Genomic DNA, 55,738 nt, shown 5'->3' with positions numbered 1-55,738 from the left:
ACTTTTCAAGCGTGAGCAGTAGCGTGAAGGAAACTTTCAAGGACGTGGCCGTCGAGACCCGACCGGCCCCGGCCCCACCCGCCCCCGCGGCGCTGGCCGCCAAGGTCCGCACCCTCGCGCCGACGATGACCCGCTCCATGCAGCGGGTCGCGGAGACCGTCGCGAGCGACCCGGCCGGCTGCGCCGCCCTCACCGTCACCGGCCTCGCGGAGCGCACCGGCACCAGCGAGGCCACCGTCGTGCGGACGTCCCGGCTGCTCGGCTACCCGGGCTATCGCGATCTGCGCCTCGCCCTCGCCGCGCTCGCCGCCCAGCAGGCGGCCGGCGGCGCTCCCGCGGTGACCGCGGACATAGCGGTCGACGACTCCCTCGTCGATGTCGTCGCGAAGCTGGCGCAGGAAGAGCAGCAGTGCCTGGCCGACACCGCCGCCGCACTGGACGTCACCCAGCTCGAAGCCGCCGTCACCGCGCTCTCCGGGGCCCGCCGTATCGATGTGTACGGCATCGGGGCCTCCAATCTGGTCGGCCAGGACCTCGTCCAGAAGCTGCTGCGCATCGGCCTGATCGCGCATGCGCACGCGGACCCGCATCTGGCCGTGACGAACGCCGTGCAGATGCGCACCGGCGATGTCGCCCTCGCCATCACGCACTCCGGGCGGACCACCGATGTCATAGAGCCCCTGCGGGTGGCCTTCGACCACGGCGCGACGACGATCGCCATCACCGGCCGCCCGGACGGCGAGATCGCCGCGTACGCCGACCACATCCTGACCACGTCCACGGCCCGCGAGAGCGAGCTGCGCCCGGCCGCGATGTCGTCCCGCACGAGTCAGCTGCTGGTCGTGGACTGCCTGTTCATAGGCGTCGCGCAGCGTACGTACGAGACCGCGGCCCCCGCGCTGTCCGCCTCCTACGAGGCCCTCGCCCACCGCCACTCGCCGCGCAACAACCAGCGCTGACCTCGCACCGCCCCGCCGTTGTGGGCATACGTGCCGCCCGGGCGGCACGGGTGGGCACGACGGCACCCGGCGGCGGGGCAGCCGAAAAGCCACGGCCCCCCACGAGCCCGACCCGAAGAGAGCCGCCACGCCATGACCTCCACCGCCGACCACGCCCATCTGCGCGCCCAGTTGGACACCCTCACCACCGAGGCGTTCCGGCCCGAGCTCGCCGAGATCGACCGCCGCTCCACCCTGGAGATCGCCCGGACGATGAACGACGAGGACGCCACGGTCCCCGCCGCCGTCGCCCGGCGGCTCCCGGAGATCGCCGCCGCCATCGACGCCACCGCCGCACGAATGGCCCGCGGCGGCCGGCTGATCTACGCCGGCGCCGGCACGGCCGGCCGCCTCGGGGTGCTGGACGCCAGCGAGTGTCCGCCGACCTTCAACACCGACCCGTCCGAGGTGCTCGGGCTGATCGCGGGCGGCCCGTCTGCGATGGTCACCGCCGTCGAGGGCGCCGAGGACAGCACGAAGTTCGCGATCGAGGATCTGACCGCGATCGGCCTGACGGACCTGGACACCGTCGTCGGCATCTCGGCGTCCGGCCGTACGCCCTATGCGGTCGGGGCCGTCGAGCATGCCCGCGCCCTGGGCGCGCTGACCATCGGCCTGTCCTGCAACGCCGATTCGGCGCTCGCCGCGGCCGCCGAGCATGGCATCGAGATCGTGGTCGGCCCCGAGCTGCTGACCGGCTCCACACGGCTCAAGGCAGGCACCGCCCAGAAGCTGGTGCTCAATATGCTCTCGACCCTCACCATGATCCGGCTGGGCAAGACCTACGGGAATCTGATGGTCGACGTCCGCGCCTCCAACGAGAAGCTGCGGGCCCGCTCTCGCCGTATCGTCGCGCTCGCCACCGGCGCTTCCGACCAGGAGATCGAGACGGCGCTCCGCAGCACGGACGGCGAGGTGAAGAACGCCATCCTCACCATCCTCGGCCAAGTCGACGCCCCCACCGCCGCCCGCCTCCTCGACGCCGCCGACGGCCATCTCCGCGTGGCCCTCCAGGCGGCCGAGGACCACTGAGCCCCACCACCGCCCACCCGCCACACCCCCGTACGGCTCCGCCCCCGACCCTCGCCCCTGGTTTGTCCGCACAGCAAGGCACCGCATATGCCCGAAGACAAGAATTGCGCCACCGCTGCCGCGATCCTCCCTCTCGTCGGCGGCGCCGGAAACCTCATCTCCATCGCCCACTGCATGACCCGGCTCCGCCTCGGCATCCAGGACCGCTCCCTGGTCCAGGACGAGGCCCTCAAGGCACTGCCTGCGGTCATGGGCGTGGTCGAGGACGACACGTACCAGATCGTGCTGGGCCCCGGGACGGTCGCCCGGGTCACCCCCGAATTCGAGCGCCTGGTGGCCGAGTCACGCGCCATGGCACCCGCCACCGAGCCGGAACCCACCAGCCTGCCCCTCACCTCGGAGACCACCACACCGGAATCCGCACCGGCCCCCACGCCACCCGCCACCACCCAGCCACCGCCCACCTCACCCGCCACCCCCACCGCCGAGGAGCTGGCCGCCCACGGCGCCGCCCTCAAGGCGCGGCAGAAGTCCCGGAACGCCACCCCGGTGAAGCTGTTCCTCCGCCGGATCGCCAATATCTTCGTCCCGCTGATCCCGGCCCTGATCGGCTGCGGCATCATCGCCGGGATCAACGGCCTGCTGACCAACCTCGGATGGCTGCCCTCGGTCGTCCCCGCCCTGGCCGCCATGGCCTCCGGCTTCATGTCCCTCATCGCCGTCTTCGTCGGCTACAACACCGCCAAGGAATTCGGCGGCACCCCGATTCTCGGCGGCGCGGTCGCCGCCGTCATCGTCTTCCCCGGCGTCACCCACATCACCGCCTTCGGCCAGCACCTCTCTCCCGGTCAGGGCGGGGTGCTCGGCGCACTGGCCGCGGCGCTGCTCGCCGTCCAGGTGGAGAAGTGGTGCCGCAAAGCAGTCCCCGAGGCGCTGGACGTCCTGCTCACGCCCACCCTTACGGTCCTGGTCACGGGCCTGGTCACCCTCTTCGGTCTGATGTTCGTCGCGGGCGAGGCCGCCACCGCCATCGGCACGGGCGCCAACTGGCTGCTGGCCCACGGCGGCGCATTCGCCGGCCTCATCCTGGGTGGCCTCTTCCTCCCCCTCGTCATGCTGGGCCTCCACCAGGCGCTCATCCCTCTGCACACCACCCTCATCGAGCAGCAGGGCTACACGGTCCTGCTCCCGATCCTCGCCATGGCCGGAGCGGGCCAGGTCGGCGCCGCGATCGCCGTCTACCTCCGCCTCCCCCGCAACCGCTCGATCCGCAGAACCATCAAGTCCGCCCTCCCCGCAGGCTTCTTGGGCGTCGGCGAGCCCCTGATCTACGGCGTCTCGCTCCCCCTGGGCCGCCCCTTCATCACCGCCTGCCTGGGCGGCGCATGCGGCGGCGCCTTCGTCGGCTTCTTCAACCAACTCGGCGACGCCGTCGGCTCCACCGCCATCGGCCCCTCCGGCTGGGCCCTGTTCCCCCTGGTCAAGGGCAACCACACCCTGGCCACCACGCTCACCGTCTACGCCCTGGGCCTGGCCGTCGGCTACCTCACCGGCTTCCTCGCCACCTACTTCTTCGGCCTCAGCAAGCAGCTGCGGGCGGAGCTGAACGCAGACCCTGACAGCGCCCCCACCCCCACCCCCACCCCCACAGCCGCAGAGCCCGCCCCGACAACGGCGGGAAGCGCCACCGCACCCGGAACACCGGCCGGCCTGGGAGCCCCCTGAATTCGACAAAAGCTCATGACCCCGCAACCCATGAGCCCGCAACTCATGAGCCGCGACAAAAGGTCAGATATTGCCGACGAAGGGCGGCCACACCCCCATTCCACCACTCTCCGCTCCATCCCTTACACAATCAGTGACTGCAACCAAAAGTTACTGACGGGGCATCAATACTTGAAGAGGTGGGAGGGAAGCGAAGTCTCCTCCGTGGAAAGCAGATCCGACCGCTTCTTCAGTTCGCCTTCTTTAGTTCGCCGCGCAGGTAATTCACTGGGCGAACTCGGGCACGCCTCCCGCCCGGGACTGCCGGCGGAACCTCGGACAGGGCTCCCGGCAGCAACAACGGGCCCCGCGGGGCGGGCGCAAGCCCCCGGTAGCCCCCGAAGGCCTGCCGCCCGAACCCAACTTCGCAGGAAATCCAGCTCCCGGAGAAGACCTCCCCCCTAACCCCTACCCCCAACCCCAACATTCCCTTCTCGGCTGAATAAGTGGCGCACCACATCGGGCTTTCACCACCACCCCGTCACCGAATTCGAAATGGCGATCCATGAGCTCAGCACACCTGTTTAGGGCGCCCTTAAAACCGACCCACAAACGCCGCCCGGTAGAGCCGCCCCCAAAAAACGCAATTCCACCCCGTGAAAAGCACACGCCTCCCCTTCACCCCGCCATGATGCTGCCCAACTGTGGGGCGCCCGCGGTGGAAATGCCGACTGCGGCGGGGAGAGGAAGCGGGAGCCGGTGGTGGTGAGGCGGGTGCCGTCCGAGGGGAGGGTGGTGAGTGCACCGTTGCCGCCGTCCTCGTAGACGGCGGCAACGGTCAGGTCCGCCTTCTTGTCGCCGTTGAAGTCACCCTGGCGGCCGTTGGCGGCCGGCGCGGCACGGTCCGCAGCCGAGGCGGTGCCGGTGGCGGCCGTCAGCAGCCCGGCCGCCAGCGCGGTCGCGGCCGCCGTGGCCAGGGGTCGTACGGAGGCGCTTGGGCATGCGGGGCTCTGCTGCCTGCGGGATGCCCGGGGCGTCCCGGCTGGATGAGGGGCCGGGCCGTCGTGGGCCGCAGGAGGTGTTCTCCGCGTGCCCGTATGGCGGTTGGCGCACAAGAGACCTGTGGGGCGCGGAGAGGGGTGTAGTGGAGTGGTGAAGGTGGCGTGAAGTGGAGGTGTGGGTGGCGGGGCGCGGTTGGGCCGGAATCCGTACCCGCGGGGCGTATTAGGGTCGGCGCATGGGGATCCGATTACGCCGCCCGTGGCGCGCCAGGCTGACCGTGGCGGGCACCGCCCTCGTACTCGCCGTCGCCGGGGTGACACTGCTGCTCCGGGGCGAGACGCCACCGCCGTACGTGCCGCCACAGCCGTCCGGGCCACACGTCCGCGAGGTGGTCCAGTTCGCCTACGAGAGCACGCTGGACGTCGACCTCGATCCCCCGCCGGGACCGGCCACCCTGGTCGGAGCCGTCCTGCTGGCGGTGAGCGGGGCCCTGTGCGTCGGGGGCTGCTTCATCCGTCGTAAGGGCCAGGCGCAGCACCCCTGATCGCGCCCCTTCCCGCAGCGGGTTCGGCATCCGTCCCCCGGCGAACGCACTCAGCCGCCGGCCGCATCGGCCCCGACCGCCCCCGTACGAACCGTGGTTCGCGGGCCCCTCTACGGCCCGCCCCCACGCCGGCACGGTAAATCCCGTACGCCGCCCGGCGAAGACGACACCGCCCGCGAAGACGCCGCGGGCCGGCGGAGACGACGCCGCCCGGCAGAGACTCCGCGGGCCGCCCCCGAAAACCCCCGAAAAACGCCGCCGGGGCGGCACCCCCCGAGAGGAGGGTGCCGCCCCGACGAACGTGTGGACGTGTGATCCGGGAGGATCAGCGTTCCGATCCAGAGGATCAGAAGTCCATGTCACCGCCCGGCATGCCGCCCGGAGCGCCCGCCGGGGCGGCCTTCTCCGGCTTGTCGGCGATGACGGCCTCGGTGGTGAGGAAGAGCGCCGCGATGGAGGCGGCGTTCTGCAGCGCGGAGCGGGTGACCTTGGCGGGGTCGATGATGCCTTCGGCGATCATGTCGACGTACTCGCCGGTCGCGGCGTTCAGACCGTGACCGACGGCCAGGTTGCGCACCTTCTCCACCACGACGCCGCCCTCGAGGCCGCCGTTGACGGAGATCTGCTTGAGCGGGGCCTCCAGCGCGAGCTTCACGGCGTTGGCGCCGGTCGCCTCGTCACCGTCGAGGTCCAGCTTCTCGAAGACCGAGGAAGCCTGGAGCAGGGCGACGCCACCGCCGGCGACGATGCCCTCCTCGACGGCCGCCTTCGCGTTGCGAACGGCGTCCTCGATGCGGTGCTTGCGCTCCTTGAGCTCGACCTCGGTGGCGGCACCGGCCTTGATGACGGCCACGCCGCCGGCCAGCTTCGCCAGACGCTCCTGGAGCTTCTCGCGGTCGTAGTCCGAGTCGCTGTTCTCGATCTCGGCACGGATCTGGTTGACGCGGCCCTGGACCTGCTCGCTGTCGCCGGCACCGTCGACGATGGTGGTCTCGTCCTTGGTGATGACGACCTTGCGGGCGCGGCCGAGCAGTTCGAGACCGGCGTTCTCCAGCTTGAGGCCGACCTCCTCGGAGATGACGGTGCCACCGGTGAGGATGGCGATGTCGCCGAGCATGGCCTTGCGGCGGTCACCGAAGCCCGGGGCCTTGACGGCAACGGACTTGAAGGTGCCACGGATCTTGTTGACGACCAGGGTCGACAGGGCCTCGCCCTCGACGTCCTCGGCGATGATCAGCAGCGGCTTGCCGGACTGCATGACCTTCTCCAGGAGCGGCAGCAGGTCCTTCACGCTGCCGATCTTGGAGTTGACGATGAGGATGTACGGGTCGTCGAGCGACGCCTCCATACGCTCCATGTCGGTGGCGAAGTACGCCGAGATGTAGCCCTTGTCGAAGCGCATACCCTCGGTGAGTTCCAGCTCCAGACCGAAGGTCTGGGACTCCTCGACGGTGATGACGCCTTCCTTGCCGACCTTGTCCATGGCCTCGGCGATCAGCTCGCCGATCTGGGTGTCAGCGGCGGAGATGGAGGCGGTCGAAGCGATCTGCTCCTTGGTCTCCACGTCCTTGGCCTGCTCCAGCAGGGCGGCGGAGACGGCCTCGACGGCACGCTCGATACCGCGCTTGAGGGCCATCGGGTTGGCGCCGGCGGCGACGTTGCGCAGGCCCTCGCGGACCAGGGCCTGGGCCAGGACGGTCGCGGTCGTCGTGCCGTCACCGGCGACGTCGTCCGTCTTCTTCGCGACCTCCTTGACCAGCTCGGCGCCGATCTTCTCGTACGGGTCCTCGAGCTCGATCTCCTTGGCGATGGACACACCATCGTTGGTGATCGTGGGGGCGCCCCACTTCTTCTCGAGGACGACGTTGCGGCCCTTGGGGCCGAGGGTGACCTTGACGGCGTCGGCGAGCTGGTTCATCCCGCGCTCGAGACCGCGCCGTGCCTCCTCGTCGAACGCGATGATCTTGGCCATGTGAAGTGGTCCTCCCGGACTGGGGTGGATTGCTCCGGACCGCGCTGGCGCCCGCGACGGACGACCTGCAGACCTGTGTGGTTCCTTGCCCCACGCGGCCTACGGGCCTCACCGACCCGGTCCTTCTTTGTCACTCTCACTGGGAGAGTGCTAACGCCAATGATTAGCACTCGTGGGGTGCGAGTGCAAGCCGCCCGGAGGGGCGTCGTTGAGGGGCGGCGGTCGGGCGACGGGTGGGCGCACAGCCGAAGGCCCGTACCCCCCTCAGGGGTACGGGCCTTCCTCACGCAGTAGTTGGTCGGCGCCTCAGCCGGCCACCCGGACCATGTCCGCCTGCGGCCCCTTCTGGCCCTGCGAGATCTCGAACTCGACTCGCTGACCCTCCTCAAGGGTGCGGTAGCCGTCCATCTGGATCGCGCTGTAGTGGACGAAAACATCCGCACCACCGTCGACCGCGATGAAGCCGTACCCCTTCTCCGCGTTGAACCACTTGACGGTGCCCTGAGCCATGCCTAACTCCCCTATTACTGGCCCTTGCGCAGGACCGCACTCCGCGGACCCGGGTCAGACCTCACCCCGCGAAAGGCCCGTGGGGTGTGCGCCGGAACGCGTCGACCGCCGCTGAATGTATCTGCACAGATGCCCAGAGCAACAGGTCAATCGGACGAGAAATCTGGCGCCGGAGAATCGGCAATATGCGGCGAAATCCTGGTTCTCCAGGGCAAGTCGGGCCGGGCATAGCGCACCTAGGCGACAAATACCGCCCACACTTTGGACACAACTGACCGCGAACACATATGCGTTCGGCACGCTCACGGTGATATCCGGAGGGGGATCACCCCAATGGTATCTCCTTTCACAACACGGAATTGCCCCGTCCGCTTTCCGGCGGACGGGGCAATTCCGGTCATGCAGGAGAAGAGTTGGCGCAAATCAGCAGCCGCCGGCCACGGCCGGGATGATCGAGATGCCGGCGCCGTCCGGGGTCGGCGTCTCCAGGCCCTGCTCGAAGCGCACATCGTCGTCGTTGACGTACACGTTCACGAAGCGGCGCAGCTTGCCGGCGTCGTCCAGCACACGGGCCGCGATGCCCTGGTGGTTCTGCTCCAGGTCGGCGATCACCTCGGAGAGGGTCGCGCCCTCGGCGGGGACCTCGGCCTGGCCACCGGTGTACGTGCGGAGGATGGTGGGGATGCGGACCTTGACGCTCATGGTTCTGCCTTCCAGGGGTACGGAGTACGAGTTCGGGGGGCTGTGGCGCGGCCTCGTCCGCCGGACGGGCCGGCGGCCTCAGCCGAGGCCGGCCGCGCGGAACGCGTCCAGGTTCGGACGGATCGTGGCCGTGGGCCCGGAGGTCGGGGCGACCGCGTCAAGTGTCTTGAGGCCGTCACCGGTGTTCAGGACGACGGTGGTCAGGGACGGGTCGAGCAGACCTTCCTCGATCAGCTTCTTGGTCACGCCGACGGTCACTCCGCCCGCGGTCTCCGCGAAGATCCCTTCCGTCCTGGCCAGCAGCTTGATCGCGTCGACGACCTGCTCGTCGTTGACATCCTCCACGGCACCGCCCGTACGGCGCGCGATGTCGAGCACGTACGGACCGTCGGCCGGGTTGCCGATCGCCAGCGACTTGGCGATGGTGTCCGGCTTCTGCGGGCGCACGACCTCGTGTCCGGCCTTGAAGGCCGTGGACACCGGCGAGCAGCCCTCCGCCTGGGCGCCGAAGATCTTGTACGGCTTGTCCTCGACCAGGCCGAGGGCGATCAGCTCCTTGAGCCCCTTGTCGATCTTCGTGAGCTGCGAGCCGGACGCGATCGGGATGACGATCTGGTCCGGGAGCTTCCAGCCCAGCTGCTCGCAGATCTCGTACGCGAGCGTCTTGGAACCCTCGCCGTAGTACGGCCGCAGATTGACGTTGACGAAGCCCCAGCCCTCGCCCAGCGGGTCGCCGATGAGCTCCGAGCAGAAGCGGTTGACGTCGTCGTAGTTGCCCTCGATGCCGACCAGGTCACCGCCGTAGACCGCGGCCATGACGACCTTGCCGGCCTCCAGGTCGTGCGGGATGAAGACGCAGGACTTGAAGCCCGCGCGGCGCGCCGCGGCGCCGACCGCACCGGCGAGGTTGCCGGTGGAGGAGCAGGAGAGGGTGGTGAAGCCGAAGGCGCGGGCGGCCTCGACGGCGATCGCCACGACGCGGTCCTTGAAGGAGTGCGTCGGGTTGCCCGAGTCGTCCTTGACGTACAGCCCGCCGGTGACGCCCAGCTCGGCGGCGAGCCGGTCGGCCTGGACGAGCTTGGTGAAGCCGGGGTTCAGGTTGGGCTTGTCGGCCACGTCGGTGGGGACGGGCAGCAGCGGGGCGTAGCGCCAGATGTTGTTCGGACCGGCCTCGATCTGCTTCCGCAGGCTCTCGGGGTCGCCGCTCGGCAGGTCGTACGCGACTTCGAGCGGCCCGAAACACTCCTGGCACGCGAAGATCGGGCCGAGCGGGAAGCGCTGTCCGCACTCGCGGCAGGACAGGGCTGCGGCGGGGCCCAGAGCGACGGTGGGGGTGTTTTCGGTGACTTGCACAGCCATGGAGGCGAGGCCCTTTCTCCTCATCTTCCTCGCGACGAATCTCGCCACGAGACGGATTTGGCACCTTCCCTAGCCGGGAGCCTCACGCGCACGGGACGTCAGCGTCCTGGCGGCAAGACCGGCTGGAGGGTTGCCGGGGCTTCAACGGGCCGTATCCCTCTGCCCCTCTGGATGAGCGGTATGGCGCTGGGCCGAAACCCAGGCGTTTGTGGCGCGGCGACCCCGACATGCGACGGTCATCCGCGTTGTTCAAGACTGTAACCGAAGGCACTGACAGTTGAGATAGTCGTCCGAACCGCGAGATGGATCACACAGACCGCCGATCGGGCGGCGACCGAGGAGTCGTAGACGTGCTGGAAGAGGTGGAGGGCTGGCTGAGCAGCCACTCCTGGTCCGCCGCGGACCGCCCGCTGGGGCAGCTGCTGGAGGCGAAGCGCCAGACGGGCCGTACGGTCAGCGTAGTGCTGCCCGCGCTCGACGAGGAGGCCACGGTCGGGGCGATCGTGGCGGTGATCCGTGCCGAGCTGATGACCGAGGCGGTCCCGCTCGTCGATGAGCTGGTGGTGCTGGACTCCGGCTCCACCGACCGCACCGCCGAGGTCGCCGCGGCGGCCGGGGCCCGGGTCGTCCCCCGCGACAGCGTCCTCCCGCGCCTGCCCGCCCTCCCCGGCAAGGGCGAGGTGCTGTGGCGCTCCCTGCTGGCCACCACCGGCGACATCATCTGCTTCATCGACGCCGACCTGCGCGAATTCTCCCCCGCCTTCGTCTCCGGGATCATCGGCCCGCTGCTGACGGATCCGGACATCCAGTTCGTGAAGGCGATGTACGACCGCCCGCTGGAGACCGGCGGCGAAGGCGCCGGGGCCGGACAGGGCGGCCGGGTGACGGAGCTGGTCGCCCGCCCCCTCCTCAATCTCCACTGGCCGCAGCTGGCCGGCTTCGTCCAGCCCCTGGGCGGCGAGTACGCGGCCCGCCGCTCCCTCCTGGAACGGCTGCCGTTCCCGGTCGGCTACGGCGTGGAACTCGGCCTGCTCGTCGACGCCCTGCACACCGTCGGCCTCGACGCCCTCGCCCAGGTGGACGTCGGCGTACGCAAACACCGCCACCAGGACGGCCAGGCCCTGGGCCGGATGGCCGCCGCCATCTACCGCACCGCCCAACTACGCCTGACCCGCGGCCACTTGGTCCGCCCCCGCCTCACCCAGTTCGACCGCGGCGACGAGGGCTTCGTCCCCCGCACGACGGAAGTGGACACCGAGGAGCGCCCCCCAATGGCCGAAATCCCGGAGTACGCGGCGCGACGAGCGGCCTGAGCGCCCGCGCGGCCCGGGCCCCCTCGCGCGGCCTGAGCCTCAGGCGTCGAAGCCGTACTCCAGCACGTAGGCAGACGAGTCGAGGATCATCTCGTTGGCCTCTACCGTGCGCCCGCCCGCAGTCATCGCAGTGCGGCTGATGAGAATGACGGGCGTACGTGCCGCCGGGCCCGGTATCCGGCTGTGTGATCGCTGATCCCGCGACGAGATCGGCGGGGAGGCAGGAGGTGGAGAGCATCACCGGCTTACCGTCGAGCACGAACCTGCGCCGCCGCACGATGACAGAGTCTGTTGCTTGACGGGCGCGCTCGGCGACTCGCTGCGCATCGCCCGCAGCCGGGGCGACCGTCTCGGGTGCAGGCACCCGGAACCCGCCGAGGGTGAGCCGTCGTGGCCGGTCGACGCGTTCCTGCCGGGAGGCGACCGAGGAGCACACCCGGACCCGCGCCCCTTGACCGCTTCCGTACGTTTGCGCGGATCTGTAGCGGGTTACTGTCGCGACATGGCTTCCGAGCGCAGTGCGGCCCCTGCGGGTGCCGAGGTTCTTGTGGCGTCCAATCGCGGACCGGTCTCGTACGCCCTGGAGGAGGGCGGGACGCTGACCGCCAAGCGGGGCGGGGGCGGGCTGGTCTCCGGGCTGTCGGCCATCGGGTCCGATGCCGAGGCGGTGTGGGTGTGTGCCGCGCTCGGGGACGGTGACCGGGAGGCCGTACGGCGGACGGGTGGCGGGCTGGACCCGGGCGACACCGGTGGACAACGCGTCCGGATGCTGGACATTCCCGCCGAGGTGTACACCGCCGCCTACAACGGCATCGCGAACTCCGCGCTGTGGTTCGTCCACCACATGCTGTACCAGACACCGCTGGAACCGGTCTTCGACGCGGAGTTCCGGGCGCAGTGGGCGTCCTACGAGAGCTACAACCGCGCTTTCGCCCAGGCGCTGGCCGAAGAGGCCGCCGAGGGTGCGGCGGTGCTGGTGCAGGACTACCACCTGGCCCTGGTGCCGGGGATGCTGCGCACCCTGCGGCCCGACGTACGGATCGCGCACTTCTCGCACACGCCGTGGGCGCCGCCGGAGTACTTCCGGATGCTGCCGGACGACATCGCACGGCAGCTCCTGGAGGGCATGCTGGGCGCCGACCAGCTGGGGTTCCTCACCCGTCGCTGGGCGGACGCGTTCGCCGCATGCTGCGCCGCGGTAGTCGGCGGCACGGGCGACACCCGGATCGGCGTGTACGGGCTCGGGGCGGACGCCGGGTTCCTGCGCGAGCGGTCGCAGCAGGAGGATGTCGCCGAGCGGCTGTCCACCCTGCGGGAGCAGATCGGCACGGGGCCCGACGGGGCGGTGCGCAAGACCGTCGTCCGGGTGGACCGGACCGAGCTGTCGAAGAACATCGTGCGGGGGCTGCTCGCCTACCGGCAGCTCCTTGCGGAACACCCGTCGTGGCGCGAGCGCGTGGTGCATGTCGCGTTCGCCTATCCCTCACGCCAGGACCTGGCCGTCTACCGGGAGTACACGGCGGAGGTCGGGCGGGTCGCCGAGGCGATCAACTCCGAGTACGGGACGGCGGATTGGCAGCCCGTCGTGCTGCACGTCAAGGACGACTTCGCGCGCTCGCTGGCCGCGTACCGCCTGGCGGACGTGGCGCTGGTCAACCCGATCCGGGACGGGATGAACCTGGTCGCGAAGGAGATCCCGGTGGTCTCCGACCAGGGCTGTGCGCTGGTGCTCTCCCGGGAGGCGGGCGCCCACGAGGAACTGGGGCAGGACGCCCTCACCGTCAATCCGTACGACGTCAGCGGCACCGCACGGGCGCTCCACGAGGCGCTGACGATGGACGCCGGGGAACGCAGCGAGCGCACGGCACGGCTCGCCGCGGCCGCCACGGCGCTGCCGCCCGCGCAGTGGTTCCTGAAGCAGTTGCGGGCGCTGAAGGAGGTCACTCCGAGGGCGGACGCCCGCTGAAGCGTCTTCGGCGACGACCGTTCCCGCGGGCGGGGACCGTGGTGACCTGCGCGCGGATCAGCTGTCGACCGGGGTGGTGCCGAGAAGGGCGTGCAGAACCTCGCGGTGGAGGGCGGCGATGGGGCCGAGCAGGTCCGGGTGGCGCAGCAGCGGCGCGGCGCGCTGATCGCGAGGGCTGGGAATCGTCAGCCGCCGGGCGTCGCCCACGCCGTGCGCACCGTGGTGGGTGGCGGCCAGGCAGGCCGCTGCCACGACGGCGAGCTCGGCGTCGGCCAGCAGACAGGCCGCCCAGCTGACGACGGTTTCGTCGACCGAGGTGCGCCAGGCGTGGGCGGCGCCCTCCAGGGGGTGGGCATCGGCACCGGTGACCGAGTCCAGCCGGGCGGAGCCGCCGGGGCCGAGCAGGTGCAGCAGTTCGGCGTCGAGCGCGGTGGGGTAGCGCAGCGCCGCGGCGATGGTGACCGCGTGACTCGCCTGGGCTTCGGCCAGGGCATGGTCCAGCGGGCCGCCCGCCGGCGGGAAGGCCGACAGCAGCCAGCGAGTGGAGGCAGCGATGACGGGCGAGAGATCGGTTGGCATGGGGAAACCGTCCTTCACACGTGCCCGCCGTCGTTCTGTCACCTGGGTGTGACCCGGTCGCGAGCACTCGGCGCGCTCGGGGCGCGCGTGGCCGGCCAGCGTAAGGCGGCCCTCCGAGCGGCGACAGGACGTACGTCACAGGGCCGGTCCCCCAGGGCCGGGCAGGCCGCAGTGATGGGCCGGTGGGCCGGGCACCTCACGGGCGCGCCCTGGCTCCGCCCCTAGTCCAGCCGCTCGGCCAGGGCGGCGAGCAGGCCGACGACCCCGGCCGGGCCGTCGACGACCAGGTCGGCGCGTTCGGCGAGTTCGGTGACCTCGTTGCTGCCGCTGCAGACCAGGACGCCGGCCAGGCCGTCGGAGCGGAGTTTTTCGACGGCGGCGAAGGCGGCGAGGTCGCCGAGGTCGTCACCGGCGTAGAGGACGGTGGCGGCGCCGGTCTCGCGGACCCATTCGGCGAGGGCGACGCCCTTGTCCATGCCGGGCGGGCGGAGTTCCAGGACGAGGCGGCCCGGTTCGACGATCAGGCCGTGGCGTTCGGCGAGCGCGGTGAGCGGGCCACGCAGCTGGTCGAAGGCGTCCTGGGGGTCGGTGGCGCGGCGGGTGTGCACGGCGATGGCGCGGCCGCCCTTGCGCTCGATGGCGGTCTCGATCCAGGTGCCGTGCCAGACACCGGAGGCGTCCAGGACGCCGGGGAGTTCGGCCTGTATGGCGGCGACACCGGGGTGCGGGGCGGGGGCGTGGACGGTGCCGCTGGCTGCCTCCCAGCGCTCGGCGCCGTAGTGGCCGAGGACGGTGAGGTGGTCCAGGCCGGGTACGTCCGCGAAGCCGCCGAGGCGGACCGCGACGGTGGCCGGGCGGCCGGTGATCACCGCGGCGGCGTGCAGCCGGGGCACCAGGCGGCCGAGGGCGGCGACGGCGCCGTGATGGGCTCGGGCCTTCTCCGGGTCGGGGACGATCTCGGCGAGGGTGCCGTCGAAGTCGAGGGCGATGACGGCGCGTTCCGGGTGTGCCAGCAGTGCGGCGAGGCCGTCGCGGCCGGCGGGGGTGTGCGGGGTCGGCACGGATCCGGGTGTCGGCTGGGACTGCGGCGCGGCGTTCGGGGGGCTGCCCATGGCGCCGACCCTACCGGCGCGGGGCGGGCGCCGGGGGGAGCTCCGGCGGCAGCCGGGGGTGTACGGGCGCATCGGGGCGGCGGCCGGGGCGCCCGGGTCAGCGGCGGCCCCGGCGGGCGTCCCGTATGCGGCGCAGGCGGTTGACGGTGACGGGGTCGTGGGCGAGCGCGCGGGGGTCGTCCAGCAGGGCGTTGAGGAGCTGGTAGTAGCGGGTCGGGGAGATGCCGAGCTGTTCGCGGATGGCGCGCTCCTTGGGGCCGGGGCCGGGCCAGGAGCGGCGCTCGACGGCGAGCACCGCCTCGTCCCGGGCCGAGAGCCCCGGGGCGCGCCCGTCGGCCCCGGGCTCGCCGCCCGGACCGACCGCACCCGCCGTACCGCCCGTCATCACGCTTCCACGATAAGCGCACGGTCGGACAGGGCCCGGCCCGTCGCCCCGGCCGCAGGGCGCCGGCCAGCCTGCCCGTACTCCCGCCCGCACTGCGTCATTCGGCGCTCTGGTCCGTCGCGTCCGCGGTGTTCTGGATGTCGGTGAGCACCCCGGCCGGGTTGCCCCTCGGGCCGACCGCGGCGCCCATCTTCGCCTTGACGGTCTTGGAGACCAGCGGCCAGGAGGTCTTGTTCGCCGGGTAGAACTCGGCGTTGGCGAGCTGCTTGAGGAAGCCGTGGAACTTGGCGTACTTGTCGTCGGCCAGCATCGTCTGGGAGGCGGAGGTGGTGACCGGCAGCAGGCCGTATTCGCCGGAGAACTTCTCGACGTTCTTCTTGCTGTAGACGAAGTCGAGGAACTTGCCGACCTGGGCGCGGTGGCCGCCCTGTTTGAAGGCCATCATCCAGTCGGCGACGCCCATGGTGGCCTTGGCCTTGCCGTGGGAGCCGGGCAGCTCGACGGTGCCGTAGTCGATGCCCTTGGCCGCGGCCTGCTTCATCAGGGTGGGGTGGCCGTTGAGCATGCCGACCTCACCGTCGGCGAAGCGCTCGAAGGCGTCCTCGCGGTTGAGCTTGGCGGGGTCGGTGCCGGTCAGGCCCTTGCCGACGAGGTTCTCCTTCAGCCACTTGAAGGTCCTGACGTTCTCCGGCGAGTCGATCGTGTACTTGCCGATGCCGTCGGTGTAGCCGCCGCCACCGCTGAGCATCCACTGCATCGTCTCGGCCTGGGTCTCCTCCGGGCCGAGCGGCAGTGCGAAGGGCAGCTTGACGCCCTTCGCCTTCAGCAGCTGGGCGTCCTGGGCGATGTCGTTCCAGTTCTCCGGCGGGCTGGTGATGCCGGCCTCGGTGAACAGCTTCTTGTTGTAGAAGAGCCGCCGGGTGCTGGCGCCGAACGGCATGCCGTACTGGACCCGCTTGTACTCGCCGGCCTCCGCGAGGGAGGGGGTGAAGTCGGCCTGGGTGGGGATGGAGAGCAGCTGGTCGGCGCTGTAGAGCTGGCCCTTGGCCGCGTAGTCGGCGTAGGCGCCGATCTGGGCGAGGTCCGGGGCGTGGCCGTCCTTGACCAGGTCCTCGACCTTCTTGTCGACATCGGTCCAGCTGTAGACCTCGACATCGACCTTGATGCCGGGGTTCTTCTTCTCGAAGGCGCGCGCGAGCTCGTCCCAGTAGCGCTGGGAGCCGTTGGACCGGCTGTCGCCGTAGTCCGCCGCGATCAGTTTGAGGGTGACGTCGTCGCTACCGGAGCCGCTGCCGCAGCCGGTGAGAGTCAGTGTCATGGTGGTGGCGATTGCCGCCGCCAGGCTCAAGTACCGCCGCTGCACTGCTGTTCCCGCCCTTTGTTCTGAAAATCCGTGCTTGTCGGGTATGCCCCGGCCGTGTCGGGGGTCGCCCTCCAACGGCATCAACAGCGAGTCTCCCCTGCCCTCTTTACAAGGTCTACACCACCCCCCGGTTCACGCCGGTAACGGCCTTCCCGGCCGTCCGTCCCGCCCGATCGCTCCGGTGAGTGGACTAGACCTTTCCGGCCGGATCGCGCAAAACTGTTCCCGTGAGACACGTCATCGCCCTGGATGTGGGCGGCACCGGGATGAAGGCCGCCCTCGTGGGGGTGGACACCGCGTCCTCCGGGGGCACACCTCCTGTGCTCCTGTACGAGGCGCGGCGCCCCACCGGCCGCGAGCGCGGCCCCGACGCCGTGGTCGAGGCCGTCCTCGGCTTCGCCGCCGAGCTCCGTGACCTCGGTACGGCCCGCTACGGCGCCCCCGCGGCGGCGGCCGGTGTCGCGGTCCCCGGCATCGTCGACGAGCGCACCGGCACCGCCGTCTACGCCGCGAACCTCGGCTGGCGGGACGTCCCGATGCGGGACCTGCTGTCCGAGCGGCTGGGCGGGGTGCCGGTCGCGCTCGGCCACGACGTCCGCACCGGCGGTCTGGCCGAGGGCCGGATCGGCGCGGGCCGGGACGCCGACCGCTTCCTGTTCGTCCCCCTGGGCACCGGGATCGCGGGCGCCATCGGCATCGGCGGCCGGATCGAGGCCGGTGCCCACGGCGGCGCGGGCGAGATCGGCCACATCGTCGTACGGCCCGGCGGGCGCGAGTGCGGCTGCGGGCAGCGCGGCTGCCTGGAGACGCTGGCCTCGGCCGCCGCGGTCGGCCGTGACTGGGCGGCGGCCTGCGGAGATCCGCGGGCCAACGCGGCGGACGCGGCCAAGGCCGTGGCGTCCGGCGACGCGCGGGCGCACACCGTGTGGCAGCGCGCCGTGGACGCCCTCGCCGACGGTCTGGTCACCGGACTGACCCTGCTCGACCCGCAGACGCTGATCATCGGCGGCGGGCTCGCCGAGGCGGGCGACACGCTCTTCACACCTCTGCGGGAAGCGGTCCGCCGGCGCGTTACGTTCCAGCGGCTCCCCTCGATCGTTCCGGCGGCCCTCGGGGACGCCGCCGGGTGCCTGGGCGCAGGACTGCTCGCCCGGGATCTTCTCTCCACGGAGGTAACCGCCTGATGGCACAGCAACAGTCCGCGCAGCGGCCCTCGGACCCCCCGCGCACCATCCTGGCCGGCGCCCGGATCGCCCGGCCGTCCGGTGTGGTCGAGCGCGGCCGGATCACCGTCGAGGGCGGCCTGATCGGCGATGTCCACAGCCGGGACGTCGATCTGGCCGAGGGGGTGTCCGGCAGTGTCGTGGACCTGACGGGCCACCTGATCGTCCCCGGCTTCGTCGATGTGCATGTCCATGGCGGCGGCGGTGGCTCGTTCTCGTCCGCCGACCCCGAGGAGTGCCTGACGGTCGTCGAGACCCACCGCCGGCACGGCACCACCTCGATGGTCGCCTCCACCGTCACCGGTGAGCTGCCCGAGCTCGCCCGGCAGGCCGCGGTGCTCGCCGAACTGGTGCAGCAGGGCGAGCTGGCCGGTATCCACTTCGAGGGCCCGTTCATCTCCCCGCACCGCTGCGGCGCCCACCAGCCCGAGCTGCTGCGCGACCCGGACCCGGCCGATGTCCGCAAGCTCCTCGACGCCGCGCACGGCACCACGTCGATGATGACCGTCGCCCCCGAACTGCCCGGCGGCCTGGAGTCCGTACGGCTGCTCGCCGACGCGGGCGTGATCGCCGCCGTCGGCCACACCGACTCCTCCTACGACGCCACCCGCGAGGCCATCGACGCGGGCGCCACCGTCGCCACCCACCTCTTCAACGCGATGCCCGCACTGGGCCACCGTGCGCCCGGCCCGGTCGCCGCGCTCCTGGAGGACGAGCGGATCACCGTCGAGCTCATCAACGACGGCACCCATCTGCACCCCGCGGTCCTGCAACTGGCGGTCCGTGAGGCGGGCGCCGAGCGGGTCGCGTTCATCACCGACGCGATGGGCGCGGCCGGGATGAACGACGGGATGTATCCGCTCGGCCCGATGCAGGTCGAGGTCAAGGACGGCGTCGCGCGCATCAGCGAAGGCCCCACGGCCGGTTCGATCGCCGGCTCCACCCTCACCCTGGACCGCGCCTTCAAACGCGCCGTCACCCTCGACGGCCTGACGATCGACCAGGCCGTACAGGCACTTTCGGCCAACCCTGCCCGCCTTTTGGGCATCGACGGCCGGGCCGGTTCCCTGCAGACCGGCAAGGACGCCGACCTGGTGGTGCTGGACGCGTCATACGACGTCGTAGGCGTCATGCGCCGGGGCGAGTGGCTGGTGCGCCCGAAGGGCGCCTGAGGCTCCGCCCGCGCACCGGGACCGTGGACGGCCGCCCCTCTTACAGGCCGTGGCCCCCAGGGCGGCGCAACCGGGTCTGGGCCAACCACCACCGACGATGGCATGATCGCTCGCGCACTTGTCCGCATGCCACCGCCGAACGCGGTTGCCCGACGCCCGGCCGCCCGGCCATGACTGCCCGGAGGGGCGACCATGATCCTTACGGTCACGCTGAACGCCGCCCTGGACATCACCTACCGCGTGCCCCGGCTCCACCCCCACACCACGAACCGGGTCACGGAAGTGTCCGAACGCCCCGGCGGCAAGGGCCTGAACGTCGCCCGGGTGCTGGCCGCGCTCGGCCACCGTACGGTCGCCACCGGCTTCGCGGGCGGCGGCACCGGCGCGGCGCTGCGCGCACTGCTCGCCGAGACCGAGGTCACCGACGCGCTGGTCCCGGTCGGCGGCGCCACCCGCCGCACGGTCGCCGTCGCCGACGCCGCCACCGGAGACACCACCCAGCTCAACGAACCGGGCCCGGTCGTCTCGCCCGCCGAATGGGACACCTTCCTCGGCACCTACCGCGAACTGCTCGCCGACGCACGGGCGGTGGCGCTCTGCGGCAGCCTCCCGCCGGGCGTCCCGGTCGACGTCTACGCCCGCCTCACCCGGGCCGCGCGCAGCGCCGGAGTCCCGGTCCTCCTCGACACCAGCGGCGAACCGCTGCGCCGCGGGCTGGCCGCCCGCCCCGACGTCGCCAAGCCCAACGCCGATGAACTCGCCGCGCTCACCGGCAGCACCGAACCGCTGCGCGCCGCCCGTGACGCCCGCCGCCGCGGCGCCCATGCAGTGGCCGCCTCGCTGGGCCCGGACGGCATGCTCGCGGTGACCGCCGACGGCGCCTGGCAGGCCGCCCCGCCGCGGCGGATCGCCGGCAACCCGACCGGCGCCGGCGATTCAGCCGTGGCCGGCCTTCTGTCGGGCCTGGTCGAGGAGTTGCCCTGGCCGGACCGGCTGACCCGAGCGGTGGCCCTGTCCGCGGCGACCGTACGGGCCCCGGCAGCGGGCGAGTTCGACGCGGCCACGTATGAAGAGCTGCTGTCCCGCGTGGTGGTGACGGACCATCCGGCGGTGGTCTGAGAGGGCGGCGGCCGGACCGCTCCGGCCATGACCCCGGAAAACGATCACTTCCGGACGAGACGCCGAGACGTCTAGACGCCGAAACACCGAGAGGCCGCGTCCTACTTCTTGGCGCCGCGCTGCAGCCAGAGCTGGTCGAGGTTGGCATTGCACTGATTGCCCTGCGCGCACGAGAGCTCGATGACGTTGGTCCCCTTGTTCAGGGTGACCGGGGCCCACGTCGTCTGCCAGCCCTTCTCCCAGTCCCCCTTCGGGGAGTGGATGAAGTTCTTCATGCCGAGGGGCTGGCCGTTCGGCTTGCTGTTCACCGCAAGCGTCGCGTTGGCGTCTTCCCCGGGGATGCCGTAGCGCACATACAGCCGGTAGTCGCCCTCTTGCGGGACCTCCAAGGTCCACTGCACCTTCGCGCCCACCTGGTTGAACCCGGCGACGTACACGCCGCTCGCCGAGCGGGCACCCGGGACTTCCTTGGCGGTCGTCGGGCCCCCCTCCAGGCGCAGGCTGCCCGCCTCCCCCTTCGGGAGTTCACCGGCCGACGGCTTACTGGTCGGCGCATCGCTGGGCTTGACCGTGTCCCCGGCCGTCGGCCCCGGCTTGCCCGCGTTCTCGTCCTTGGAGTCCTTGCCGTTGGTGAGCATCGCGACGCCGATGCCTATGCAGACCACCGCGACCACGGCGACGGCGCCGATCAGCAGGCCGTTGCGGCCGCGGCGCGGCTCCTGGCCGCCGTTGCCCGGGGCCGGGGCGGAGCGCGTGCGGTCACCGCCGGGCAGGGTCTCCGGTGCGGCGTAGTGGGCGTTCTGCTGCCCGTACGTCACCTGCTGCGGGGCCTGCTGGCCGTACTGGCGCTGACCGACCGCGCGCACCTGGTTGTAGGACGTACGCGGGACCCCCGGCTGCCGCGGCGCCGCACCGTCGCCCGCCGAGCCCTGGGCGCCGCCCTCGCCGCCTTCCGCGCGGTAGAGGTAGGCGAACGGGTCGTCGTTCTCCGGCGTGTCCGCGCCGTTGTTGCCGGCCGTCATTCCGTGTCACTCCCAAGCGATCTGTGCGCGTCTGTACGCGTCTCTACGCGTCCGCAGGCTTCAATGCGCGAACTGTCTTTCGGGCCCCCGGCGGCGCCGCGCCGCATCGGCGCAGCCTACCCCGTCGCGGCCTGCGCACACCGTGCCCGGAGGGCCACAAGATCGCTACGGATCGGTGAACTGCTGGTGTGGGGGCCGGAGCGGGGCCGGTGTGAGATACGCGGCATCGCGCCCACCCGGCCGTCACGGCACCGGCCCGCCCGCCGCGGCGGGGCAGCGGCCGTCGCGGCGGGGCACAGGCCGTCGCCGCGGGGCACAGGCCGTCGCCGCGGAGCACCGGCCGTCGCAGCAGGGCACCGGCCGCTCAGCCCGCCGCCCGCCGGTTCGCCTTCGAGCGGGAGCGCTTCTCGACGTACATCCGCTGGTCGGCCGACTCCAGCACTTCCTCGGCCGACATCCCGCAGCTCGCCCAGCCGATGCCGAAGCTGGCGCCCACCCGGACCGCGCGGCCCTCCACCCGGATCGGCGGGATGATCGCGTTCCGCAGCCGGACCGCCAGGTCCTGGGCGTCGGCGGTGCCGAGTCCGTCGGCGAGCACCACGAACTCATCGCCGCCGAGGCGGGCGACCGTATCGCCGTCCCGGACCCCGCTGGTCAGCCGGCGGGCGACCTCTATCAGCACCGCATCACCGGTGTTGTGCCCGAAGCGGTCGTTGATCGACTTGAAGCCGTCGAGGTCGCAGAAGAGCACCGCGAGCCCCTTGGAGCCGTCGTCGGCCGGCCCGTCCGCGGGAGCGACGAGATGGACATGGTGGTCGAACGGGGGCGGGGGCCCGCCCTCGAAGCCGTCGAGCCCGTCGAAGGGCTCCTTCGCATCCGGCCGGAAGCCGTGCGGATCGCGGGGATCGACGCTGAGGGTGCCCGAGGAGGCGTAGGCGTCCGCCATCGAGCCGGGCGGGCGGGAGCACAGCCGGGCGCCGAGCCGGGCCCGCAGCTCGGCGCTGTTGGGCAGCCCGGTCAGCGAATCGTGGCTGGCGCGGTGGGCGAGCTGCAGCTCGTGCCGCTTGCGCTCCTCGATGTCCTCGACGTGGGTGAGCAGGAAGCGGGGACCGTCGGTGGTGTCGGCGACGACGGAGTTGCGCAGCGAGACCCACACGTAGGTGCCGTCCCGGCGGGCCAGCCGCAGCTCGGCGCGGCCGCCCTCGGCGGAGGTGCGCAGCAGGGTGCCGATGTCCTCGGGGTGGACGAGGTCGGAGAAGGAGTAGCGGCGCATCCCGGAAGCCGGGCGGCCCAGCAGCCGGCACAGCGCGTCGTTGGTGCGGAGCAGCCGTCCGTGCTGGTCACCGCCCATTTCGGCCACGGCCATCCCGCTCGGCGCATACTCGAACGCCTGCCGGAAGCTCTCCTCGCTGGCGCGCAGCGCCTGCTGCTCGCGCTCCAGCCGGACCAGTGCGCGCTGCATGTTGGCCCGCAGCCGGGCGTTGCTGATCGCGATGGCGGACTGGAAGGCGTACATCTGCAGGGCTTCCTGGCCCCAGGGCCCGGGCCGCCGGCCGTTGCGCGGCCGGTCGACGGAGATCACCCCGAGCAGTTCGCCGCCGCCGTTCGCCGCGGTGTACATGGGCGCGAAGAGGCGGTCCATGGGGTGCCACTCGTCGGGGAACCGGGGCGCGGGTCCGGCCGTGTGCCACTGGGGTACGTCGTCGTCATCGAGCACCCAGCCCTCGGTGTGCGAGATGAAGCACAGGTCGCCCCAGCGCTCGCCCATGGACAGCCGGCGCTCCCAGGAGGCGCGGGAGCCGACGCGTCCGGCCATGAGCGCCTCGGCGCCCGCACTGCCGGCGACCGCGGCGACGACGAGATCGCCGTCGGGACGGACGAGATTGACCGCGGCCAGCTCGTAGCCGAGCCCGGTGATCACGCCGTCGGCGACTGTCTGCAAGGTGTCCGCAAGGCTACGTGCGGTATTCAGCTCGGCGACCACTTGGTGCAGCTGCCGCAGGGTCGCAAGACGGACGTATGGCTCCGACTCGGTCTCCATCGCTCGCTCTCCCTGAGACCTCGACAGCAAACTCCACGATTTCTTGTCGTCCGATTCCACGCTCACTGAATCACAGTGAGCTGTTCACTCGGTACACAGGGTCAACAATTAGCGCCTGCTGTGACTCAAGTCACAAACAATGAAGGACGGTTGGCGATCTTCCATAAAACCGCCACGGGAGCGCGCCTTCACTCTTTCTACACTTACTGAACGCAAATTCCGAGCCTTTCGGTCCTCCGCCGTCAGACCTAGGACGCGAGTGGTCCCGGGGCCCGATGCGCATCACGGTCGGCCGAAGTTAGCGTTTATGGCGTGTTCACGAAGACTCCCGCCGATACGGCGGCCTCCGGGCCCGTCGCCCACCCCGTACCCGCCGTCGCCCTCGCTTCCGTGCCGGGTGACGCGCCGATCCCGCATGCTGTTGGGGTGAGTGACGACGAGTTCCGTGCCGCCCTGTCCCGCCTGGCCGCCGGCGTGGTGCTGATCACCGCCCACGACCCGGACGGCGGGCCGCACGGCGAGGACGTCGGGATGACCGCCACGGCATTCCTGTCGGTGTCGCTCGACCCGCCGCTGGTGATGGTGAGCGTTCGCAACGACTCACGGATGGACGACCTGCTGGAGCTGCAGCCCGACTGGGCCGTGTCGGTGCTGTCGGGACACCAACGGCAGATCGCCGGACGATTCGCCATGAAGGGCCGCATCAGCGACCGGCTGCTCTTCGAGGACATTCCGTTCGTACGGGGCGAAGCGTCGGGTGCTCCCCTCATCGGGGGCGCGCTGGCGACCCTGGAGTGCCGTACCGAGCAGCGGGTCGTGGCCGGCGATCACACGCTGGTCATCGCACGCGTCCTGGCCACGACGATCCCGAACGAGGACGACGGGCCGCTGACGTACTTCCGGGGGAAGTACCACCAGTTGGGGTGAGGCCGGGGCTGTTCGGGGTGAGGCTGGGGCGTCCGGGGTGAGGCCGGGGGCGGGGGCGGTCAGCCCCAGTCGCGGCCCGAGCGGCCGCGCTTGGTCTCGCCACGCTGCTTCTTCTCGCGCAGCCGCCGCTCGTTGATGCCCCGTGGGATCCGTGACTTACGGCGCGGCTTGGGCGGCGGGGCGGTGGCCTCGGCGAGCAGCGCGGCCAGCCGGACGGCGGCGGTCTCGCGGTTGCGCCACTGCGAGCGGTGCTCGGAGGCCCGTACGGACAGCACGCCGTCGACCAGCCGGCCCGCCAGCCGCTCCAGGGCGCGCTCCTTCCACACCGGCGGCAGCGCCTGCGTCTTGTCGAGGTCGAAGCGCAGCTCGACCTGGCTGTCGCTGGTATTGACGTGTTGGCCGCCCGGACCTGAGGAACGCGAGAAACGCCAGACGAGCTCGGCCTCTGGAAGGACGACCGAACCGCGGATGACATAAGGCCCGGACATGGGTCCTATGATCCCGCGCCGCGCGCGGCCCCGTCACCCGCTTTTCGGGGTCCTCGCCGAGCGTTCACATCAGAATTCGGCAAAGAGAGTAAAGACTGCAGGAACCTGAAGGTCCCCTCATGGCGTTGTGGTGGGTAACGGTAGCTTCGTGCGCAGTGCGGAGCCCGACGCTTCGACGAGTCGACAAGGAAAGGGACATCCCATGGCTGTAAGCCTGTCCAAGGGCGGCAACGTCTCCCTCACCAAGGAGGCACCGGGCCTGACCGCCGTCACGGTCGGCCTCGGCTGGGACGTCCGCACGACCACCGGCACGGACTTCGACCTCGACGCGAGCGCGATCGCGGTCAACCCGAGCGGCAAGGTCTTCTCCGACCAGCACTTCGTCTTCTTCAACAACAAGGCGACGCCGGACCAGTCGATCGTGCACACCGGTGACAACGTCACCGGCCAGGGCGAGGGCGACGACGAGCAGATCAACGTCAACCTCGCGGCGCTGCCCGCCGACATCGACAAGATCGTCTTCCCGGTCTCGATCTACGACGCCGAGAACCGCAGCCAGAACTTCGGCCAGGTGCGGAACGCCTTCATCCGCATCATCAACCAGGCCGGCGGCACCGAGATCGCCCGCTACGACCTCAGCGAGGACGCCGCCACCGAGACCGCCATGGTCTTCGGTGAGCTGTACCGCAACGGCGCGGAGTGGAAGTTCCGCGCGGTCGGCCAGGGTTACGCGTCGGGCCTCGTCGGCATCGCGCAGGACTTCGGCGTCAACGTCTGAGCCAGATCTGCATCCTGGCGCAGCCAGCGCAACGGAGGGCCGGTTCCCCATGGGGGGCCGGCCCTCGGCGCGTTCGGGGCCTTGGTTTGTGGGGGCCTCAGTGCGCGTGTGCGGGGGCGTTCTTCGCCCACACTGCGGTAGCCGCCCGGCAGTCGGTGGGCGCCACGCCGCCTCGTTCGGGCGGCCTCGTTCGGGCGGCCTCGTTCAGACGGCCTCGTTCAGACGGCCTCCTTCAGGCGGCCGCGTCCGCGGGCGCTTCGGGTGGCGTGGCCAGTACCGCCACCTCGTCCAGCGACAGCCCGAGCGCCCCGGCCAGCGCGGCGATCGTGAAGAACGCCGGCGTCGGCGCCCGGCCGGTCTCGATCTTCCGCAGCGTCTCGGCGGACAGCCCTGCCGTCGCCGCGACCTCGACCATGCTCCGCTCGCCGCGCGCCGTCCGCAGCAGCGCGCCGAGTCGCTCACCGCGTTCACGTTCCCGAGGGGTCAGGGGGGTTCGCACCATGCTCGTGATACTAATACCGGTAAACAAATACCGGTAAACAAATACCGCCTGCCGTCGCCGGGGCGCGGCGCGGGCGGCTGTGAGCAGGAGGTCGGGAACATGGTGGAGCTCAAGACGGATGCGGCACTGGACGCGATGCGGGTGTCCGGCCGGGTCGTCGCCGACGCGCTGGAGGCGGCGCGGGCGGCGGCCGCCCCGGGTGTGCGGCTGCGGGACCTGGACGAGGCCGCCCGTACGGTTCTGCGCGAGGCCGGTGCCGACTCACCGTTCCTCGGCTACCGCCCGTCCTTCGCCCCCACCCCGTTCCCCGCCGTCCTCTGTGTCTCCGTCAATGACGCGATCGTGCACGGCATCCCGGACGGGACCCGGCTGCGCGACGGCGACCTGGTGAGCGTCGACTGCGGCGCCCTGGTGGACGGCTGGGCCGGCGACGCGGCCCTCAGCTTCACGGTCGGCGCCGCCCGCCCCGAGGACCAGCGGCTCATGGACACGACCCGGCGGGCGCTGGAGGCGGGCATCGCGGCGGCCGTGGTCGGCGCCCGGATCGGCGATATCGCCCATGCGATCGGCAGCATCGGGCGCGCCGCCGGCTACGGCATCCCCGAGGACTTCGGCGGACACGGCATCGGCCGGCAGATGCACGAGGACCCGTCGGTCCCCAACGAGGGCCGCCCGCGCCGCGGCATGATCCTCCGCCACGGTCTGGTCCTCGCCATCGAGCCGATGTTCCTGGCCGGCGGCAAGGACGACTACTACGCGGCCGGCGACGGCTGGACCCTGCGCACCACGGACACCTCCCGCGCCGCCCACTTCGAGCACACAGTGGCGGTGACGAATGAGGGACCGCGGGTGCTGACCAGGGCGTAGTGCCTTGGGGGGCGGCGGGCGGCGGGCGGCGTCGGGAGCTGCGGGGCGTCGGTCTGCGCGAACGGCTCCGTGAAGGCACGATGGAAGCGGCGCCGGCTAGAGGCACCGTCCCGTCGGCCGCCGTCCTCCTGGAGCGCAGCCCATGAGCCGATACGCCGCCGAATCCGCGCACACTCCCGTAGGCGTGCTGCTCTGCGACGACCATGCCGTCGTACGCGCGGGGCTGCTCGCCCTGCTCAGCAGCGCCCCCGGCATCGAGGTCATCGGCGAGGCCGCGAGCGGTGAGGAGGCCGTGGCCCTGGCCGCCGCGCTCCGGCCCGACGTGGTCCTGATGGATCTCCAGTTCGGCTCCGGTATCGACGGTGTCGAGGCCACCCGGCGCATCGCCCGCCCCGATGCCCCCGGCTCCCCCCATGTCCTCGTGCTGACCACCTACGACACCGACGCCGATATCGCCCGTGCCCTCGACGCCGGCGCCGCGGGGCATCTGCTCAAGGCCGAGCGGCCCGAGGAGCTGTTCGCCGCGATCCGGGCCGCGGCCGAGGGCCGCAGCACACCGGCCGCGCCGGTCGCCCATCGCGTCCTGGCCCAGATGCGCAGCCCGCGCCCCACCCTCACCGACCGGGAGCTCGACATCCTCCGCCGGCTCGCCCGCGGGCTGAGCATCCGCGAGATCGCCCGTGCGCTCGCCACCAGCGAGGCCACGGTCAAAACGCAGCTGGGCGTGCTCTACGACAAGCTCGGTGTGAACTCACGGACCGCCGCGGTCTCCGTCGCCAGGGAGCAGCGCCTGGTGCCCTGACCGGACGGCACTGGACGGCACCGGACGCACCGGAGGCACCGGAGGCACCGGACGCACCGGAGGCGCCAGATGGCGGCTTCGTACCGCGTGACACCATCTAGGTGTGATCGACGTCGGCTACTCCCTCTCCCGCCGTTTCCCGGATCCGCCCCAGACGGACTACCGGACCGCGGACGTGCGCATGCTGCGCCATGACCTCTTCTGTGGCGATGTCTATCTCGCCGACACGAAGACGGACCGCGAGCTGTCCACGGCCTGGGGCTGGGTGCCGGTCCTCGACTTCGCCTGGGCGCTGTGCGACATCGTCGAGCAGCTCGACACCGACCCCCGGGGCAACCGCTCCGCCCGTCCGGTCCACGCCGAGCTGGACTTCACCGAATCCGCCGACCGGATCTTCTTCGAGCGCCGCTTCGGGTGGGTGGACGTCGACGCCGACTGGATGCCGGCCGACGAGGCCCCGCTCACCTTCAACCACTCCGCGCTGCGCCGCGAGGCCCGCGACTTCCTGCACGACCTGATCGCCGACCTCACCGATATGCACGACGGCCTCGGCGACAACCCCGCCATCTGGGACCTTCAGGCCCGCTTCCCCCGCGTCTGACCGCTGGGCAGACCGCCCAGCCCCAGCCGTACGCCGCCCCGCCTCCACGCCGCACCCCGGCGCCCAGGCCCACCCCCACCCGGACTCGCCGCCCGGCCGCCCCCTCACTCCACCCGTACTCCAATCTGTGCCGCGAACGCCGGGGCCAGGTCCAGGAGTTGGGCAGAGCTGATCACCGCGCCCGACAGCCGGTCGATCCCCCGGGCGATGTCCAGCGCGGCCGCGCCCCGCAGATCGACGTCCTTCATCCGGGCCTCGGAGAAATCCACCCGCGTCAGGGTGCAGTCGTCGAACGTCACCCGCTCCAGCTGCGCCCCCGCGAAGTCCGCCTCGACCAGCACACACCCCTCGAAGGCCACGTCCCGCAGCTTCGCCTGCCGCAGATTCGGGAAGTCGATCTTCCCGCCGCGCACCACGACCCGCTCCAGCACCGCCCCGTGCAGCTGCGTCCCGCCGAGCCGGGCGTCCGACACCTCCACATCGCGCAGTGACGCCTGGGACAGATCCGTGCCGACCCCGCGGACACCGCTCAGCACGCTGTCGATGAACCGCGCCCGGCCGAGCACGGTCTCGTCCAGCGCGCACCGCCGCACCGCGCAGTCCATGAAGCGCGCCCCGCGCGCCGACTGCCCGGCCCAGTCGGCGTCCGCGAACTCCAGCCCGTCGTAGTCCCCTTCGACCTCCAGCTCACCGCCGTCGTACGCCGTCAGCTCCGGAAGACGCACCTCCGGCCGCCGCACCGCCCGCACCGTCTCCTTGCCGCGCCCTGCCACGCGATCACCGCCTTCCGAGCCGTCCGTGCCCCACCGCGCCTGCACACCCCATCGTGAACCACACCACTGACAATGGGCGCTGACCTGTGGAAACACCCGCATTGCGGTCGTTCGGCAGCGCGCGGCGCGCCCGTCCGCGGCCGGGCACGTACCCGCTCGCGGCGCGCCCCGCGCCGGTCCCGGCCGGGCGCGTGCCCGCTTCCGCCACAGGAGGCCCCGAGCTGCCGCGCCGCACGAACGGCCTTGACCTCAACCAAACTTGAGGTAACAGAGTGGCACCCGGTTGCCCACCCACCCAGACCCCACTCCCCAAGGAGACACCGCCATGCACGCGATACGGCTGCACACCTTCGGCCCCGCGGAGAACCTCCGCCACGAGACGGTCGAGGACCCGCACCCGGGCCCCGGAGAGGTCCGTATCGCGGTGGCTGCGGCCGGCGTCCACCTCCTGGACACCGCCCTGCGCGAGGGCAGAACGGGCGGGCCGGCGCCGCTCCCCGAGCTGCCGACCGTGCCCGGACGGGAAGTCGCCGGCACGGTCGAGGCACTCGGCGAGGGCACCGACCCCGACTGGCTCGGCCGGCGCGTCGTCGCCCACCTCGGCATGGTCCCCGGCGGCTACGCCGAACTCGCCGTCACCGCCGCCGACCGGCTGCACGTGATCCCCGAGAACCTGGACGCGGGCCAGGCCGTGGCCATGATCGGCACCGGTCGCACCACCATGGGCATCCTGCTCTTCGCCGGTCTCACCGCCGACGACGTCGTGCTCGTCCCCGCGGCCGCCGGCGGCATCGGCTCCCTGCTCGTCCAGCACGCCAAGAACACCGGCGCCACGGTCATCGGCCTGGCCGGCGGCGCCGCCAAGGTGGCACGCGTCCGTGAACTGGGCGCCGACCTCGCCGTCGACTACACCCGCGACGGCTGGCCGTCCCTGGTCCGGGCCTTCCTCGACGGCCTGGGCGCGCCCGGCGCCACCCTCGTCTTCGACTCGGTCGGCGGTGCCCCCGGACGCGCGGCCGTGGATCTGCTCGCCAAAGGCGGCCGTCATCTGGTCTTCGGCTGGTCCGCCGGAGGCCTCCTCACCGGCGGTCCGCTGGAGTTCGCGGAGGGCGAGCTGACGGCGCGCGGGATCACGTCGGAGCAGGTCCTCGGCCCGCCGATGCTGGCCAGGGCCGGCGGCGACAACCCGCTCCGCACCCTGGAGACCGCGGCCCTGGCGGAGGCCGCGGCGGGCCGGCTGGTACCGGCGGTCCAGCGCTTCCCCCTGGCCGAGGCCGCGGCCGCCCACCGGGCACTGGAGTCCCGCGCCACGATGGGCAAGGTCGTGCTGGTGCCGTAGGGCGTAACTCCTCGGGGGCGGGGTGGGGTTGGACGGCGTACGGGGCGAGATCGGACGCCGTACGGGGCGGGTTGGACGCCATACGGGGCGAGGCGGGGCGGGCCGGGCGGGGCCCAGGCAGCCCGCCCCGCCCCTACCGCACCACCGCCATCTCCCGCGCCGTCTGGTTCAGCCGACGGCCGCCGGTCTCCGTGCAGGTCACGATGTCCTCGATCCGTACCCCGAACCGGCCCGGCAGATAGATCCCCGGCTCGATCGAGAAGCACATCCCGGACACCAGCGGCAGATGCTCGCCCTCGACCAGATACGGCGGCTCATGGGTGGTCACCCCGATGCCGTGCCCGGTCCGGTGGATGAAGTACTCGCCGTACCCCGCGGCCTTGATCACCTTCCTGGCCACCCGGTCGACGTCCTGGCACGCGATGCCCGGCCGCACCGCCTCGAACGCCGCCTGCTGCGCCTCCCGCACGATGTCGTGCACCTTGCGCTCCTCGGCGCCCGGCTCCCCGACGTGCACGGTCCTCGTCGTGTCCGACCCGTAGCCGTTCTTGAGGCCGCCGAAGTCGAGGACGACCATGTCCCCGTCCTCGATGACCCGCTCCCCGGCCTCGTGGTGCGGGTTGGCGCCGTTGGGGCCCGACCCCACGATCGTGAAGTCCACCTGGCTGTGCCCGTGCTCGGTCAGCAGCCGTACCAGATCGGCCGCCACGTCGGACTCCCGCCGCCCGCCGAAGCGGACGGTCAGGATGTCCTCGTACGTCGCGTCGGCGGCGGCCCCGGCCGCGGCCAGCTGCTCCACCTCATGGGCGTCCTTGACGGCGCGCAGCATCGGCAGCACCTCGGTCAGCGCGGCGTATCCGCTCCCCGGCACCGACCGCTGGAGCCCCAGCAGATGCATCGCCCAGGTCGAGTCGGACATCCCGTAACGCCCCTGCGGGTCCATCCACTTGGCGACCTCGGCATACGGGTCCGAACCGTCGGTCCACCCCGACACCTCCATCGCCCAGGCCCCCGGGGAGTACTCCGCGTCCGGGTACTCCAGTACGGGCACCAGCAGCCGCGAGCGGCGCCCCGGCTCGATCACCAGGGCGGTCAGCCGCTCGGTGACCGCGGTCGGCCGGTAGCCGCACAGCCACGTCAGATCCGGCCCCGGCGTCACGATCAGCCCGGCCAGTCCGGCATCGGCGGCGGCCCGGCCGGCCCGCGCCATCCGCCGCTCGTAGTCCACCTGCGTCATCGAAGTCACCATGGCGGTGAACTTACGCCGGTCCGGCCCCACCGGCCCGCCGAATTCCCACCCCGACGGGCCTCTTCACTCCTCCAGTTCACGCCTCCCGTCCACGCCTCCAGTTCACGCCTCCCGTCACGCCTCCCGTTCTTCCCGCCGGGCCGCTCCTCCGGTTCGCCCGCGCGTCCCCGCGGGCGAACCGGCTCCCCCTGAGCTCGGCCCCCGCGCCCGTATCGCGCCACGCCGCACCGACGTACTAACCGGCCTTCACCGGGCCGGCCGTGCCGATGTGGCCGCGGTACTCGCGCAGGGCGCGGACGCGGTTCCAGCCGAGCGCGCCCACCACACGGCCGTGGAGGCGGTAGAGCGCGACAAAGCTGCGTGCCCCTGGATCGCCGTCGACGCATTCCACCTCGGCGTCGGCGGGGCAGCTGCCATGGAACTGGATCTTTGCGTCGTACTGATCCGTCCAGCCGAACGGGACCGGCGTGTAGGGCACGGCGTCCCCGGGGCCGGCGAGGAGGTTCCTGACGGCGGCGCGGGCCTGCTCGGTGGCGTTCATGCGCTGTTCGAGACGGACGCGGCCGCCGGTGGCCGGGTCCGGCCAGTTGGCCACGTCTCCCGCCGCGTACACCCCGGGCGCCGCCCGGCAGTGGCTGTCGCAGCGCACCCCGTCCCCCAGGGGGAGGCCGGAGCCGGCCAGCCAGTCGACGGCCGGCACCGAGCCGATCGCGACCACGACCACGTCGGCGGGCAGCCGGGTGCCGTCGTCGAGCAGTACGGCGGTGACCCGGCCGCGCGCGCCGGTCACCTCGGTGACGCCGTGCCCCATATGGAGCCGGACCCCGTGGTCCCGGTGCAGGTCCGCCACCAGCCCGCCCACGAAGGTGCCGACCTGCCGGGCCAGCGGGGTGGGCTCGGTGTCGACGAGCGAGACGTCCAGGCCGAGGCCCCGTGCGGTGGCGGCGATCTCGCTGCCGAGGAAACCGGCGCCGATCACCACGACCCGGGGCCCGGCCCCCAACTGCGCCCGCAGCGTCAGGGCGTCGTCGAGCGTGCGCAGCACATGCACACCGGCCAGGTCATGGCCGAAGGGCAGCCGGCGGGGCCGCAGCCCGGTGGCGAGCAGCAGCCCGTCGTAGCGCAGCCGGTCCCCGTCGGCCAGGGTGACGGTGCGCGCCGCCGGGTCCAGCCCGGTCGCCCGGCAGCCCAGCCGGAGGTCCAGCTTGAGGCGCTGGAGGTCCGCCTCCTGGCGCAGCACGGTCCGTTCCGGTTCCCAGCTGCCGGCCAGCACCTGTTTGGACAGCGGCGGACGGTCATAGGGAGCCCACAGTTCGTCGCCGACCAGGGTCAGCGTTCCGGTGAAACCCTCGCGCCGGAGGGCGTCGGCCGCGGTGAGCCCCGCGGCCGACGCGCCCACCAGGACGATCCGGTCCATGGCAGGCACTACGGCAGCACCTCGATGGCCAGCGCGGGGCAGCGGGCGGCGGCTTCCTCGACCGGGGCGCGCTGTTCCTCCGGCGGGACGGCGTCGAGCAGCACGACGATGCCGTCCTCGTCGCGCTGGTCGAACACCTCGGCGGCGGACAGCACGCACTGCCCGGCGCCGCAGCACTTGTCCTCGTCAATGACGATCTTCATTGGGGGTTCCCCTTCTCCTGTGATCTTCGGTGACGTCCGGCAGCCGGGCCGGCTACCAGGTCACGGGCAGCTCGTGGACGCCGTAGATGAGCATGTCGTCGCGCATCGGCACCTGGTCCGCCGGTACCGCCAGCCGCAAGGAGGGGAACCGGTCGAGCAGGGCGGACAGGGCGGCCTTCATCTCCACCCGGGCCAGCTGCTGCCCGATGCACTGGTGGACGCCGTGCCCGAACGCGAGGTGCGGGCTGGAGGGACGGCGTACGTCCAGCACGTCGGGGTCGCCGGAGAACTGTGGCGCGTCCCGGTTCCCCGAGGCCAGGGAGGCGAGCACCGTGGAGCCGGCCTCGATGCGGTGGCCGTCCATCTCCACGTCCTCCAACGCCACTCGGCGCAGCCCGTACTGAATGATCGTCAGGTATCGCAGCAGCTCCTCGACGGCACTGTCCATGAGGGCGGGGTCGGCGCGCAGTGCCGCCAGCTGCTCGGGGTTGCCCAGCAGGCACATGGTCCCGAGCGCGATCATGTTCGCGGTGGTCTCGTGCCCGGCGAGCAGCAGCAACGAGCCGACACCGGCCAGCTCTTCGTCGGTGAGCCGTTCGGACTGCACCAGACCGCTGAGGATGTCGTCGGTGGGGTGGGCGCGCTTGGCGACGGCCAGTTGGTGGATGTACTGGTTCATCGCCATGTGGGCCTGCTGGACCTGCTCGTGGCTCGCATCGAGCCGGAGCTGCATGGAGGAGTTCTCCTGGAATTCCTCCCGGTCCGCGTACGGCACCCCCAGCAGCTCACAGATCACCAGCGAGGGAATGGGCAGGGCGAAGGCCTGGAGGAGGTCGACCGGCCCCTGTGCCGCGGCCATCGCGTCCAGCTGCTCGGCGACGATCTTCTCCACCGCCGGAGCCAGCTTCTGCATCCGGCGCACCGTGAACTGGCCGGTGAGCAGCCGCCGGAACCGGGTGTGCTCCGGCCCGTCCATCATGATGAACATGCCCGGCGGGGGCGGCGGCAGCGGTGCGTCGGCCGGCGTGGGGTCACCGGGCCGGACCCGCCGGCGGTTGGCGCCGAACCGCGGGTCGGCGAGCACCGCCCGCACGTCCGCGTACCGGGAGACCACCCAGCCCTTCGCCCCGTCCGGGAAGGTCACCGGGGCGATCGGGGCCTCCTCCCGCAGCGTCCGGTATCCCTCCGGCGGGCTGAAGGGGCAGGTCCGTCCCATGGGCTGGGACCTGGTGGTGGGCTGTGTACCGGTCATCGAACAGTCCTTTCCAAGGGGTGTGACAGGTCGGCGCTCGTGCCAACAGGGGCCTCGCAGCGGTGCGTACCGACGGAACGCCGGTAGACGCGCCACCCCAGGAGGGCGCCGAGCGCGAAGACGACAGGCCCGAAGACATCGACCGAGCCGAGGGCGACGGCCTGGCCGGTCAGGAACAACGGGAGTTGGACCGACAGCATCGCGAGGTTGCCGGTGTAGAGGACCAGGCTGCCTTTGACGAAGGCCCGGCGGCGCACCGTGCAGCGGCGCCACCTGGTCCGTTCCCCCGTGACCAGCCCCACCATCACGCCCAGCGGCGGCCGGCCGAGTACCAGCAGCACGGGCGTCACCACGGCCATCACTCCGTGCACCACGAGGTGCGGAAGGAAGAAGTTGGTGGCCTCCCCGGTACGCCCGGCCAACACGCCCTGGATACAGACCAGGGCGAGCACACCGAGCGCCTGCCGCGCGGGCTCCTTGCGCACCAGCCGGTACAGGAAGACCCCGGCGCCGGCGGTGAGGGCGAGCGTCAGCGCGACGCCGAGCCGGTGGGTGACGGCGAAGGTCACGGTGAATCCGAAGACGGGCGTCACGTCGATCACGGTGCTGCGCAACCGGTTCCGGACGGCGGTACGGACGGCGTCCGCACCGCCGGCTCCATGGTGTGCGGCAGGGTCCACGGGGTCTCCAGACGTCTCGACGGACGATGGTCGGTCCGGTGTCGTGGCTCCAGACAAACGGGCCCCGTTGACCGGCCCCGGTCGGCAACCTGACCATTGCCTGACAGCCGGGGCCCGCGTACGCCTGCGCCGCTCATGCCGCCGGGGGAACCGGCGGCCGGGGCGGCACGTTGTCGTCGCAGACTCCATGACGCGATTGGTGCCTGCCATGCTCTCCGCCTCGCCGACGAGTGGCGCGCCGCTGCCCCGAGGAAGCGGGCAGCGGCTGCTCGTCGTGGACGACGACCCGCGGATGGCGGAGCTGCTGGAGACCACACTGAGCCTGGCGGGGTACGAGGTCGCGACCGCCGGCTGCGGAGGTGAGGCCCTGCGCGCCTATGCGGACGAGCCCCCCGATCTGCTGGTGCTGGACGTCCTGTTGCCCGACCTGGACGGGTTCACCATCTGCCGGCGGCTGGTGGAGAGCGGGGCGCGGCTGCCGGTGCTGTTCCTGACCGCGCGGGACTCCGTCGAGGACCGGGTGACGGGCTTCGCGATGGGCGCGGACGACTACCTCACCAAGCCCTTCAGCCTTCCCGAACTCCTCGCCAGGGTGCACGCGTTGCTGCGGCGGGCCGGCCGGTCCGCGGAGCCCGGCCCGCTGCTGTGCTTCGCCGATCTGACGGTGGACGAGCGCAGCCGGCGGGTCCGTCGCGGGGACCGGCTGATCGCGCTGTCGCCGACCGAGTACAAGCTGCTGCGCTACTTGCTGATCAACGCCGACCAGGTGATGTCGAAGGAACAGATCATGGACCACGTGTGGCAGCACCACTTCGGCGAGGGCGTCGTCGAGAAGCTGGTGTCCCGGCTCCGGGCGAAGGTGGACGTCCACGCGCCCGCCCTGATCCACACGATGCGCGGCTTCGGCTACAGCCTGCGGCTCCCCGAAGGCGGGTGAGATGGCCGGCGCCTGGCGCGGCTCCCTGCGCGCACGCCTGATGGTGGGGGTCGTCCTGCTGGCAGCCGTGGGCATGGTGGCCGTGAACGCCGTGTCGCTGGTCGGACTGCGGCTCAACCTCGTCGATGTCGCCGACACCACCCTCGCCAAGACCCGCCAGACCCTTCAGCACCGGGTGCACAGCCGGCGCGCCCCGATCGACGAGGACAACCTCAACTCCCTGATTCCCGACGGCGCCTACATCGCGCTGGTCGACGCCCGGGGCCGGGTGGTCGCCCAGACCCCGGCACGGGACCTCGACGGACGGCCCCGCGCCCGCCCGGACCTGCCCACCCCTCTGCCCGACAGCTTCGCCGACCACGTCGTCACCCTCTCCGCCCAGGGCATGCCCGTCCCCCGCTACCGCACCCTGGCCTTCTCCCTCGGCCACTCCGCCACGGTCCGGCCCACCCCCGGCGCCTCGCCCCAGCCGTTCAGCAGGGTGGTGGTCGCCAAGAGCCTCCAGCCGGCCGAAGACGCCGTGTACTGGCTGATCGGCGCCGACACCGCCGCCACACTGGCCGTCCTCGGGGGCATCGTGCTGCTCAGCCGCGGGGTACTGGGCGTGGGCCTGCGGCCGTTGCGGAACATGGCCGCCACCGCGACCGCGATCGCCGACGGCGACATCGACCAGCGCATCGAGGTCGCCCGGCCGCACTCCGAGGTGGGCGAGGTCGGCACCGCCCTCAACCGGGCCTTCGACGAACGGCAGCGGTCCGAGGAACAGCTCCGGCAGTTCGTGGCCAACGCCTCCCATGAGCTGCGCACCCCGCTGACCACCATCAGGGGCTGGGCCCAGCTCCATCTGCACGGCCTGGCCCAGGACCCCGCACTCATCGAGCGCGCGATGCTGCGCATCGAGGGCGAGGCCGCCCGGATGCACTCCATGGTCGAAGAACTGCTGCTGCTCGCCCGGCTCGACCAGGGCCGCCCGATCGCGCACGCACCGGTCAATCTCGGCGCCCTCGCCGACGACGCCGTCACCGACGCCCGGGTCGTCGCCCCCGGCAGACCGATCACCGCCGAGGTGCCGGACGAGGTGTTCACCCGCGGCGACGAGGACCGCCTGCGCCAGGTACTCCAGAACCTCCTGAGCAACGCCCTGCGCCACACCCCGCCGGACACCCCGGTAACCGTCACCGCCCGCTCCCTGCCCGACGGCACAGCCGAGCTGACCGTCACCGACCAAGGCCCCGGCATGCCCCCTGCAACGGCCGAGCGGATCTTCGAGCGCTTCTACCGCGGCGACGAGTCCCGCAACCCCACCAGCGGCGGCACCGGCCTCGGCCTGAGCATCGTCAAGTCCATAGCCGAAGCCCACCACGGCACCGCCACCGTCCACACCACCCTTGGCAAGGGCAGCACCTTCACCGTGGCGCTGCCGGCGACACGCTGAGCGGCCGGCCAGCCGGTTACGTGAAGTGCCCGCCTGACTGCGGAACATGAGTGAACGTCAGGGACAAAACCCTGGACCACTACGGGTACTTACACTCCGCACCCCGGCAACCGCACCCGCGGATACCAGGACCGTTGTGAACGCGGAACCTGACGCGGGCAATTCTGCGTGACGCAGGATTGCGGTACTGCGCTGCCATACCGCGCTGCTTGTCCCCAGTCGCGCGCCGGTTGCGTCATGTTCCACGCCTGCCACCATTCGCGGGCTTGCCACTCATCGCCCATGCTGGTCATAGGGCGCCCTCGGCTTCAGAAACTGGTCGTCCTGAGGGGACCGGTCCCGGGGCACCGGAGAGGTAGTAAGTCATGCGCACACGACGACTGCTCGGCCTCGCTCTGGCCACTGCAACCCTCGCTGGCGTGAGCGCCATTGGTGCCGCCGCCCAAGCAGCGACATCTCCGACCCTCACGCAACAGGAGTGCACGGCCCAGGGTGGAACGGTCAAGAGTTCCCCCTACGCCGGATACTCGTGCGTGCTGCCCGACGGAACCACGGTAAGGATCACCTGATCGCGTCGGCCTTCCCGCCGCCACATACTGCGGGGCTCTCCAGCGGCCGCACCGGCGGAGCGTGAGCCGAGGTCGGTGGAGCCGCTTTGGCACGAGTGATCAGGGCCCATTCCGCCAGCCTGTGGCTGGGGAAAGAATCCCGCGCCTCCCTCACCACAACTGGACGTCTACACCCACGTCGCCCAGGACACACAGCGGGAAGCGATCAGCCACATGGACCGGCTGCTGAAACGACGGCTCGACCGAGACTGATCACGGTTGAGGGGCGATCCGACCGCCCTCGTTGATGCCCCCCGTAGACGTCAGAAGCCCCAGGCCACCACCGGCCCGGGGCTTCTTCCCTGTTCAAGCTCAGAGCCCCCTGTCGGATTCGAACCGACGACCTTCGCTTTACAAGAGCGGTGCTCTGGCCAGCTGAGCTAAGGAGGCGTGCGTGAAGCAGTGTACCCAGGTGCGCTGGATGCCGGTTCCCATTTCGTGACTGCAGGGGTGCTGACACCGGGGCCCGCCGCGGGTAGCGTCACGGAGAGTCCATATCAGTGGACTACACCACTCCTTTTACTCGGATCGTCCGGCACGTTCCTGCCGGTGAAGGGACTTTTCACCATGGCTACGGTCACGTATGACCAGGCAACCCGTATCTACCCGGGTTCCGACAAGCCCGCCGTCGACAAACTGGACATCGCCATCGAAGACGGCGAATTCCTTGTCCTGGTCGGCCCCTCCGGATGTGGCAAGTCCACCTCGCTGCGGATGCTCGCGGGGCTGGAGGACGTCGACGGAGGCGCCATCCGTATCGGGGACCGCGATGTCACCCACCTTCCGCCCAAGGACCGGGACATCGCCATGGTGTTCCAGAACTACGCGCTGTATCCGCACATGACGGTCGCCGACAACATGGGCTTCGCGCTCAAGATCGCCGGTGTGCCGAAGGCCGAGATCCGGCAGAAGGTCGAGGACGCGGCCAAGATCCTGGATCTCACGGAGTACCTCGCGCGCAAGCCCAAGGCCCTGTCCGGCGGTCAGCGGCAGCGGGTCGCGATGGGCCGGGCGATCGTCCGGGAGCCGCAGGTCTTCCTGATGGACGAGCCGCTGTCCAACCTGGACGCCAAGCTGCGCGTCCAGACCCGTACGCAGATCGCGGGGCTGCAGCGGCGGCTCGGGATCACGACGGTGTACGTCACGCACGACCAGGTCGAGGCGATGACGATGGGCGACCGGGTCGCCGTGCTCAAGGACGGTCTGCTGCAGCAGATCGATTCGCCGCGGAGCATGTACGACCGGCCGGCGAATCTGTTCGTGGCGGGCTTCATCGGCTCGCCCGCGATGAACCTCGTCGAGGTGCCGATCACCGACGGCGGTGTGAAGTTCGGCAACAGCGTCGTCCCGGTCAACCGTGAGGCGCTGTCCACGGCCGCCGACAAGGGCGACCGGACGGTGACCGTGGGCGTGCGCCCCGAGCACTTCGACATCGTCGAGCAGAACGGTGCCGCCGCGAAGTCGCTGTCCAAGGAGTCCGCTGACGCGCCGGCCGGCCTGGCCGTCACGGTCAATGTCGTCGAGGAACTCGGCGCCGACGGCTATGTGTACGGCACCGCGGAGGTCGGCGGCGAGGTCAAGGATCTCGTCGTACGGGTCAACGGCCGCCAGGTCCCGGAGAAGGGCAGCCGGCTGCACGTCGTGCCGCGGCCGGGCGAGACGCATGTCTTCTCGACGTCGTCCGGGGAGCGCCTCACCGACTGATACGGGCCGAGGAGCGAGAGAGCGCGAGCGGCGGCGGTTCCGGGGAGCACCCGGGGCCGCCGCCGCTGCGTTGTCATCGGCGCCAAGTCCCTACGTGGCACCAAGTCCCCACATAGGGACATAACCTGACTTTCCACACCAGCGCGTCAACATCACAACCGCACCGACGGGCCATTGCGTCCCCCGATATGGTGACCAAATGTCGCCAAATCATCACTCCTCGCTACGATCGCGACCGTGAACTCCGCAGCCCGCCGCATCGGCAGAACTCTCGCCCTCGTCCTTCCCGTCGTCCTCGTGCTGTCCGGGACCCTCGCGGTCACCGCCGTCCCGTGGGCGTCGACGGCCACCGACTCACAGATGCTGACCGCGTCCACCGGGAAGGCCGCCACCAAGACCGTCACCCGCGCCCCCGAGGAGGCCCTGCGCAAGCGCCTCCTGGTCGAGCTCCAGGAGAAGGACCCGGGCGTCGCGCTGACCCACCTCCAGGAGGCGACCACCAAGCGCCCCTCGCTGGCCAGGCACTGCGTCTCCATCGCCCGTGACCTCGGCCGTGCCGCGGTCGCCAAGTACGGCGCCGCACACCGCGCCCAGGCCTTCTCCCGCCCGGTCTGCGACACCTCCTTCGCCACCGGCGTCGCCGCCGCCCAGTGACCCCCGCTCGCACCGCATAGGGTGCGATCCATGACAGGTGCCCCGCATCCCTCTCCCACGCAGGCCGTGGTCCTGGCCGGCGGCCAGGGCTCACGTCTCCGCCCGTACACCGACGACCGCCCCAAGCCGATGGTCGAGATTCCCGGCACCGGGACCCCGATCATCGGCCATCAGCTGAACTGGCTGGCCGAGGAAGGCGTCACGGACGCGGTCATCTCCTGCGGGCACCTCGCCGGAGTACTCCAGGACTGGCTGGACCGGGCCCAACTCCCGTTGCGCGTCACGACCGTTGTCGAGACCGAACCGCTGGGCCGCGGCGGCGGCCTCAAGTACGCGGCCGGCTCGCTCCCCCGCCCGGACGAGCCCTGGTACGCCACCAACGGCGACATCTGGACCCGCTTCCCGCTCCGTGACATGGCCGCCTTCCACCACGAGCGCGCCGCCGAGGCCACCCTCGCGCTGGCCCGCCCCCACATCCCCTGGGGCGCCGTGGAGACCGACGCGTTCGGGCATGTGCTGGACTTCATCGAGTCGCCGCCCTCGCCGTACCTCATCAACGCGGGCGTCTATGTCTTCTCCGCCGCCTTCACGGAGCTGCTCCCCGACCGCGGCGACCATGAGCGCACCACCTTCCCGCGCCTCGCCCGCGAACGCCGGCTGGCCGGCTTCCCGCTCCCCCAGGGCGCCTACTGGCGCGCCATCGACACCGCCAAGGACCTCACCGAGGCCGCCAAGGAGCTGAGCGCCCAAGGGCGTTGAGAGGCGTTGAGAGGGCCCGCGCAGGGCCGTGACGGAAGCCCCGGAAGCCCGTACGGTGCCCCTTGGCCCCTTGGCCCCTTGTCCCTTGCCCCCACCACGCTCCCCGCGCCGCCCTGGAGCCGTCTCAGGGCGTCCCGAGCCGTCCTGGGCGACCGTCCCCGCACACGACCGTCCCCGACCGCTCCTCCCTCCCCGTGACGGCCGGTGCAGAAGAGCCGTACGGGGAGATCGGGGCGATCGGGGACGGGTGCGGGGCGGCGGATCAGCCGAGGAGGCCGCCCAGGGCGTCACGGCCGGAGTCGCCTCCGGAGCCGCCACTGCCCGTGCCGGTGCTGCCGGTGCCGGTGGTGCCGCCGCCCGTGCCGCCCGCCGAGGGCGGTACCCGGCTCGGTACCGGGGCCCGTCGGGTCGGCACGGTCTGCTGCGGGGCGCTGGTGGTCGCGCCGGGCTGCTGCGAGAGTCCGCCGCCGCTGCCCGTCGACCGTCCGGTGCCGGGGGCCGAGGCGGACGGTGTGCCAGGCTTGCGGACCTTGTGCGAGGCGCCGGCGGAGGGCTTTCCGGGGCGCGGTGCGGAGCTGCCGGTGTGCCGGTGACCGGGCCGGGTGGCGTGCTTGCCGGGGCGGGGCAGCGGGGAACCGGGCAGGTTGTTGATCGCCGGCTCACCGGGCCGCGGCACGGTCGCGACCGTCGCGGACCGTACGGCGCCGCCGAGCAGCGAGCCGATGAGCAGGGTCAGCCCGGCCACCACCGCGGTCATCACGGCGCCGCGGCGCAGCACCCGGCGCCGCAGATCGGCCACCTCGACGCGGGGGCCGAGGCGCCGCCAGGCCTCACCGGCCAGCCGCCCGTCCACGGAGTAGACCGGGGCACCCGCGATGATCAGCGGGCTCCAGGCGGCGAGGTAGATGATGTCCGGGGCGTCGTAGGCGGGGACCGTGCGCCAGGTGACGGTCATCAGCAGCGCCGCGGACAGCAGCGCGCCGATCGACGCGGCCACCCGCTGCCACAGGCCGCAGATGGTCAGGACGCCGACGACGACCTGCAGGAAGGCGACGGTCAGACCCGCGCCGACCGGGTGTGAGACGGCGAAGTCGCGCAGCGGCACCGCCAGCGCCCAGGGGTCGAGCGACAGCAGCCACTTGACCATCGAGCCCCGCTCACCGCCGTCGAAGTAGACGGGGTCGCAGAGCTTGCCCATACCGGCGTAGACGGAGATCAGACCGAGGAAGATGCGCAGCGGCAGCAGGACGACGCCGAGGTTCATCCGGCGGCCGGGGTAGTACGCGTGCCGCACGGTGTCGGCGCCGCGGCGCCTGCCGCCGGGGTCGTAGTGGTCCCGTGCCTCGAACCGGTCATCGTCGTAACCGTCGTCGAGCGGGCCGCGGCTGTCGTACGAGGGGTTCCGGTAGGGGGTGTCGTGGTAGGTGTCGCCGTACGCGCTGCCCACGGGGCGGACGCCGCGCAGCAGCTTGTCGGATTCGGCGGGGCCGCGCTGGCCGATCACGGTCTGGGCGGGGGGCGCGTCGCCGAGGCGGACCCGGGGCAGGACCTGGGTCGTGCCGACGTCCTCGCCCTGGCCGCCGTCGAGGCCGATGCCCGAGTCGCGTACCGCGTGCAGGAGTTGGGTGGTGGCGCCGGCCGTGCCGCCCGGTGCGGTGCGGCCGCTCCACACCACGGGCGCCCGGCGTCTGGCACCGGCGGCCGAGCCCTGGATGACGGGGATGCGCGCGGTGTCGGCCAGGGCGTTGCCCGCCGTGGGCGCGGCGAGCTGTACGCGGAAACTGGCGTGGTTGACGATGACCTGCGCGGGATCGCACGGCACCTTGACCGAGCTCAGGCCCGGCTCGTCATCGAAGCCCGGCGAGCGTCCCCCCGTAGGCGTGCGGGGTGTTCTGGTGTCCACGCTCATCTAACCGAGTGACTCGCGTATAAGACACTGCCTTGACCGGGTCGATCTGTCCGAGACCCGTCAAAAGATCACAGGATCCGGCGAAGGCGTACGGAGGGTCAGGCCTTGCCCCGGGGTGGCGCGGAAAGGTATCGGCCGCCCCGGGGTATCCGGACTCAGCTGCGGCGGCGGGCCGCCTCCCACAGGACGACACCGGCCGCGACACCGGCGTTCAGCGACTCCGCGCCGCCCGGCATCGGGATGCGTACCCGCACGTCACAGGTCTCGCCGACCAGCCGCGACAGGCCCTTGCCCTCGCTGCCGACGACGATGACGACCGGGCCGTCCAGCGCCGCGACGTCCTGGAGCTCCATCTCGCCGTCCGCGGCCAGACCGACGACCGTGAGGCCGGCCTTCTGGTACGACTCCAGGGTCCGGGTGAGGTTGGTGGCGCGGGCAACCGGTGTACGGGCCGCGGTGCCCGCCGAGGTCTTCCACGCACCGGCCGTCATCCCGGCCGCCCGGCGCTCCGGCACGACCACACCGTGACCGCCGAAGGCACACACGGAGCGGACCACGGCGCCGAGGTTGCGCGGATCGGTGACGCCGTCGAGCGCGACGATCAGCGGGTCGTCACCGTTGTCGAAGGCGGCCGCGGCCAGGTCCTCGGGGTGCGCGTAGTCGTACGGCGGGACCTGCAGGACCATGCCCTGGTGGTTGAGGCCGTTGGTCATCCGGTCCAGCTCGGGGCGCGGCGCCTCCATCAGGTTGATGTCGCCGCGCTCCGAGGCGAGCTGCAGTGCGGCGCGCACCCGCTCGTCGGTGTCGATGAACTGCTGGACGTAGAGGGTCGTGGCGGGCACGCCGTCGCGCAGCGCCTCGAAGACCGGGTTACGGCCGACGACCAGCTCCGCGGTGCCCTTGGCACCGCCGCGGCGCGGGGCCGGGCGGCGCGACGCGGCCTGCTTCGCCTTGGCGTTGGCGACGCGGTTCTTGACGTGTCCCTTGCGCTCGGAGGCGGGCGGGGTCGGGCCCTTGCCCTCCAGGCCCCGGCGCCGCTTGCCGCCGCTGCCGACCTGCGCGCCCTTCTTGTTGGACGTGCGGCGGTTCCTGCGCTGGCTGTTGCCGGCCATGGGTCACCTGTTTCTTCACTGCTCTCGACGTCTCGCGACGTGGAGTGGGTACGTACGTATGGATTGAGTGTCGCCCGCGGCCACCGGGAAGGGCGAATCCGGGTGGCCGGCGGCGGGCGGGACGGGGGTCAGGACAGCGACCAGCGCGGGCCCGAGGGGGTGTCCTCGATGGCGAGTCCGGACTGCTGGAGCTGGTCGCGGATGGCGTCGGCGGTGGCGTAGTCCTTGCGGGCGCGGGCGGCCTGGCGCTGTTCGAGGACCAGGCGGACCAGGGAGTCGACCACGCCGTGGAGGTCCTCGCCGCGGTCCGTGCCGCCGCCCGACCAGCGCTCGTCGAGCGGGTCCAGACCGAGCACGCCGAGCATGGCGCGCAGCTCGGCCAGCCGGGCCACCGCCGCTTCCTTGTCGTCGGCGGTCAGTGCGGAATTGCCCTGGCGGACGGTGGTGTGCACGATCGCCAGCGCCTGCGGGACGCCCAGATCGTCGTCCATGGCCTCGGCGAACGCGAGCGGCACCTCGGCCGCCGGCTCGACGACCCCGGCCTTCTCGACGACCCGCTGGACGAAGCCCTCGATCCGCGCGAACGCGGACTCGGCCTCCCGCAGCGCTTCCTCGCTGTACTCGATCATCGAGCGGTAGTGCGGGGTGCCCAGGTAGTAGCGCAGCACGATCGGGCGCCAGCGGGCGACCATCTCCGAGACCAGCACGGAGTTGCCCAGCGACTTGGCCATCTTCTCGCCGCTCATGGTCACCCAGGCGTTGTGGGTCCAGTACGCGGCGAAGTCGTCGCCGTAGGCCTTGGCCTGCGCGATCTCGTTCTCGTGGTGCGGGAAGATCAGGTCGATGCCGCCGCCGTGGATGTCGAAGGCCTCGCCCAGGTACTTGTGGGCCATCGCCGAGCACTCCAGGTGCCAGCCGGGCCGGCCGCGGCCCCAGGGGGTGTCCCAGCTGGGCTCGCCCTCCCTGGCCGCCTTCCACATCGCGAAGTCGCGCGGGTCCCGCTTGCCGGTCTCGCCCTCACCGGACGGCTGGCGGAGGTTGTCCAACTCCTGGTTGGACAGCTGGAGATACCCCGGGAAGGACTGCACGTCGAAGTAGACGTTGCCGTCGGCGGCGTAGGCGTGGCCACGCTCGATCAGGCCGCGCATCATCTCGATCATCTCGGGGATGTGGCCGGTGGCGCGCGGCTCGTAGGTGGGACGCAGGCAGCCGAGGGCGTCGTAGGCCGTGTTGAAGGCGACCTCGTTCTCGTAGCCGATCGACCACCAGGGGCGGCCCTGCTCGTCCGCCTTCTTGATGATCTTGTCGTCGATGTCCGTGACATTGCGCACGAACGTCACGTCGTAGCCGCGGTACTCGAACCAGCGGCGCATGATGTCGAAGTTCAGTCCCGACCTGATGTGCCCGATATGCGGGGCGGCCTGCACGGTCGCGCCACACAGGTAGATCGAGACACAGCCCGGCACAAGCGGGGTGAAATCGCGAATCTGCCGGGCGCTGGTGTCGTACAGGCGAATCGTCACGGAACCAGGGTAGTCGGAACGAGGCAGTGCCCCGCGACCCATTGGGCCACGGGGAAACAGATCCGCCACAACAGTCCGGTTCGCCGGAATTGCACCCTGGCCGGGGCAGGCCCGCGGCCTGGTCAGATGCTGCCCACCACCTTGCGCGGGGTGATCCGGACCACGACGCGCTCGTCGTCGGTGATCCCCGCCGGGTTGAAGTCCGCGTACAGCTTGCCGGTGTACTTCCGCGACAGCTCGTCGATCAGCTCCTGCCCGCCCTCGGTGCTCAGCGAGGCGGTGCCACGGACCTCGGCGTAGGTGTACGGGGCGTCGAAGGGCTGCACCACGACCGAGACCCGGGGGTCCCGGCGGAGGTTCTTCTCCTTGCGGCGGCCGACGGTCGTCGAGATCAGCAGATCGTCGCCGTCCCGCTTCACCCAGACCGGGGAGGCCTGGGGGCTGCCGTCGGGCTGGACGGTCGTCACGGTCACGAAGACCGGGGTGTCCAGGAGCTGCTTGAGGTCGTCGGACAGGGTGGCGGTCACAAGGGGTCCTTCCTGCGGGCCGTTCCGAGGAACACGAGTACTCCGATGCTCCCCCCAACACCCGTGCGGCGCCCGGCATTCCCGCGCCATACGGGGGAATGCCGGGCGCCGCGTCCGTCGCCCGGGGCCCTGCGGGACCGGTCAGGCCGTACGGAAGACGATCGCCGTGGCGACCGCGGCCAGGCCCTCGGCCCGGCCGGTCAGCCCCAGTCCGTCCGAGGTCGTGCCGGAGACCGAGACCGGCGCTCCGACGGCCGCCGACAGCGCCTTCTGGGCCTCGTCCCGTCGCTTGCCGACCTTCGGGCGGACGCCGATGACCTGCACCGCGACATTGCCGATGGTGAAGCCCTCGGCCCGTACGATCCGCGCGGCCTCGGCCAGCAGCGTCACACCGGAGGCGCCGGACCACTCGGGGCGGCTGGTCCCGAAGTGCGCGCCCAGGTCGCCGACACCGGCCGCCGAGAACAGCGCGTCGCAGGCGGCGTGGGCGGCCACATCGCCGTCACTGTGGCCGGCCAGGCCGTAGCCGTCGCTCTCCGCGGCGTCCCAGAGCAGCCCGGCGCACCACAGCTCACGGCCCTGCTCGAAGGCGTGCACATCCGTGCCGATGCCGACGAGCGGGAGAAGGGGGGCGGCGGGTGCCGGCTCAGACATAGCCATCGGTGGCCCTCCTGCGGGCGAGTACGGCCTCGGCCAGGACCAGGTCCAGCGGCCGGGTCACCTTGAATGCCTCCTCGTGGCCGGGGACGACCACGACGGGCGAACCGAGCCGTTCGACCAGCCCGGCGTCGTCGGTGGCGCCCTCGCCCTCGACGACGGTGTCATGCGCCTTGCGCAGGGTCGCCAGGTCGAAGCCCTGCGGGGTCTGCACGGCGCGCAGCAGGGCCCGCTCCGGGGTGCCGACCACCGGCTCGGGGGAACCCTGCGGCTGCGGATCGACCTGCTTGACGGTGTCGGCGAGCGGCAGCGCCGGGACGACGGCGGGCGCACCGGCGCGTACGGCGGCGACCACCGCGTCGACCGTGTCGACCGGGACCAGCGGCCGCGCGGCGTCATGCACCAGCACGACGTCGATGGTGTCCGGGAGCGCCGCCAGACCGAGCTGTACGGACTCCTGGCGGGTCTCGCCGCCGGGGACGACCTCGAGCTCGGTGCGTTCGGCGAGCGGATGCTCGTGGAGGAGGCGGCTGACCTCGGCGGCGCCGTCGGGCGGGGCGACCACCACGATGAGGGAGACGGCACGTGACGCGGCCATCGCGCGGACGGCGTGCACCAGCATGGGAGTGCCGCCCAGGGTGCGCAGTGCCTTGGGGGTGCCGGGACCGAGCCGGACACCGCGGCCGGCGGCGGGAATCACCGCGGCGGTACGGACCGGGCGGGAGGGATCTGACATCGATGGCTCCGGAGTCCGGGGCGAGCCCGGAATTGACGCAGACAGGTTTGTTTCCTCGGGCGAGGTGGGTATGGCCTGGGCGTGCCCCCTACGGGGGGAGTGCCGGGCGCGACGCCTTGACCGGACCCTTCCGTGACATCGGTCGAGACTGCTGCCCGGGCCCGGCACGTCACAGGGGGGCGGTGGTTCTCACCGAGACCAGCTGGTCGCCCCCCGTGGTTCCGTCGCAGCACCCGCAGATATGCCGCAGCGCCCGGCAACAGACCGCTCCCCTTCGGGAGTCGATCGTCACTCGGGCACCGCGGCATTGCTACGTCGTCGCTGCGTTGGATCACTGTGCGCTGGATGTCGCCAACGCTGGACATGGCCAACGCTTGAGCGTCGTCAGGACGCGAGTACCTCGTCGAGCAGGGCCTCGGCCTTGTCCTCGTTGGTGTTCTCCGCGAGGGCGAGCTCGCTCACCAGAATCTGGCGCGCCTTCGCGAGCATCCGCTTCTCACCGGCGGAAAGTCCGCGCTCACGCTCACGCCGCCACAGGTCGCGCACCACTTCGGCAACCTTGATCACATCGCCGGAAGCGAGCTTCTCGAGATTTGCCTTGTAGCGACGGGACCAGTTCGTCGGCTCTTCGGCATACGGTGCACGAAGCACCTCGAAGACCCGGTCCAGCCCGTCCTGACCAACCACGTCGCGCACGCCGACGAACTCCGCATTGTCCGCTGGCACACGAACAGTCAAGTCGCCCTGGGCGACCTTCAGCACCAAGTAGGTCTTGTCCACGCCTTTGATCTGGCGAGTTTCGATGGCCTCGATCAGCGCGGCCCCGTGATGGGGATAGACCACGGTGTCGCCAACCTTGAACGTCATGTGACAGGTACCCCTTCCGTGGCTATCCATGCTAACACGGGAACGGACCGTTCTGAATGGCGTTTTCGCAGGTCAGGGCATATCTCGGGGCTTGACAACAGTGACCGGAACGTGCTGCGAGGGGGCTCCGGAAGCGGGTATTCGCAGGTCGGAGGGGCTGCACGGGTGAGCGGAAACATGCCCGTCACACACCGGGAACTCGATGATCGACAGGCCGAACGTCCCGTTTTGCACGGATCCACACGAGCGAGTTCCGCTACTCCGTTCGGCTGCTCATGGGCCTCTCGGGGCCGATTCTCGAATTGATCACGAACCGGCGGCCGAAGAGTGTGATCAATTCCGCGAGCCCTTCACATTCCCTGCGAATACTGCTTTTCCCCGGAAGGAAACCAGCCGCTCGCCACCCGAACGGCCGCATGCCGAAAATTCATGCCCGTTCTTGATGAACGTTCTCGCACTCTGCTTCTCGGGGTCTCCGGCCGCGCTTCTCGGGGTCTCCGGCCGCGCGGCCGGCTTTCCCGTCCGGACCGCGTCGCGGGGGGCGGTGTAACGGTGCCCGGACGGCGGTGGCGGGCCGCTGATCACGCTGGGGGCGGGTCGGGTGCGGCGGCGCGAGGGCGGCTCGGTAACCTAGCGGCGCTGACACACCCTTAGGGCGGCTTTACGCACCCGTCGTCATGACGCGTACGGAGCGCCGCCCCAGCCGTCCATCCGCGACCGGGCACGAACGTTCGGCCGCCGTAGCTCGTCAAGGAGATGCCGCCGCCGTGAGCCGCAGCCTTCGACGCGGCGTCCTCGCCGCCACCGTCCTTTCGCTCTCGATCGCCACGCTGTCCGCGTGCGGGGCCGGGAACGACGCCCAGACGCTGGAGGTCAAGCCGGACAACGCCGCGACCTCCGTGGGCGACATCAAGATCCAGAACGCCAACGTGATCACCCAGCCCGAGGTGGACGCCAAGGGCCCGGCCGTGATCTCCGCGACGGTGTTCAACAGCGGTGCCAAGGACCAGAAGCTGACCGCGATCTCCGTCGACGGCACCGGCCAGACGGCCAAGCTCTCGGCGGCGGACCACGGCTCCGGCCCGATCACCGTGCCCGCCGGCGGCTCCGTCGTGATCGGCGGCGAGGGCAACCCCTCGGCCGTCCTCGCCAGCGGCCGGGAGGCCGTCCAGGACGGCAATGCGCAGCCCCTGACCTTCAAGCTGAGCTCCACCGGCCAGGTGAAGATCGACGCCTTTGTCGTCCCGGCGAAGAACTACTTCGAGGGCTACGGGCCCTCGAAGGTGCCGTCGCCCTCCGGCTCGCCGTCGCCGTCCGGTAGCGGCAAGCCCTCGGAGCCGGGCAGCAAGGCCTCGGGCTCGGCCTCCCCGTCCGGTACCGCCAAGCCGGCGGAGGGGGCGCACGCCGGCCACTGAGCCGGCGGCGCACGCCGTCACCACTACGCGTCAGGGGCGCCCCTCCGGATCGGAGGGGCGCCCCTGACGCGTACTGCCGCGGCCGCACACGGCGACGCACCGCTGCGCTGCGGCTCAGCGGTGCACGGCCTGCCGCACGGACGGTTTACGGCTCGAACTTGTAGCCCAGGCCGCGGACCGTGACGAGGTAGCGGGGGGCGCCCGGGTCGGGCTCGATCTTGGCGCGCAGCCGCTTGACGTGCACGTCCAGGGTCTTGGTGTCGCCCACGTAGTCGGCGCCCCAGACCCGGTCGATGAGCTGCATACGGGTCAGCACCCGGCCGGCGTTGCGCAGCAGCATCTCCAGGAGGTCGAACTCCTTCAGGGGCAGATCGACCTTGCCGCCGGCGACCGTGACGACATGGCGGTCCACGTCCATCCGGACCGGCCCGGCCTCCAGGGCCTGCGGGGCGACCTCCTCCGGCTCGCCGCGGCGGCGCAGCACGGCGCGGATACGGGCGACCAGTTCACGGGAGGAGAAGGGCTTGGTGACGTAGTCGTCGGCTCCTATTTCCAGGCCGACGACCTTGTCGATCTCGCTGTCCTTGGCGGTCACCATGATGACCGGGACGTTGGAGCGGCCGCGCAGCTGGCGGCAGACCTCGGTGCCGGGCAGGCCGGGCAGCATCAGGTCCAGCAGCACGAGATCGGCGCCGTTGCGCTCGAACTCGTCCAGTCCGTCAGGGCCCGTAGCCGCGATGGCGACCTCGAAGCCCTCCTTGCGGAGCATGTAAGACAGTGCGTCGCTGAACGATTCCTCGTCCTCGACGACAAGCACTCGGGTCACGGAAGGACCTCCGGGGCTGGGTGAGCAGGGAGCGGATCGTTGAAGGTCTCGTACGGGCGGTCCTCGTCGTCGAGGCCCTCCGTGGAGAGGTCGGCGGGCCGTTCGCGGTCGCGTACGGACCCGGCTTCCGGGAGACGCAGGGTGAAGGTGGAGCCTTGTCCCTCAGCGCTCCACACCGTGACCTCCCCGCCGTGCGAGGCGGCCACATGCTTGACGATGGCGAGGCCGAGGCCGGTCCCGCCGGTGGCGCGCGAGCGCGCCGGGTCGACACGGTAGAACCGCTCGAAGACGCGGTCCCGGTCCTTCTCGGATATCCCGATGCCCTGGTCGGTCACCGCGATCTCGATCAGGTCGCCACCGGGCGCGGAGACATGGCGTCCGGCGATCCCGACGCGGGTGCGCGCCGGGGAGTAGTTGACGGCGTTCTCGACGAGATTGCCCAGGGCCGCGGCGAGCTGGCCCCGATTGCCCCAGACATGCAGGTCGGCGGTGCCTCCGGCGGCCATGGTGATCTGCTTCGCGCCGGCCTGCTGGCGGCAGCGGTCCACCGCCTCGGCGACCAGCTCGTCGACCCGGACCGGCTCGGCGTCCTCCAGCGGGTTGTCGTTCTGCACCCGGGAGAGGTCGATGAGCTCCTGGACGAGGTTGGTCAGGCGGGTGGCCTCGTTCTGCATCCGGCCGGCGAAGCGCTCGACGGCCTCGGGGTCGTCGCTGGCGTCCATCACGGCCTCGGAGAGCAGCGACAGGGCGCCGACGGGTGTCTTGAGCTCATGGCTGACGTTGGCCACGAAGTCGCGGCGGACCGCCTCTATGCGGCGGGCTTCCGTGAGGTCCTCGACCAGCAGCAGGACGAGCCGGGAGCCGAGCGGGGCGACTCGGGCGGAGACCGCGAGGGCGTCGCCGCGGCCGGTGCCGCGGCGCGGGAGATCCAGCTCGACCTGGCGTATCTCGCCGTCCCTGCGGGTGTCGCGGGCCATCTGCATCATCGGCTCGACGGCGAGCTTGCCGCCGCGGACCAGCCCGAGGGCGTACGCGGCGGAGCTGGCCTTCACGACGGCGTCGGCCTCGTCGAGGACCACGGCGGAGGAGCGGAGCACCGAGAGCACGGTGTCGACCCCGGGCGGCAGCACGGCGTCCGTGTGCAGCGAGCTGCGGGTGGGTTTGGCCTGGTCGCGCTCGCTCCAGCGGAACGCCAGCATGGCGAAGACGCCGGTGCACAGCCCGGCGATCGCTGCCACTGCGGCGACGGCCGCATCCACGTTCATGACTCCAGGTTATGCGCCGGGTCGGACACTTCCCCAGCCGTGCGAGGCCCTGCTCGAACAGCCGTCGCCCAGAGTTCACCGTGGCGTCCGCGCGGGTTCACTCCGGAGGCCGGTGCGAAGCGTGCGGCCGCCCACCGGATGTCCCTAGGGAAACCGGCGCGAGCGGGCCGCTGGTCCGGGGCGGGGCCAGGTGAACCGCCCGGCCGGTCCGCGGGCGGCGATTGCGTCGCCCAGAGTTCACCTTCACGTCGGCACCGGTTCACCCCCGGTGGCACCGCAGGTCGCGCGCTGCCCGCAGGGTGAGGGTGCGGGTGCCGGATCGGTTCCGCACCGGCGCGACCGGACACCCTGAGCGACCGCGGGCGAGAGCGCCTCCGGAGCACGGCACCGCGGAGTACCGGCTCCGCGGAGCATCTCTCCGGGGTACGGCCGCGCGGGCACCGGCCGTGAGAGCGTGGGCACAGGTCACCCTGCACCCCGTTCCACCTCCCCCACCCACGCCACACCACCACATCGAAGCGAGAGAAGGTCACAGATGCGGGACGCGTACCACGAGGAGCTGGATTCGATCGGCGAGGGCCTGGTCGAGATGGCCCGGCTCGTCGGCTCCGCGATCGGGCGCGCCACCACGGCGATACTCGACGCGGACCTCAAGCTGGCCGAGAACGTCATCGCCGCCGACGAGAAGGTCGACGACCTCCAGCGCGACCTGGAGGCCCGGGCGATCGCCCTGCTGGCGCGGCAGCAGCCGGTCGCCACCGACCTGCGGATCGTCGTCACCTCGCTGCGGATGAGCGCCGACCTGGAGCGCTCCGGCGACCTGGCCCAGCACGTGGCCAAGCTGGCCCGGCTGCGCTTCCCGGAGACGGCCGTTCCGCAGGACCTGCACGCCACCATCCTGGAGATGGGGCAGCTGGCGCAGCGCCTGATGGCCAAGGCCGCCGAGGTCATCATCACCAAGGACGTCGACCTCGCGCTGCAGCTGGAGCAGGACGACGACGCGATGGACACCATGCACCGCACGCTCTTCCAGCACCTGATGGACGACCGCTGGAAGCACGGCATCGAGACGGCCGTGGACGTGACCCTGCTGGGCCGCTACTACGAGCGCTTCGCGGACCACGCGGTCTCCGTCGCCAAGCGGGTCGTCTACCTGGTGACCGGCGAGCACGCCGACGAGATCGCCCCGCCGACGGCGGTCGAGGGCGCATAGCGACAGCGGCGGGCGGAGGGAACGAGTCCGCCCCATGAGCCACCGTGCGCCGTTGACGTGTGCTTCCACGCGCCGTTGACGCGCCTCGTCACCCGGGCTTGCAATGGGCGGCAGGTGACCCCTAGGAGGCAATGCATGGCACCCATGGCGGACTCCCCGAACACCGCGGCTCACGACGCCCCGACGGCTGTCGAGCGCCCGCGGCTCCCCCTGCTCGGCGCCTGTGGCTGCGGCCCCGGCTGCAGCTGCGGCTGCCAGTCGGGCGGACCGTGCCAGTGCGGCGGCGGCTGCTAGCGACCTCGACGGCACAGCGCCACGGCGGCCCCGACCGGACTTCTTCCGGTCGGGGCCGCCGCCGTATTCCTGAGCTGCGGGTCTCCCCTCAGGGGCCGCCGCCGGGCCGGGTCACACGATGAGCGACAGCGGATGGATCTCGTCCGCCTTGTGGCCGGCGCGCTCGTGGATGCGCTGCACCGCTCCCGCCGACGGCGCTTCCGACAGACAGAACACTTCACCGGACTCGGTGTCGGCCCAGGCGTGCTCGAAGGTCACGCCTTCCTCGCCCTGAATGGCGAGGTCGGCCCGGTGTGCCTCGTTGAGCTGGTCGGCCGTGAGGCCCTTCATACCGTGATGGATGTCCATGAACTTGGGCATCGGGCTCATCCTTCCGGTTGCAGACGATCAGTGCCCCCGGCGCTCCCCTGCGCCCCTCCCTCCATGCTGCCCCCGGAGGCCGCGGGCTTCGCCCGCACAGCTCCGCTCCCGGTGCGCGGCCGCACCCGGCCCGGCCGGATGCGACTCTTGCAGCCGAACTCCCCGGGGCCGGCTCCCCGGCCGCCGCCCTGAACCCGGTCACCGGCCCACGGGCGGTCAGATGTCGTACGGCTTCTTGGTGTTCCAGTTCAGCACGTCGGCCTCGTTCCAGGTGAACTGCGGCTTCTCGCCCTTGATGTCGACGGAGTAGAAGGGGCCGTCGTGACCGTCCGCGCCGCGCAGCGCGAGGGAGAACGACTGCGCCGTGTGGTTCTTCGAGCCGTAGTCGAAGAGGTTCACCGCGCTGTATGCCTTGCCGCCGGGCTGGAGCGTGATCTGCTTGCCGCCGCCCGCGTTGTCCTTCTTCGAGTGCGGCAGTGCGGTGCCGTCGACGTCGCCGAGCTTCACGGCCGGGTACGAGGTGACCCAGCAGGGCTTGGTGCCCTTGTTCGACGCGGTGACCAGCAGGTGGTCGCCCTGCTGCCCGGCGAACCGGTGCACCGCAGTGAGCAGCATCTCGTCGCCGCGGCACTGCTGGGCGCCGGCCGTCGTGCCCTTGCTCCCGGCCTCGCCCGTCCCGCCCGACGCGGTCGTCGAAGCCGCGCCCTCCTTGGCGTCACCGCCGCTGTTGGCCTGCGTGCCGCCCTTGCCGTCCCCGTTGGACGCGGACGGGCTCTGCGCGATAGCGGCGGCACCACTGTCGCCGCCCGCCGCCTTCGAGCCGCCGTCGGCGCCGCCGCAAGCGGTCAGGCCCAGCGCCAGTGCGGCGGTGACGGCGGCCAGGGTGGCGGTACGAATCCGGGAAGTACGCATGATCGGGGTCCCCCTGTGTTTCGTGCGGGAATTTCTTCGGCCGTTCCCGCGGTGTGGACACCACCTTTCCCGGGGCCGCTGACGTTCCGGAAACGCCTCACTCACGTCCCGCAAACGAACCGCGCGAACGGGTGAGGCCGAGCCGCGGGCGGCCTGGAGCCCAGTGCAGCACCGAGCCCCCCGCCCGCCGGAAAATCCGCAGGCAGGGGGCTCGGAAGCGTCGGGCCTACTTCTTCTTGCCCTGGTTCTTCACTGCCTCGATGGCGGCCTTGGCGGCCTCCGGGTCGAGGTAGGTGCCGCCGGGCTTGACCGGGCGGAAGTCGGCGTCCAGCTCGTAGGCGAGCGGGATGCCGGTGGGGATGTTCAGGCCGGCGATGTCCTCGTCGGAGATGCCGTCGAGGTGCTTGACCAGGGCGCGCAGGCTGTTGCCGTGCGCGGCGACCAGGACCGTCTTTCCGGCGCGGAGGTCCGGGACGATGCCGTCGAACCAGTACGGGAGCATGCGGACGACGACGTCCTTGAGGCACTCCGTCTGCGGGCGCAGCTCCGGCGGGAGGCCGGCGTAGCGCGGGTCGGAGAACTGGGAGTACTCGGCGTCACGGTCGAGCGCGGGCGGCGGGGTGTCGTACGAGCGGCGCCAGAGCATGAACTGCTCCTCGCCGAACTCGGCCAGCGTCTGCGCCTTGTCCTTGCCCTGCAGCGCACCGTAGTGGCGCTCGTTCAGCCGCCAGCTGCGGTGGACGGGGATCCAGTGCCGGTCGGCGGACTCCAGGGCCAGCTGCGCGGTGCGGATGGCGCGCTTCTGGAGGGAGGTGTGCACTACGTCGGGGAGCAGGCCGGCGTCCTTGAGCAGCTCTCCGCCGCGGACTGCCTCCTTCTCGCCCTTCTCGTTGAGATTGACGTCCACCCAGCCGGTGAACAGGTTCTTCGCATTCCACTCGCTCTCGCCGTGGCGGAGGAGGATCAGCTTGTACGGTGCGTCGGCCATGGCGTCGAGCGTAATCGACATCCGGAACCGGCCCTTCGCCG

General features: G+C 71.5%; 52 protein-coding genes, 1 tRNA gene, 1 pseudogene and 1 riboswitch. Of the genes and pseudogenes, 22 read left to right on the top strand and 32 right to left on the bottom strand.

Features of this window, described 5'->3' with window-relative positions:
• The first annotated feature begins 11 nt into the window (after positions 1-11).
• The 4 genes from NUT86_RS24585 to NUT86_RS24570 all read left to right on the top strand — a co-directional run bounded on the left by NUT86_RS24585 (position 12) and on the right by NUT86_RS24570 (position 5,280).
• Positions 12-959, top strand: a complete 948-nt coding sequence (locus NUT86_RS24585) for a MurR/RpiR family transcriptional regulator (RefSeq protein WP_026169646.1) — start codon at positions 12-14, stop codon at positions 957-959.
• A gap of 132 nt (positions 960-1,091) precedes the next feature.
• A complete protein-coding gene (gene murQ, locus NUT86_RS24580) occupies positions 1,092-2,030 on the top strand; it encodes an N-acetylmuramic acid 6-phosphate etherase (RefSeq protein WP_018089722.1) in 939 nt (312 codons plus the stop codon).
• An 87-nt stretch (positions 2,031-2,117) separates the two neighbouring features.
• Positions 2,118-3,755 (top strand): PTS transporter subunit EIIC, encoded by a 1,638-nt coding sequence (locus NUT86_RS24575; RefSeq protein ID WP_274737586.1) that lies wholly within the window; start codon positions 2,118-2,120, stop codon positions 3,753-3,755.
• 1,216 nt (positions 3,756-4,971) lie between these two features.
• Entirely contained in the window at positions 4,972-5,280 is a 309-nt protein-coding gene (locus NUT86_RS24570) for a hypothetical protein (RefSeq protein ID WP_274737584.1), read from the top strand.
• Positions 5,281-5,626: 346 nt separating this feature from the next.
• Here the strand turns inward: NUT86_RS24570 and groL are convergent, their stop codons facing one another.
• The 4 genes from groL to thrC form a co-directional block, all read right to left on the bottom strand.
• A complete protein-coding gene (gene groL / locus NUT86_RS24565; protein WP_018089726.1) occupies positions 5,627-7,252 on the bottom strand; it encodes a chaperonin GroEL in 1,626 nt (541 codons plus the stop codon).
• A 306-nt stretch (positions 7,253-7,558) separates the two neighbouring features.
• The gene (locus NUT86_RS24560) at positions 7,559-7,762 is read right to left on the bottom strand and encodes a cold-shock protein (protein WP_003986833.1); all 204 of its coding nucleotides are present in this window, start codon (positions 7,760-7,762) and stop codon (positions 7,559-7,561) included.
• 423 nt (positions 7,763-8,185) lie between these two features.
• A complete protein-coding gene (locus NUT86_RS24555) occupies positions 8,186-8,464 on the bottom strand; it encodes a MoaD/ThiS family protein (protein WP_018089727.1) in 279 nt (92 codons plus the stop codon).
• 78 nt (positions 8,465-8,542) lie between these two features.
• On the bottom strand, positions 8,543-9,823 hold the full coding sequence (thrC, locus tag NUT86_RS24550) for a threonine synthase (protein WP_018089728.1): 1,281 nt from the start codon (positions 9,821-9,823) through the stop codon (positions 8,543-8,545).
• 17 nt (positions 9,824-9,840) lie between these two features.
• Positions 9,841-10,001, bottom strand: a riboswitch (SAM riboswitch).
• Positions 10,002-10,173: 172 nt separating this feature from the next.
• On the opposite strand from thrC, the gene NUT86_RS24545 reads away from it, so the two are divergent.
• Complete coding sequence (locus NUT86_RS24545; RefSeq protein ID WP_018089729.1) at positions 10,174-11,136, top strand: glucosyl-3-phosphoglycerate synthase; 963 nt, start codon at positions 10,174-10,176, stop codon at positions 11,134-11,136.
• A gap of 39 nt (positions 11,137-11,175) precedes the next feature.
• On the opposite strand, the pseudogene NUT86_RS24540 reads toward NUT86_RS24545, so the two are convergent.
• Positions 11,176-11,425, bottom strand: a pseudogene (locus NUT86_RS24540) (GntR family transcriptional regulator); the annotation flags it as partial.
• 213 nt (positions 11,426-11,638) lie between these two features.
• Between NUT86_RS24540 and NUT86_RS24535 the strand changes: the two are divergent.
• Positions 11,639-13,102: an alpha,alpha-trehalose-phosphate synthase (UDP-forming) gene (locus NUT86_RS24535; RefSeq protein ID WP_274737578.1), complete on the top strand. Its 1,464-nt coding sequence runs from the start codon at positions 11,639-11,641 to the stop codon at positions 13,100-13,102.
• A gap of 57 nt (positions 13,103-13,159) precedes the next feature.
• On the opposite strand, the gene NUT86_RS24530 is transcribed toward NUT86_RS24535, so the two are convergent.
• The 4 genes from NUT86_RS24530 to NUT86_RS24515 all read right to left on the bottom strand — a co-directional run bounded on the left by NUT86_RS24530 (position 13,160) and on the right by NUT86_RS24515 (position 16,541).
• On the bottom strand, positions 13,160-13,681 hold the full coding sequence (locus tag NUT86_RS24530; protein ID WP_274737576.1) for a hypothetical protein: 522 nt from the start codon (positions 13,679-13,681) through the stop codon (positions 13,160-13,162).
• A 221-nt stretch (positions 13,682-13,902) separates the two neighbouring features.
• Positions 13,903-14,793, bottom strand: a complete 891-nt coding sequence (gene otsB, locus NUT86_RS24525) for a trehalose-phosphatase (RefSeq protein ID WP_274737574.1) — start codon at positions 14,791-14,793, stop codon at positions 13,903-13,905.
• 97 nt (positions 14,794-14,890) lie between these two features.
• Positions 14,891-15,178 (bottom strand): DUF3263 domain-containing protein, encoded by a 288-nt coding sequence (locus NUT86_RS24520; RefSeq protein WP_018089735.1) that lies wholly within the window; start codon positions 15,176-15,178, stop codon positions 14,891-14,893.
• A 97-nt stretch (positions 15,179-15,275) separates the two neighbouring features.
• Positions 15,276-16,541: an ABC transporter substrate-binding protein gene (locus NUT86_RS24515; RefSeq protein ID WP_159486787.1), complete on the bottom strand. Its 1,266-nt coding sequence runs from the start codon at positions 16,539-16,541 to the stop codon at positions 15,276-15,278.
• A 227-nt stretch (positions 16,542-16,768) separates the two neighbouring features.
• Here NUT86_RS24515 and NUT86_RS24510 point away from each other — a divergent pair, with 227 nt between their 5' ends.
• From NUT86_RS24510 to NUT86_RS24500, 3 genes are all read left to right on the top strand, one after another.
• Complete coding sequence (locus NUT86_RS24510; protein WP_266447620.1) at positions 16,769-17,725, top strand: ROK family protein; 957 nt, start codon at positions 16,769-16,771, stop codon at positions 17,723-17,725.
• Positions 17,725-18,936 carry an N-acetylglucosamine-6-phosphate deacetylase gene (gene nagA / locus NUT86_RS24505; RefSeq protein ID WP_274737572.1) on the top strand — a complete coding sequence of 404 codons (1,212 nt, stop codon included), beginning with the start codon at positions 17,725-17,727 and terminating at the stop codon, positions 18,934-18,936. The genes NUT86_RS24510 and nagA overlap by 1 nt, the downstream gene beginning before the upstream one ends.
• 192 nt (positions 18,937-19,128) lie before the next feature.
• Complete coding sequence (locus NUT86_RS24500) at positions 19,129-20,055, top strand: 1-phosphofructokinase family hexose kinase (RefSeq protein ID WP_274737571.1); 927 nt, start codon at positions 19,129-19,131, stop codon at positions 20,053-20,055.
• A 101-nt stretch (positions 20,056-20,156) separates the two neighbouring features.
• On the opposite strand, the gene NUT86_RS24495 is transcribed toward NUT86_RS24500, so the two are convergent.
• Together NUT86_RS24495 and cdgB are read right to left on the bottom strand one after the other, a co-directional pair.
• The gene (locus NUT86_RS24495) at positions 20,157-21,077 is read right to left on the bottom strand and encodes a carbohydrate-binding protein (protein ID WP_018089740.1); all 921 of its coding nucleotides are present in this window, start codon (positions 21,075-21,077) and stop codon (positions 20,157-20,159) included.
• A gap of 364 nt (positions 21,078-21,441) precedes the next feature.
• The gene (gene cdgB, locus NUT86_RS24490; protein WP_018089741.1) at positions 21,442-23,118 is read right to left on the bottom strand and encodes a diguanylate cyclase CdgB; all 1,677 of its coding nucleotides are present in this window, start codon (positions 23,116-23,118) and stop codon (positions 21,442-21,444) included.
• A gap of 312 nt (positions 23,119-23,430) precedes the next feature.
• On the opposite strand from cdgB, the gene NUT86_RS24485 reads away from it, so the two are divergent.
• On the top strand, positions 23,431-24,045 hold the full coding sequence (locus tag NUT86_RS24485) for a flavin reductase family protein (protein WP_229838630.1): 615 nt from the start codon (positions 23,431-23,433) through the stop codon (positions 24,043-24,045).
• A 59-nt stretch (positions 24,046-24,104) separates the two neighbouring features.
• Here the strand turns inward: NUT86_RS24485 and arfB are convergent, their stop codons facing one another.
• Positions 24,105-24,533 (bottom strand): alternative ribosome rescue aminoacyl-tRNA hydrolase ArfB, encoded by a 429-nt coding sequence (gene arfB / locus NUT86_RS24480; RefSeq protein WP_018089743.1) that lies wholly within the window; start codon positions 24,531-24,533, stop codon positions 24,105-24,107.
• A 202-nt stretch (positions 24,534-24,735) separates the two neighbouring features.
• Here arfB and NUT86_RS24475 point away from each other — a divergent pair, with 202 nt between their 5' ends.
• The gene (locus NUT86_RS24475; RefSeq protein ID WP_018089744.1) at positions 24,736-25,311 is read left to right on the top strand and encodes a TerD family protein; all 576 of its coding nucleotides are present in this window, start codon (positions 24,736-24,738) and stop codon (positions 25,309-25,311) included.
• A gap of 232 nt (positions 25,312-25,543) precedes the next feature.
• Here the strand turns inward: NUT86_RS24475 and NUT86_RS24470 are convergent, their stop codons facing one another.
• Positions 25,544-25,813 (bottom strand): helix-turn-helix domain-containing protein, encoded by a 270-nt coding sequence (locus NUT86_RS24470; protein ID WP_274737567.1) that lies wholly within the window; start codon positions 25,811-25,813, stop codon positions 25,544-25,546.
• Positions 25,814-25,912: 99 nt separating this feature from the next.
• On the opposite strand from NUT86_RS24470, the gene map reads away from it, so the two are divergent.
• The 3 genes from map to NUT86_RS24455 all read left to right on the top strand — a co-directional run bounded on the left by map (position 25,913) and on the right by NUT86_RS24455 (position 28,083).
• Complete coding sequence (gene map, locus NUT86_RS24465; protein ID WP_274737566.1) at positions 25,913-26,680, top strand: type I methionyl aminopeptidase; 768 nt, start codon at positions 25,913-25,915, stop codon at positions 26,678-26,680.
• 142 nt (positions 26,681-26,822) lie between these two features.
• The gene (locus NUT86_RS24460; protein ID WP_148592934.1) at positions 26,823-27,482 is read left to right on the top strand and encodes a response regulator; all 660 of its coding nucleotides are present in this window, start codon (positions 26,823-26,825) and stop codon (positions 27,480-27,482) included.
• Between the two features lie 103 nt (positions 27,483-27,585).
• The gene (locus NUT86_RS24455) at positions 27,586-28,083 is read left to right on the top strand and encodes a hypothetical protein (protein ID WP_018089748.1); all 498 of its coding nucleotides are present in this window, start codon (positions 27,586-27,588) and stop codon (positions 28,081-28,083) included.
• Between the two features lie 104 nt (positions 28,084-28,187).
• Here NUT86_RS24455 and NUT86_RS24450 read toward each other — a convergent pair whose 3' ends face one another.
• The gene (locus NUT86_RS24450; RefSeq protein ID WP_018089749.1) at positions 28,188-28,832 is read right to left on the bottom strand and encodes a pentapeptide repeat-containing protein; all 645 of its coding nucleotides are present in this window, start codon (positions 28,830-28,832) and stop codon (positions 28,188-28,190) included.
• Positions 28,833-29,181: 349 nt separating this feature from the next.
• Here NUT86_RS24450 and NUT86_RS24445 point away from each other — a divergent pair, with 349 nt between their 5' ends.
• On the top strand, positions 29,182-30,195 hold the full coding sequence (locus NUT86_RS24445; protein WP_274737564.1) for a zinc-binding dehydrogenase: 1,014 nt from the start codon (positions 29,182-29,184) through the stop codon (positions 30,193-30,195).
• A gap of 133 nt (positions 30,196-30,328) precedes the next feature.
• On the opposite strand, the gene NUT86_RS24440 is transcribed toward NUT86_RS24445, so the two are convergent.
• The 5 genes from NUT86_RS24440 to NUT86_RS24420 form a co-directional block, all read right to left on the bottom strand.
• Entirely contained in the window at positions 30,329-31,432 is a 1,104-nt protein-coding gene (locus NUT86_RS24440) for an aminopeptidase P family protein (protein WP_274740605.1), read from the bottom strand.
• 247 nt (positions 31,433-31,679) lie between these two features.
• Complete coding sequence (locus tag NUT86_RS24435; RefSeq protein ID WP_266447754.1) at positions 31,680-32,861, bottom strand: NAD(P)/FAD-dependent oxidoreductase; 1,182 nt, start codon at positions 32,859-32,861, stop codon at positions 31,680-31,682.
• 8 nt (positions 32,862-32,869) lie between these two features.
• Complete coding sequence (locus NUT86_RS24430) at positions 32,870-33,064, bottom strand: ferredoxin (protein ID WP_018089753.1); 195 nt, start codon at positions 33,062-33,064, stop codon at positions 32,870-32,872.
• 52 nt (positions 33,065-33,116) lie between these two features.
• Positions 33,117-34,316 (bottom strand): cytochrome P450, encoded by a 1,200-nt coding sequence (locus NUT86_RS24425; RefSeq protein WP_274737563.1) that lies wholly within the window; start codon positions 34,314-34,316, stop codon positions 33,117-33,119.
• Positions 34,313-34,996: a DUF3159 domain-containing protein gene (locus tag NUT86_RS24420; protein WP_274737562.1), complete on the bottom strand. Its 684-nt coding sequence runs from the start codon at positions 34,994-34,996 to the stop codon at positions 34,313-34,315. Before NUT86_RS24420 ends, NUT86_RS24425 begins: the two co-directional genes overlap by 4 nt.
• 187 nt (positions 34,997-35,183) lie before the next feature.
• Here NUT86_RS24420 and NUT86_RS24415 point away from each other — a divergent pair, with 187 nt between their 5' ends.
• Both NUT86_RS24415 and NUT86_RS24410 read left to right on the top strand, forming a co-directional pair.
• Positions 35,184-35,933 (top strand): response regulator transcription factor, encoded by a 750-nt coding sequence (locus NUT86_RS24415; protein WP_078518613.1) that lies wholly within the window; start codon positions 35,184-35,186, stop codon positions 35,931-35,933.
• Between the two features lies 1 nt (position 35,934).
• Positions 35,935-37,368: a sensor histidine kinase gene (locus NUT86_RS24410; protein ID WP_159486803.1), complete on the top strand. Its 1,434-nt coding sequence runs from the start codon at positions 35,935-35,937 to the stop codon at positions 37,366-37,368.
• A 924-nt stretch (positions 37,369-38,292) separates the two neighbouring features.
• Here NUT86_RS24410 and NUT86_RS24405 read toward each other — a convergent pair.
• Positions 38,293-38,366, bottom strand: a tRNA-Thr gene (locus NUT86_RS24405).
• Between the two features lie 177 nt (positions 38,367-38,543).
• Between NUT86_RS24405 and NUT86_RS24400 the strand changes: the two genes are divergently transcribed.
• The 3 genes from NUT86_RS24400 (at position 38,544) to NUT86_RS24390 (ending at position 41,093) form a co-directional block, all read left to right on the top strand.
• On the top strand, positions 38,544-39,680 hold the full coding sequence (locus tag NUT86_RS24400; protein ID WP_018089758.1) for an ABC transporter ATP-binding protein: 1,137 nt from the start codon (positions 38,544-38,546) through the stop codon (positions 39,678-39,680).
• A 237-nt stretch (positions 39,681-39,917) separates the two neighbouring features.
• The gene (locus NUT86_RS24395) at positions 39,918-40,334 is read left to right on the top strand and encodes a hypothetical protein (protein ID WP_018089759.1); all 417 of its coding nucleotides are present in this window, start codon (positions 39,918-39,920) and stop codon (positions 40,332-40,334) included.
• 30 nt (positions 40,335-40,364) lie between these two features.
• Complete coding sequence (locus NUT86_RS24390; protein WP_159486805.1) at positions 40,365-41,093, top strand: nucleotidyltransferase family protein; 729 nt, start codon at positions 40,365-40,367, stop codon at positions 41,091-41,093.
• A gap of 262 nt (positions 41,094-41,355) precedes the next feature.
• On the opposite strand, the gene NUT86_RS24385 is transcribed toward NUT86_RS24390, so the two are convergent.
• The 7 genes from NUT86_RS24385 to NUT86_RS24355 form a co-directional block, all read right to left on the bottom strand.
• Positions 41,356-43,002, bottom strand: coding sequence for a DoxX family protein (locus tag NUT86_RS24385; protein ID WP_274737559.1), 1,647 nt, complete (start codon positions 43,000-43,002; stop codon positions 41,356-41,358).
• Between the two features lie 155 nt (positions 43,003-43,157).
• Positions 43,158-44,114: a 23S rRNA (guanosine(2251)-2'-O)-methyltransferase RlmB gene (gene rlmB / locus NUT86_RS24380; RefSeq protein ID WP_018089762.1), complete on the bottom strand. Its 957-nt coding sequence runs from the start codon at positions 44,112-44,114 to the stop codon at positions 43,158-43,160.
• A 128-nt stretch (positions 44,115-44,242) separates the two neighbouring features.
• Complete coding sequence (gene cysS / locus NUT86_RS24375; protein WP_274737557.1) at positions 44,243-45,637, bottom strand: cysteine--tRNA ligase; 1,395 nt, start codon at positions 45,635-45,637, stop codon at positions 44,243-44,245.
• A 122-nt stretch (positions 45,638-45,759) separates the two neighbouring features.
• Complete coding sequence (locus tag NUT86_RS24370; RefSeq protein ID WP_018089764.1) at positions 45,760-46,164, bottom strand: PPOX class F420-dependent oxidoreductase; 405 nt, start codon at positions 46,162-46,164, stop codon at positions 45,760-45,762.
• A 141-nt stretch (positions 46,165-46,305) separates the two neighbouring features.
• Positions 46,306-46,818 (bottom strand): 2-C-methyl-D-erythritol 2,4-cyclodiphosphate synthase, encoded by a 513-nt coding sequence (gene ispF / locus NUT86_RS24365; protein ID WP_018089765.1) that lies wholly within the window; start codon positions 46,816-46,818, stop codon positions 46,306-46,308.
• On the bottom strand, positions 46,811-47,557 hold the full coding sequence (gene ispD, locus NUT86_RS24360; RefSeq protein WP_018089766.1) for a 2-C-methyl-D-erythritol 4-phosphate cytidylyltransferase: 747 nt from the start codon (positions 47,555-47,557) through the stop codon (positions 46,811-46,813). The genes ispF and ispD overlap by 8 nt, the downstream gene beginning before the upstream one ends.
• Before the next feature lie 384 nt (positions 47,558-47,941).
• On the bottom strand, positions 47,942-48,424 hold the full coding sequence (locus NUT86_RS24355) for a CarD family transcriptional regulator (RefSeq protein WP_003953493.1): 483 nt from the start codon (positions 48,422-48,424) through the stop codon (positions 47,942-47,944).
• Between the two features lie 767 nt (positions 48,425-49,191).
• Between NUT86_RS24355 and NUT86_RS24350 the strand changes: the two genes are divergently transcribed.
• Entirely contained in the window at positions 49,192-49,839 is a 648-nt protein-coding gene (locus tag NUT86_RS24350) for a copper chaperone PCu(A)C (RefSeq protein WP_148592027.1), read from the top strand.
• Between the two features lie 145 nt (positions 49,840-49,984).
• Here NUT86_RS24350 and NUT86_RS24345 read toward each other — a convergent pair whose 3' ends face one another.
• Both NUT86_RS24345 and NUT86_RS24340 read right to left on the bottom strand, forming a co-directional pair.
• Positions 49,985-50,665, bottom strand: coding sequence for a response regulator transcription factor (locus NUT86_RS24345; RefSeq protein ID WP_018089768.1), 681 nt, complete (start codon positions 50,663-50,665; stop codon positions 49,985-49,987).
• The gene (locus NUT86_RS24340; protein ID WP_274737520.1) at positions 50,662-51,930 is read right to left on the bottom strand and encodes a sensor histidine kinase; all 1,269 of its coding nucleotides are present in this window, start codon (positions 51,928-51,930) and stop codon (positions 50,662-50,664) included. The genes NUT86_RS24345 and NUT86_RS24340 overlap by 4 nt, the downstream gene beginning before the upstream one ends.
• 535 nt (positions 51,931-52,465) lie before the next feature.
• On the opposite strand from NUT86_RS24340, the gene phoU reads away from it, so the two are divergent.
• Positions 52,466-53,143: a phosphate signaling complex protein PhoU gene (gene phoU / locus NUT86_RS24335; RefSeq protein WP_018089770.1), complete on the top strand. Its 678-nt coding sequence runs from the start codon at positions 52,466-52,468 to the stop codon at positions 53,141-53,143.
• A gap of 405 nt (positions 53,144-53,548) precedes the next feature.
• Here phoU and NUT86_RS24330 read toward each other — a convergent pair whose 3' ends face one another.
• The 3 genes from NUT86_RS24330 to NUT86_RS24320 form a co-directional block, all read right to left on the bottom strand.
• Positions 53,549-53,797: an SCO4226 family nickel-binding protein gene (locus tag NUT86_RS24330; RefSeq protein WP_274737519.1), complete on the bottom strand. Its 249-nt coding sequence runs from the start codon at positions 53,795-53,797 to the stop codon at positions 53,549-53,551.
• Positions 53,798-54,013: 216 nt separating this feature from the next.
• Complete coding sequence (locus NUT86_RS24325; RefSeq protein ID WP_274737518.1) at positions 54,014-54,709, bottom strand: DUF4232 domain-containing protein; 696 nt, start codon at positions 54,707-54,709, stop codon at positions 54,014-54,016.
• Between the two features lie 226 nt (positions 54,710-54,935).
• Positions 54,936-55,697 (bottom strand): phosphoglyceromutase, encoded by a 762-nt coding sequence (locus NUT86_RS24320; protein ID WP_018089773.1) that lies wholly within the window; start codon positions 55,695-55,697, stop codon positions 54,936-54,938.
• Positions 55,698-55,738: the final 41 nt, after the last annotated feature.

The sequence above is a fragment of the Streptomyces sp. G7(2002) genome, assembly GCF_028870195.1.
In the GTDB taxonomy this organism is placed as follows: Bacteria; Actinomycetota; Actinomycetes; order Streptomycetales; family Streptomycetaceae; genus Streptomyces; species Streptomyces nigrescens.
Note: the sequence above shows the minus strand (reverse complement) of the source record. Positions and strands in the feature narration are given on the sequence as shown.

Coding starts and splice junctions, on each gene's coding strand:
- NUT86_RS24445 (WP_274737564.1), top strand. CDS start 29,182: ATGCACGCGATACGGCTGCACACCTTCGGCCCCGCGGAGAACCTCCGC.
- NUT86_RS24440 (WP_274740605.1), bottom strand. CDS start 31,432: ATGACGCAGGTGGACTACGAGCGGCGGATGGCGCGGGCCGGCCGGGCC.
- phoU (WP_018089770.1), top strand. CDS start 52,466: ATGCGGGACGCGTACCACGAGGAGCTGGATTCGATCGGCGAGGGCCTG.
- nagA (WP_274737572.1), top strand. CDS start 17,725: ATGGCACAGCAACAGTCCGCGCAGCGGCCCTCGGACCCCCCGCGCACC.
- otsB (WP_274737574.1), bottom strand. CDS start 14,793: ATGGGCAGCCCCCCGAACGCCGCGCCGCAGTCCCAGCCGACACCCGGA.
- NUT86_RS24530 (WP_274737576.1), bottom strand. CDS start 13,681: ATGCCAACCGATCTCTCGCCCGTCATCGCTGCCTCCACTCGCTGGCTG.
- NUT86_RS24535 (WP_274737578.1), top strand. CDS start 11,639: ATGGCTTCCGAGCGCAGTGCGGCCCCTGCGGGTGCCGAGGTTCTTGTG.
- NUT86_RS24325 (WP_274737518.1), bottom strand. CDS start 54,709: ATGCGTACTTCCCGGATTCGTACCGCCACCCTGGCCGCCGTCACCGCC.
- groL (WP_018089726.1), bottom strand. CDS start 7,252: ATGGCCAAGATCATCGCGTTCGACGAGGAGGCACGGCGCGGTCTCGAG.
- NUT86_RS24430 (WP_018089753.1), bottom strand. CDS start 33,064: ATGAAGATCGTCATTGACGAGGACAAGTGCTGCGGCGCCGGGCAGTGC.
- NUT86_RS24560 (WP_003986833.1), bottom strand. CDS start 7,762: ATGGCTCAGGGCACCGTCAAGTGGTTCAACGCGGAGAAGGGGTACGGC.
- NUT86_RS24500 (WP_274737571.1), top strand. CDS start 19,129: ATGATCCTTACGGTCACGCTGAACGCCGCCCTGGACATCACCTACCGC.
- NUT86_RS24495 (WP_018089740.1), bottom strand. CDS start 21,077: ATGACGGCCGGCAACAACGGCGCGGACACGCCGGAGAACGACGACCCG.
- NUT86_RS24555 (WP_018089727.1), bottom strand. CDS start 8,464: ATGAGCGTCAAGGTCCGCATCCCCACCATCCTCCGCACGTACACCGGT.
- NUT86_RS24520 (WP_018089735.1), bottom strand. CDS start 15,178: ATGACGGGCGGTACGGCGGGTGCGGTCGGTCCGGGCGGCGAGCCCGGG.
- NUT86_RS24575 (WP_274737586.1), top strand. CDS start 2,118: ATGCCCGAAGACAAGAATTGCGCCACCGCTGCCGCGATCCTCCCTCTC.
- NUT86_RS24570 (WP_274737584.1), top strand. CDS start 4,972: ATGGGGATCCGATTACGCCGCCCGTGGCGCGCCAGGCTGACCGTGGCG.
- ispF (WP_018089765.1), bottom strand. CDS start 46,818: ATGTCTGAGCCGGCACCCGCCGCCCCCCTTCTCCCGCTCGTCGGCATC.
- NUT86_RS24460 (WP_148592934.1), top strand. CDS start 26,823: ATGAGCCGATACGCCGCCGAATCCGCGCACACTCCCGTAGGCGTGCTG.
- NUT86_RS24435 (WP_266447754.1), bottom strand. CDS start 32,861: ATGGACCGGATCGTCCTGGTGGGCGCGTCGGCCGCGGGGCTCACCGCG.
- NUT86_RS24415 (WP_078518613.1), top strand. CDS start 35,184: ATGACGCGATTGGTGCCTGCCATGCTCTCCGCCTCGCCGACGAGTGGC.
- rlmB (WP_018089762.1), bottom strand. CDS start 44,114: ATGGCCGGCAACAGCCAGCGCAGGAACCGCCGCACGTCCAACAAGAAG.
- NUT86_RS24400 (WP_018089758.1), top strand. CDS start 38,544: ATGGCTACGGTCACGTATGACCAGGCAACCCGTATCTACCCGGGTTCC.
- NUT86_RS24410 (WP_159486803.1), top strand. CDS start 35,935: ATGGCCGGCGCCTGGCGCGGCTCCCTGCGCGCACGCCTGATGGTGGGG.
- NUT86_RS24390 (WP_159486805.1), top strand. CDS start 40,365: ATGACAGGTGCCCCGCATCCCTCTCCCACGCAGGCCGTGGTCCTGGCC.
- NUT86_RS24425 (WP_274737563.1), bottom strand. CDS start 34,316: ATGACCGGTACACAGCCCACCACCAGGTCCCAGCCCATGGGACGGACC.
- murQ (WP_018089722.1), top strand. CDS start 1,092: ATGACCTCCACCGCCGACCACGCCCATCTGCGCGCCCAGTTGGACACC.
- NUT86_RS24340 (WP_274737520.1), bottom strand. CDS start 51,930: ATGAACGTGGATGCGGCCGTCGCCGCAGTGGCAGCGATCGCCGGGCTG.
- arfB (WP_018089743.1), bottom strand. CDS start 24,533: ATGTCCGGGCCTTATGTCATCCGCGGTTCGGTCGTCCTTCCAGAGGCC.
- NUT86_RS24355 (WP_003953493.1), bottom strand. CDS start 48,424: ATGACGTTCAAGGTTGGCGACACCGTGGTCTATCCCCATCACGGGGCC.
- NUT86_RS24330 (WP_274737519.1), bottom strand. CDS start 53,797: ATGCCCAAGTTCATGGACATCCATCACGGTATGAAGGGCCTCACGGCC.
- cdgB (WP_018089741.1), bottom strand. CDS start 23,118: ATGGAGACCGAGTCGGAGCCATACGTCCGTCTTGCGACCCTGCGGCAG.
- NUT86_RS24320 (WP_018089773.1), bottom strand. CDS start 55,697: ATGGCCGACGCACCGTACAAGCTGATCCTCCTCCGCCACGGCGAGAGC.
- NUT86_RS24475 (WP_018089744.1), top strand. CDS start 24,736: ATGGCTGTAAGCCTGTCCAAGGGCGGCAACGTCTCCCTCACCAAGGAG.
- NUT86_RS24385 (WP_274737559.1), bottom strand. CDS start 43,002: ATGAGCGTGGACACCAGAACACCCCGCACGCCTACGGGGGGACGCTCG.
- map (WP_274737566.1), top strand. CDS start 25,913: ATGGTGGAGCTCAAGACGGATGCGGCACTGGACGCGATGCGGGTGTCC.
- ispD (WP_018089766.1), bottom strand. CDS start 47,557: ATGTCAGATCCCTCCCGCCCGGTCCGTACCGCCGCGGTGATTCCCGCC.
- NUT86_RS24470 (WP_274737567.1), bottom strand. CDS start 25,813: ATGGTGCGAACCCCCCTGACCCCTCGGGAACGTGAACGCGGTGAGCGA.
- thrC (WP_018089728.1), bottom strand. CDS start 9,823: ATGGCTGTGCAAGTCACCGAAAACACCCCCACCGTCGCTCTGGGCCCC.